Origin of the sequence: Metabacillus sp. 113a, from assembly GCF_050107635.1 — a bacterium.
In the GTDB taxonomy this organism is placed as follows: Bacteria; Bacillota; Bacilli; order Bacillales; family Bacillaceae; genus Metabacillus_B.
Genome location: NZ_JBNILJ010000004.1, coordinates 287,727 through 342,668, shown reverse-complemented (window position 1 = coordinate 342,668; position 54,942 = coordinate 287,727). Strand labels below are relative to the sequence as shown.

Here is a 54,942-nt window from a genome sequence, read left to right as displayed (position 1 = left end):
GAACGTATAACCGTAAGCTCAGCGAACTGCTGCTCTCGATTCAGCTCGAAAGAAAATGGTCCAAGGATAAAATACTTGAAAGCTATTTGAATACAATTTATTTTCAAAACGGGGTGTACGGAGTCGGTGCGGCGGCAGACTTTTATTTCAGCAAACCGCTGCAGGCCTTAACAACAGCTGAAATGGCGTATCTGGCTTCCATACCGAATAATCCTACCCTCTATGATCCGCTGACTAATCCAAAAAAGACAAAGAAAAGACAGGAACGCCTGCTTCAAATGCTGAAGGAGAGCGGAATACTGAGCGAACAGCAGCTAACAGAAGAGAAGAACAGAAGGATTACGCTATCCATTCGTGAGAACAAAGAACCTTATCCCGATTATACAGGCTATGTGGAAAATGAATTATCAGAGGCAGTTGCGCAGAAAGAAAAGCTGACAGATCCTGATCAAATCCAACAGGCCAAAGAGGATTGGCTCCGCTCAGGAATTGTCATCGAAACGCATCTGGATCCTTTTTTGCAGGATCGCATTTATAAAGCAAATGAAAAATTTTTCGACGGATCACATGAATCCGCTGCCGTTATTCTCGATCATGAGAACCATCATATAGAAGCAATCAGCGGAGGATACCGTTACAAGCAGCATGATTACAACCGTGCTTTTCAAGCTACCAGACAGCCCGGTTCGGCTATTAAACCTCTTATTGACTATGTTCCTTATATAGAAGAGACGAAGGCTGATCCAGCCAGCAAGATCAGTGCAGACCGCTTTTGCATATCTAAAAATAACTGTCCGGAAAATTATACGAAAAAAGAATATGGAATGGTTACACTTGAGAAGGCATTTAGCCAATCCTACAACACTCCGGCATTGCGAATGTTTAAAACAGTAGGATATGAAAAAGCGTATCATTACCTGAAACCCTTCAAATTCAAAAAAGCTGCCCCCGTTCATGACTATTCAGCCGCTCTTGGCGGAGGAACATTAGAGGTTTCCCCTCTGGAGCTTGCAGGCGCCTATACTGCATTCGGGAATGACGGAATGTATCAGCCAAGCAGGGCCATTAAGAGGATTCTCGCTCAGGACGGCTCGGTCCTGTTTGAATGGAAGGATACCCCCGTTCGGGCATGGAGTTCCGGAACGAATTCCATCCTGCTGGGCCTGCTGGAATCTGTGATTGATCAAGGAACCGGAAAAAAAGCAGCATTTGAATCAGCCTACCTTGGCGGGAAAACGGGAACGACAAACAATTACAACGATCTTTGGTTTTCAGGCTTAACAAATCGCCATACCGCAGCCGTCTGGTTCGGAAAAGATCAGAATGGGTCAATCGAAAACGTTTATGAAAAAGGGACCTTGCTTGAATACTGGAAAATGATTATGGGCGGTGAATCCGTTGGCGCCAATCGAAAATAAGCATCCTATTGTTCTGTTTGACGGGGTGTGCAACCTTTGTGAAGGGGCTGTTATCTTTCTTATTAAACGGGATAAAGCTGCCGTACTAAAATTCGCCTCCCTCCAGTCCCATACCGGTCAAATGCTTTTATCTCAGCATGGCTTGGACAAGGATCACTTCGACTCTTTTATTCTGGCTGAGGGCGGTCAGCTTTACTTGAAGTCGAAGGCAGCGCTGAAAACTGCCGGCTATCTCCCGCTTCCGTGGAGGCTCCTCCGACTATTTACTGCTGTACCGAGACCGGTCAGAGACGCTATTTACACCCTGATCGCCAGAAACCGGTACAGATGGTTCGGCCGGAAAGAAAGCTGTATGATTCCCAGCCCATCGCTTAAAGAACGATTTCTCGATTAAAAAAAGGCTATCCACGCTAATCTGTAAACAGATTGTGCGGCGGATAGCCTTTTTATATGGGCAAGCTGTTAACAAACCCATTGTATAGACGGAGGAATAAATAAAATAGTCCAAGGGTAAATACAAACCAGAACAATAAATTAAACAGCACCATCCCGATCAGGGACCAGGAAGTAACCATAGAGCTTGCCTGGTAGATGATAAAGATAAAGTAGCAAAGGGTAGAAACCAGAAAAACAGCTGCAATCACCCATATAGCCTGTACAAGAAAAAGGGAAACAGCACCCCCGGCAAGGTAAAAAGCAGAGCCTGCCCTGATTTTGTTCAGCGTAACCCCTTCAGCATCCTGGGAGAAAAAAAGAAAGGATAACTCAGTTACCGTATTGGCAATCAGCTTAAGAGCCGAAAAAACCATAAAGTACAGCAGGGCAAATAACGCGAATAATGCAATTTTCATCTCGCTTTCCGAAAAGAAATCCAGCATGCTGGTGTAGATGCCCAGGTTTTTCAGGAGGGCTGTTACATCCATGACGGTTGAGATGGATAGGGATGTGCTGAAGAGCAGCAAAGAGATTAAAGGAAAATAGCTGGTAAAATAAGTGTTTCTCATGAGAACTTCCCTTCCGTAAGCATTCTTCTTCATTATGCTTAGAGGGGAAAAATTTGTAAAGCAAACATTTTTATTTCTGAGGCCTTGAAATGATTTTTACATATTCCCTCGGTTCAAAGGTTTTAAAAATGACCGGTTCGCGTATGTGCCAGGTTTCCTCGGATCCGGCAACTTCCATTTCACTGATCTGCCTCACTGGTTTGATTACCAGCGGGTTGCTGTAATCCTCTATAAGCCGAAGCTGAATGGCAAGCATGGTTAGAAACAGAGCGAAGAAAATAGCGAATGCGGCTGCAGCTTTTATTTTAAGCATGCAATCCCCTCCTTCTTCATTATGATGCCAAAAAAAACTTCTCGTTATACAACACCTTTATTATTTGATATGATGATTTTATAAGTTCATATGAACTTGAAATTAAATGATAAATTTTCCCAAAAAGCTCATACTATTCATGTATGCGGAGGATGGAATACCGCAAATGCCAAACGGAAGGTTTACCATTAGATTGGAGGCAAAACATGTCTTTTTTGCACTTAGCCATACTTCTGCCATTTATCGCGGCTCTTTTCGTGCCATTTATCTATAAGTGGTTCAACAAACATATTCACACTGGATGGTTTGTCCTCATCCTTCCGCTGGCATTGTTTGTTTATTTTTTTCAGTACATACCCCCTGTAAGCAGCGGCGATAATACGTATTCCACTGCTGACTGGATTCCTTCACTAGGCATACAATTTACAGCTTATGTGGACGGACTCGGACTTTTATTCGCTCTTTTAATTACCGGTATCGGCTCTCTTGTGGTTCTTTACTCCATTTATTATCTTTCCAGGGAAAAAGAACAGCTTAACCAATTCTATGTGTATCTTCTCCTTTTTATGGGAGCGATGCTCGGAATTGTCCTCTCGGATAACATGATTGTCATGTATACCTTCTGGGAACTGACCAGTCTTTCCTCGTTCCTGCTGATTGGATATTGGCATAAGCGTGAAAAATCCCGTTACGGGGCGATGAAATCCATGATGATTACCGTCTTTGGCGGTCTGAGTATGCTCGGGGGCTTTATTCTCCTCTATCTCATCAGCAATACATTCAGCATCAGGGAAATGGTGACCCAGGCTCCAGTCATTATGGAGCATTCATACTTTCTTCCGGCCATGCTGCTTATTTTGCTTGGCGCATTTACGAAATCGGCTCAGTTTCCATTTTACATCTGGCTGCCGGATGCAATGGAAGCACCGACTCCTGTCAGTGCTTACCTCCATTCCGCAACCATGGTTAAAGCAGGGCTTTATTTAACCGCACGATTCACACCGGTATTCGGGATGGCCCCGGAATGGTTCTGGCTCGTTTCAGGAGTTGGTTTGATTACCCTGACATGGGCCTCATTTAATGCAGTTAAACAAACCGATTTAAAGGCGATTCTGGCTTTTTCAACAGTCAGCCAGCTCGGATTAATCATGACGCTTCTCGGTGCGGGTTCTGCATCCCTGCATTTTGAATCCTTGGATGACAATCTTTTTACCGCTTCAATTATTGCAGCGATTTTTCATCTCATTAATCATGCTACATTTAAAGGCAGTCTGTTTATGGCTGCAGGAATCATTGATCATGAGACGGGAACAAGGGATATCCGCCGGCTGGGCGGTCTGATGAGTTTTATGCCGATTACCTTTACGATCTCTGCAATCGGAGCCTTTTCCATGGCCGGACTCCCGCCTTTCAATGGCTTCCTGAGCAAGGAAATGTTTTTCACAGCGATGATTAATTTGCTGAAGTTTGATTTGTTTCAAGCAGAAACTTGGGCAGTCTTATTCCCTGTATTGGCTTGGGTCGCAAGCGTCTTTACGTTCATTTACAGCATGATTATTGTATTCAAGCCGTTTACGGGCAGGCACAATCCTGAAAAGCTTGAGAAAAAACCGCATGAAGCTCCACTTGGCATGCTGGTCTCCCCTGTTATTCTGGCATCGCTTGTTGTATTGTTCGGGATATTCCCGAATGTGCTGTCTTATAGCATCATTGAACCGGCAGCAGCTTCTATAGCTCCAATGCTGCTTGAAGATGGAGAAAAATTCCATGTTCACATTTCCCATTGGCACGGCTTTAAGCCAGAACTGTTTATGACCATTGGGGTTATCGCCATTGGTGCTGTCCTATACCTGACACTTCCAAAATGGAAAAAGATATTCGGACTGTTTCCTGAAAAGCTCACCCTTAACCGGGCATACGACAAGTCAATAAACGGTCTGGACAAAGGCTCACTAAAGGTTCAGGAATTATATATGACCGGGTTTTTAAGAGACTATCTCGGGTACATCTTCGTCTTTATCATTCTCATGACAGGATGGGCCATGTACGCCAACTCAGCTTTCTCTTTTCAATCTGCCGCCAATGCCCCGGTTGGGGTCTATGAGCTGGTACTCGCCGTCTTGCTGATCGCCGGTGTGGTCACCATCCTGTTTGCAAGAACAAGGCTGACCTCCATCATTGCTTTAGGGTCAGTTGGATATGGTGTGTCGCTGTTTTTTGTCCTGTTCAGGGCACCCGACCTCGCATTGACCCAGCTTGTAATTGAGACCGTATCTGTTGCTCTGTTCCTGCTTTGCTTTTATTATTTGCCGGAACTGCAAAAGCGGGAAAGACTGCCGTTTAAAATGGCGAATTTCTTTATTTCACTCGGGGTAGGTACAGTCGTTACTCTCGTGGCTCTTTCTGCCAACAGCCAGAGGGTATCAGAAACGATTTCAAGATACTTTATTGAAAACAGCTATAAAGAAGCAGGCGGAAAAAACATGGTAAACGTCATTCTTGTTGATTTCAGGGGCTTTGACACGCTGTTTGAGATCACAGTCCTGCTGACTGCCGCTCTGGGCATATTCGCGATGGTTAAACTGCGGCTGTCAAGGAGGGAAGAAACGTGAAACGGACGAATTTAAAAACCAATGACCATATTTTGCAAACAGTTGTTAAAATTGTGTTTTTTATCATTTTCATCTACTCCATTTACCTTTTCTTTGCAGGGCATTATACTCCGGGCGGAGGGTTTGTCGGGGGTCTGATGACTTCCTCCGCTGTGGTGCTGCTACTGCTGGCCTATGATGTAAAAACAGTTACCTCCATCCTGCCGTTTAATTTTATTAAAGTGGCGGCAGTCGGGTTGCTTTTAGCTTTAGGGACAGGTCTTGGAGCCCTTTTTTACGACCTTCCTTTTTTGAAGCAGGCCCACGGTCCGGTGCATTTGCCAGTGTTTGGCGAGGTTGAGCTGGCATCTGCCACCCTTTTTGACCTTGGAGTTTATTTAGTTGTAGTAGGTGTAACCATGACCATAATCCAGACGATTGGAGAGACGGAATAATGGAAGTCATAATGTCAATTGTTTGCGGTATTTTATTCATGGCCGCCACTTATCTGATGCTCTCTAAAAGCTTGCTGCGGATTATCGTCGGTACTTCCCTTCTCAGTCATGGTGCCCACTTGCTGATTCTGACAATGGGCGGGCTTAAAGAAGGGGCTCCCCCGCTGCTTGGAGAGAAGGCAGAGAACTACGTGGATCCCCTCCCGCAGGCACTGATATTAACGGCCATCGTTATCAGCTTCGGGGTGACCGCTTTTATGCTTGTCCTTGCCTATAGAACCTATCAGGAGCTGGGAACGGATGATATGGATCAAATGAGAGGAACTGATTCCCATGAGTAACAATTTTGTGATGCTGCCTCTGATTATTCCTTTAATCGCAGGCATTTTACTTATTTTCTTTAATAAAAAACCACGGATCCAAAGAACGTTAAGCGCCTTGTTTTCTCTTACAGCCGTGATTTTCTCAGCTATCCTGGTCGGCACGGTTCACCAAAGCGGCATCCAGACCGTTGAAATTGGAGGGTGGGCGCCTCCTTACGGCATTCCGTTTGTCGCAGACATGTACGCAAGTCTTTTAGTTTTATCAACAAGTGTAATAGGATTAACCGGCATTTTATTTTCTTTTCGTACAATCGGGAAAGAACGCGAGTATTTCTTTTACTACCCGGCTGTCCAATTTTTGCTGGCAGGGGTAACAGGGGCGTTTCTGACAGGGGACATTTTCAACCTGTTCGTCTTCTTTGAAGTCCTGCTCATGGCTTCTTATGTCCTTATGGTACTTGGCGGTGAGAAGAAGCAGCTGAGAGAATCGATCAAGTATATCACCGTAAACATTTTCTCTTCCGCTCTTTTTGTTATAACCGTCGCTTTTTTATACGCGGTAACAGGAACCTTGAACATGGCAGACTTGAGTGTGAAAATCAGTGAAGGCGGGCAAACCGGACTGCTGACGGTAATCGCCATCCTGTTCCTGATCGTTTTTGGAATGAAAGGGGCTATTTTTCCGCTTTATTTTTGGCTCCCGGGATCCTACCATGCCCCTCCTGCAGCCGTTACAGCCCTGTTTGGTGCACTACTGACAAAGGTTGGCGTTTATGCCATTACAAGAATTTACACACTGATTTTTACTCACGAACAAGCCTTTACGCATGAGATCCTTGGATGGCTTGCGGCTCTCACCATCTTATTTGGGGTGATTGGCGCAATCGCATACTGGGACGTAAAAAAAATTGTTATTTACAACATCATCGCGGCGGTTGGGGTCATCCTATTCGGGGTAGCGGCTGCAACACCCGCTGGAATTGAAGGTTCGATCTACTACCTGATCCACGACATGATTATTAAAGGGGCTTTGTTCTTCCTGGCCGGAATTATGATCAGCATTACAGGAACCTCCAATTTACGAAAAATGGGCGGCCTTATTCAACAGTACCCGCTTGCCGGGTGGATGTTTTTTCTGTCGGCTATAGCGCTTGCAGGCATTCCTCCAATGAGCGGCTTTATTGGCAAGCTGAAAATCATCCAGGGAGGCTTTGAAGCAGGAGAATATGCAATTGCTCTGGTTGTGCTCTTTTCAAGTCTTCTCGTCCTCTACTCGATCATGAAAATTTTCATGAACGGTTTCTGGGGAGAGGTGCAGCCGATTAAAGGAAATCCTTCCGTTAAAGGAATGGTCTATCCGGCTGTCATCCTTGTAGCTCTTTCCGCAGCTTTTGGCCTTGGGACAGAATTTGTTTCACCATATATTACCCAGGCAGCCGAAACACTGCTGGATCCGTCCATCTATATTGAAGCCGTTTTAAAGGAGCAGTGATGCAAATGGCTTTTCAAGTATTGTTAAATTTCTTTATAGCGTTTATATGGATGTTTCTGCAGAATACTTATACGTTTGGAACCTTTGCAGTTGGTTTTCTCTTTGGACTGCTCATGATTTTCGGGATGAGGCGCTTTTTTACGACAAGGTTTTATTTCTGGAATGTACTGGCCGTCTTTACGCTGTTTGCGATTTTTATTAAAGAGCTGGTCCTATCCAATCTCTCAGTGCTCAAAATCATTCTGACTCCGACGTTAAAGCTGACTCCGGGCATTTTCGCCTATGAGACAGACCTTAAGAAGGATTGGGAAATAACTGTTTTATCCAACCTGATTACACTGACACCCGGAACACTTGTTGTGGAAGTTTCAGAGGATAACAAAATCCTCTACATCCATGCAATGGACATCAATAGCGCAGAAGAGGCCCGCAAAGATATCAGAGATTCCTTTGAAAAAGCAATCAAGGAGGTGAGCCGCTGATATGGACATGTTTGAACTCGCAATGAGGCTCGCACTGCTCATTCTGGCGGTCTCCACTCTGCTCTACTTCTACCGGCTTGTAAAGGGTCCAACCGTTCCAGACAGGGTGGTGGCGCTGGACGCAATCGGCATTAACCTGATCGGGATGACAGCAGTCATTTCAGTTGTCCTGAAAACGAATGCGTTCCTTGAAGTCATCCTCCTGCTTGGGATTCTCGCCTTCATTGGAACCGTAGCCTTTTCGAAGTTTCTTGAGAAAGGAGAAATTATCGAAAATGATCGTGATCAGTAAAATTATCATCGCCTATCTCATTTTACAGGGCGCCCTTCTCTGCCTGTTCGCATCCATAGGAGTTTTAAGGCTCCCCGATGTTTACACTAGGAATCACGCCGCTTCGAAAGGGGCGACACTAGGCATCATCAGCTTGCTGCTTGGCGTATTTTTGTACTTTCTGCTCATTCAGGGCCATTTTAATTCCAGAGTGCTTCTGGGAATTGCATTCGTATTTATTACCTCTCCTGTAGCCGGACATTTAATCATGAGAGCCGCTCATAATACTAAGGTTCCTTTATGGGAAAACAGCGTCCAAAATGATCTTCGGAAAAAGAAGGACGGGGAAGCCGGGCATAGTGGGGATTGACCATGCAGAACAGTATGCAAACCGCCTGATGGAGCGCCTGAAGGCTGAAGCTGTCCCTGAAAATCAGGAAGCCATGGAAGCCTATATGAAGAATCAATTTCATTTTCTAGGGATTAGAACGCCTGAACGTAAACAGATTCTAAAGGATTTTATTAAAGAATCAGGGTATCCCGAAACCCCGGAAGATCTCAAAAAAACCGTTATTATTCTTTTCCAGTCTTCCTTCAGGGAATACGCATATGCAGGTCTGGATTTGCTTATTAAAAGAAAAAAGCATCTTCATTCAGGGGACCTTACCTTTTTGGAGAAGCTGATCCTGACAAAGCCATGGTGGGACACTGTAGACCTGCTGGCTTCCCATATCGCAGGCTACTTGCTGTCCTCTGAACCAGCCTCAAGTACGGTGACAGAGCAGTGGGTCGAGCATGAGTCGATTTGGATGAAGCGGACAGCCCTTCTTTTCCAGCTTAAATACAAAGACCAAACAGACTCAGATAAGCTGGGAAGGATCATTTGCAGACTTTCTGATTCAAATGAATTTTTCCTTCAAAAAGCCATTGGCTGGGCACTTAGAGAATATTCGAAAACGAATCCGGAATGGGTCATTCAGTTCACGGCACAAAATGAACTAAAACCGCTCAGCAAAAAGGAAGCGTTAAAAATCATCAGCAGACAGCAGGATTTTTCACTTTAAGATGCTCCTGTATACAAAAAACAAAAACCCCTGCAAAGGGGTTTTTGTTTTGATTCAGGCTCTCATTCACCCGCTAAGCATCAAAGACCTTACTGCTTCTTCTGAATGACTGCCATTGTGCATCTTGAAATACAAATAAGCCGGTCATCCTCATCCGTAATCCTGATATCCCATACCATGGTAGATTTCCCTTTATGGGAAGGGGTTGCATGTGCCGTTACAAATCCATCCCGTTTGGACCGAATATGATTCGCATTGATTTCAAGTCCTACACATAATTCTGTTTCCTGATCAATAAAGTGATACGCCCCAATGCTTGCCGCAGTCTCTGCTAATGCTACTGATGCACCTCCGTGCAGAATGCCAAACGGCTGATGCGTCCTGCTGTCAACCGGCATGACCGCAATAACCCCTTGATCTGAAACCTCTTTAATTTCAATCCCTAGTGTTTCAATCATTGTATTTGCAGTATCCACTTCTGTTCCCCCTTTGTCCCCGTCTGTCATATTTTAACGCCTGAGCGCTGATCCGTCGTTAATTTTTTAGCACCTTAATCACAAAAACCAAATAAACCGCCAGCAAAAGCAACGCGGGTAGAACCGCCAGGATATTCATTTCAGCCCCCTCGTATGAATTCGATCATAATACATGATTACCATCATACGGGACGAATATCACGTGAATATTGAGAATATGTTTATTTTTTGTAAAGTTCTGTTATTGGCGCGGCCGTTTTTAACTGTAGCGGTAATGAACGCGGACCTCTGCTGAAACTGTCAAAGAACCCGGAAAAACTTGTGCAGAGGATGCCGGAGCTGCTGCCAGCGACAGCCCTTCCCGCTCATAGGGAACGAACGACCTTGACGATTCGGTGACTCTAACAGGCACCCGGTTCAAGGAAACCTGGTAGCTTTCGGCAAGAACGGCCGCTTTCTCATAGGCTTGCTTGACAGCCTCCTGCAAAGCAGCCTCCACATAGGGTTTGGCATTTTCAAGCTTAAACACCACCCGGTCTACGCGGTTCACCCCATTGCTGACAGCAGTGTCGACAATTGCACCTATTTGATCGAGCCGTTCCGTCTTTACTGAAATTAAATTTACGACCTCGTACCCTACAAGCGTCTGCTTGCCATCCTGAAACGAATACTTAGGAGAAATGCTATAGGAAATCGTTTGGATATCCTCTTTGTTGATTCCCTGCCTGAAAAGAGCATTCACAGCCCGCTCCAGCCTGAGCTTGTTTTCTTCCTGAGCGGTCTTGACATCTTCTGCTTCTGTTACAATCCCAAGCTGGATCAGTGCTGTGTCCGGCGTTGCCTCTGCAGACCCCTGTCCTGTGACTTCCATTAAATACTCTTTCCGGTCCCGGTTCTGCCCGTTTAGGGTTGGCATGTAGCCTCCATATTGCATACTCTCACTTCTTTCAGAGATATTTCTCTAAATATATGTGAGCATCTGTTCAATTTTGCTGCAAATGAATCTTTTTGCCGTATCCCAAAGCGTTAAGCTTAGTCAATAATCGATTCCGATTTAGCTATTAGCACAGCCTCCGTTCTGGAGCCTACATTCAATTTATTGAATATGGAGGTCAGACTGTATTCTATGGATCGCTTGCTGAGATGCAGATTATCTGCGATTTCCTGGTTCGTATGCCCCTTCTCCACTTCTTGCAAAATGGATTTTTCACGTTCGTTTAAGCATTCAGCATCCATACTTTGATCGTCCTGCTTCTGCTTTTGCTGCGAAAGAAGGGTTTGGAGGTATCCATATGGAAGGACGATTTCTCCATTAATAGCATGACGGATATAAGAAAGAATTTTCTCTTTAGACTCTGCTTTATTAATGGCACCGTGGATTCCCATGCGAATGGCTTCTTCAAAATAATCCTCAACCTCATAGCCCGTATACAAAATAATTTTACAGCCGCAGTTCTGCTCTACGATCCCCCTGGAAAGCTCCATTCCATTAATATCTCCCAAATTCAAATCCATCAGGACGACATCGTATGGGGAAAAGTCCTGCTTTTCCACCGCCTCAAGGGTAAATGGCGGATTCATAAAATCCACAGTCACTTCCGGATCTTTTTCTAAAATTGCTTTCGTCCCTTCTCTTACTGCCGGGTGATCATCCACTACTAAAATATGTATCATAGCCCTCCTACCTCTCCATGAAGCTAGTCTTATTGTATAAAAAAGACTTGGCATTAGCCAAGTCTTTCGTGAAAAAAGTTATATTTCAATTACTGCTTTAAATCCTTCACCTTTCGACGTTTCAATGGTCAGCGTTCCTTTTAAAGCCTTTACGCGCTCGCTGATACCGGATAGGCCCATACTTTCAGAATTATAGATAATCTCATTTTGATCAAACCCAATTCCGTCATCCTCATAGTGAAGAACAATCTTATCTTTGATGCACACAAGCATAATCAGCACATTGCTTGCATGAGAGTGCTTATGGGCATTCGTGAGGAGCTCCTGGATAATACGGTATAAATTCAGCTGAACATCAATATCCGTATTCGTCTGAAATTTGCCGGCATTCATCCGGATTTCAAAGTCTGCAAATTCCTGATACTGGGTAACCAGTTTATTTAAAGCCTTAACAAGCCCCAGATCATATAAAAGCTGCGGGCGGAGCTCCTGGCATGTTTCCCTGGTTGTTTTAATAATCTTCGTCATGTTCTCATTCATATCTTCAAGCTGATTCTTTAGGTCTGCGGGAGCCGCCTCCAGCTCTACAAGCGCCACTTCACACTGCCTCTTAAGAGAAATCAGGTCCTGAAGAACGGAGTCATGCAAATCCTTCGCAAGGTTGGAGCGCTGCTTCTCTTCTATCGAAAAGAATAGCTTTGTCAGCCAGGAAGGATTGGTGCCTTCCTTCTGCACCGTTTCTAGATGGTTCATAAGCTCCTCAATTTTGAGGAAGTTTTCGAGAGAGACATGAGTATAGAATGAGAGCGCTTTGAGCCATGAAATTTCGTCTCTTGTTAGCTTAGGGGTATTTATGGTTGAGAGACAGAGGAGAATGTAATTTCGATCTTCCGTTTCTCCTATTTTTATTAAAAATCCCTTATCAACTTCTTTAATTTTTCCTATTTCTGATAACGTAAAGGGGATTTCCTTTACATAATTCATAACTTCTTCTTCGGTTTGTAATAAAACGTTTCCTTGAGTGTCTGCCTCGATAAAATACGCTTTACTTACTAGAAGAACATCAGTAATTGTCTTTTTTAAATGTGTAATAACCTGGACCAGGTTAACAGATTTACTAATTTGGTCTGTATACTTAAAGATGCTGTCCTGATAATTATACTTTTCAGAAAAGCGTTTTAATTTAAACCTAAAATCAAGGATTTCTTTAAAATAAAACATTAGGATCACTGTTATATAGATGAAAATAGTCAGCTTGACTAAATAAAAGCTTGTATCGCTTTCTTCCAATAACAAAATAGCTCCAAGACAAATTGCAGTTGGTAATACAGCCAACAGAGCATAATATCTAACTCTTCCAAGAATAAATTCAATATCATATATCTTAGTAGCTACAAATTGATAAACTAATGAAAAAGGAATTAGCAGGATGAAAGCTGCTAATATTGTAGGCGGAAAAATATGCTTATTAAAAATTAAAAATGGAATTAAATAAAGCAAAATAAATGGAAAAAAAGCCATGAAATTAGTAACGATAAGCACTTTCAGAAGATATTTTTGATCTGTATACCTAATTTTTTTTAAGCTTCTCATAATTAAAACAAAAACTAAAATAATAAGAGTTCCAAATGTAATTAAGTTTGAAATTTTGGTGAAATTGTAAGAGCTATAATCATATCTAGGAAATTCGATTATTAAATTAAATAGTGTAATTCCGTAACCAAACACCAAGAACCACTTACTGAATAAAAGTCTGCCATATTCTTTAAAGTATTGATAGATGAAATGAAGGTAAAGGACTGGAGTCAATAAAAAGAAAACTATATTTGCATATCGTGCAAAAACATCAGCTCTTGCTGAAACACCTGCGCTGAAATGAGCCAACGCAATGTTAAGTAGAAAAGCATTTAAAATGAATGCCGAGAGCAAATTTAATTTTCTATTTGACCTGTATAAAAAGTAACTGCAAAATAGGCAGAGAACCATGAGAACTAGCGGAAGAACTACTATGAAGAATGACTGACTATTTATTAATGTATCCTCTACTTCAAAATTTCTAATTACACCATTTGAGTCAATGGTGAAAGATTGCACCCGTTCTAATTTTCGGTCCCTTATGATAGGCTGATGATTAGAAGGACTCTCATTATTAACTACAAGGACTTCATCTCCAATTTTCAAACCCACAGAAGAAGCCCACGTTTGGGGCTCCACATCAGAAATGATATACTTCCCGTCTTTTTTTTCATCAACAATTGCACCAATATAGGGATGAAGAAAATTAAAGACAAGGAAGTACAAGCATAATAATACACTTACAATTACAGTGAGTTTATACCATGTGTTAATTCTACTGAAGTAGTTTTTCATTATAAAACACCTTTTTTATCTATTTGAAACGAAACATTACCACCAATAGTGTGCTACAGTTTTTGTTGCGTTAAATAATCCTTCTATTAAACTTGGAAGTTCCTCTAAGCTCACTCCTAAAATGCTTACTTCGCCATTCATTGCTTTCTCAACTACATCTGGATTATCTAATAAGTATTGTACTATATCCTGCATGTTTACAGCTCCTTTTTATTATTATTTATCAAATGAGATTTTAAAATCTCAATCCGATCCGCGTTTAGAGGCAGACGGTTCATTGATGTGGCTGCTTTCTGGATGGCAATCTGCTTGATGACGTTTAAATAAGAAATGACTCCTGATTTAAAGAGCACTTCTTTGTAAGTCTTTATACCGCCATATTCCTCTTCGAACGTTTTGCCGCTTCTAAAAAACTGCAGCAGTTCTTTTGATGCATCGTTAAATTCCCTTTTTATATATAAAAGTGCCAAGGTGTTTTTCTGAGCAGACACGTCACTTTTATGCGAGTGAAATAAATCCCTGAAATCATTCTCAGCTTGCGCCGCAAGACCGATTTGCGTTGCGTATTCATGCACTTCCGGAATTTCGGTTCCGCCCGAGTAGATGACGCCCGTCATGGAGGCCATGGCCAGGAGCGATCCGGACTTTCGCTTCATCATTTCCAGGCATGCTTCTTCGGTAAGAGCCGATCCTGTCAAATCTTCGTGCTGCCCTTCCATTGCCAGGACAGAATAACGACTGATCAGCCTGGTCAGCGGTTCACTGTTTTCCAGCTCCGCAACCATTTGAAGGCTGAGTGTATACATCATGGTCGCAAGGTTTATCGCTTCTCCTGGATGAATTTTCATCCACGGCTCTGAATAATTATCCTGATCCTCAAGGTCATCCAGAATATCGAATGAGAGTGCATATAGCTCGACTGCGGCCGCAATTTTATACAGTCCCTCTTCAAAATGGGGAAGGATGTCAGACTCTTTGGCAAAAAGCATTCCGTGGAGAAATACAAGCTGCCCGAAGAAAACCTGATCCTTCGTGCAGATAAACGACAAAATTCGATCCCTTGCTGATTCGTTCTTTACTTTTGAGGTTACCGATTGCACGGATGCCTTTATGACTGCGTCGAAGTTCAAGTGTAAATGGTCACTAATTGCAATCACCCCTTTAAAAGTAATATTACTATATATGCATTTTTTTTAATAGATAATTATAAAATTTTTACATTCTTATAAAAATTTTACCTTAATTTAGAAGAAAAAAAGCAGTTTCCTTTAAGGAAACTGCTTTCTGTTTCTATCCGTCCATTCTTCTGTTTACAAAGAAAAAAGCTCTGGCTGATAAGAGCTTTACGAGACCTTTACATATGCGTATTTATCGTATTTATCGATGCTCTTGTTTATGGATTGTAAGGATTGCTTCGTTTCACGAATTTCTTTTTCCAGCTGCTGAAGAAACTGTGTCAATTCTTCGATCTTGTGTTGTGTCATCGCTTCCACACTCCTTCTTTAAATCGGGCTGGCTTCTATTCGCTTGCTAACCCTTTTGCTAACTTTAATACTAAAGGAGTGCGGGCCGTTTGTAACCGAAAATAAGGCGAAATTCACAGTGCGGGATACCGCAACCCTTTCAATAGTCCATATGATTCATATTTACGAATTATCAGTCGTGCTATTGTACCTATTAAGATTTGACTTTCATGCCTAGATACTCAGGTTCACCGAAATTACTGAATAATTGGTCCCGGAATATTTCCTGCGCATGCCATTCAGCCCTTTCACGGACAGCTGCTAATTCAGCCGGACCATTGTATCTGATTAGTAAATCTTCAATTCTTTTTTCAGAGCATACGAATTCTGCTTCGACCGCATTTCCTTCATGATGGAAGACAAAGGCAACAACCAGCTTATTTTCCAATTCAAAGATTTTCGGTTCAAGCAAAACGATTCCCTCCTAAAAGATGTCATATTATTTAACTATTCGCTCTTTTTTGCTTAAACCCTCCTTCTATCAGCAGGTGTTTACGTTCACCCTTATGCTTGAGAATAAAAATAGACAAATACAATAAAGAGGAACATACATATAATACATGCTTATTTGGAGGTGAAGTGCTTGTCCGGTCCATTGCGTTCGCCCTATACAGATGTTTTTGGCTTAAGTGCAAGGGAATGCCATTCTCTTTATGCAGATTTGCAAAAAGTATTGGCAGCCATCTCTTCCTCACCGCGGTACGCCTTTCAAATAAGAAAAAACGCGGAGCTTTCCAATACGAAGGAGGTTCGGCGGCTAATCCGTCAATCAGGGTTAGTTTCTCCATTTGATGTAGCTTATACTCCAGATGGGATCAACATCACTATCCTAAAGGATCACGGGCATCTGACCGCTTCATTAAGGTGGTAACAGCAATTAGTAAATTCCGGTCAGCATACATGGGCGGGGTGTGCTAAAACTAAAAGCGAGGTGAATTCATGGAGATATTTACGGCTGATTTTTTGGCCTCCCTTTTATCCATCATAGTCATTGATCTGGTGCTTGCAGGGGATAATGCGATCCTAATTGGATTGGCTGCCAGAAACCTGCCCGCAGGACAGAGGAAGAAGGTTATCCTTTGGGGTACTGCAGGAGCGATTATTATAAGGGCTATTGCCACGTTTGCCTTCGTTTATTTACTCAAGATTCCTGGTCTGCTTTTAGCGGGCGGTTTGATCCTTCTTTGGATCGCCTACCGGCTGCTGACCGACGATAAAGAGCATGACGTAAAATCAGGAAACAGTATGGGAGCTGCCATCCGAACCATTATTATTGCCGATGCTGTAATGGGGCTTGATAACGTTTTGGCGGTAGCAGGTGCAGCTCATGGAAGTTTCTTGCTGGTTACCCTAGGGCTTTTGATCTCCATTCCGATTGTTGTTTGGGGGAGTACGTTAATTTTAAAATTCATCGACCGCTTTCCGGCCATCATTGTCATCGGGGCAGCCATATTAGCCTGGACTGCCGCAAAAATGATTGTAAAGGAGCCATTTCTTAAGCCTTATTTTAAGGAAGAATGGATTACTTATACATTTGAATTAGCTGTGATTGTCCTCGTAACCGGAATTGGATACTATCGTAAAAAAAACCGGGAGAAAAGGCATATCGCTGGGCAAAATTAAAACAAGGGCGCTTACAGCAGCCCTTGTTTTATACGTATACCAACTATTTAAGGGACTTCATGCCCCATTGAAGCGTGCAGGATCTCAAACCATTGCTGCCTGTCCATTTTTAATTCGAGAGAATGAACCGCTGAATGAATCCGTTCAATTTTACCTGATCCTACAATCGGCATGATTTTTGCAGGGTGTGCAAGCAGCCATGCATATAGAACTTCATCGATTCCTCCGGCGCCTATTTTTTCTCCGACTTGTTCAAGTACTGTAACAAGACGCTTCGCTTTCCCATCTTCCGCTTTAAAAATTTGGCCTCCTGCCAGTGGAGACCAAGCCATAGGGGGAATTCTCATTTCCTGGCATAGGTCCATTGTGCCGTCTTCAAAATTTTCAAGCTGATAGGCAGATAGTTCGATTTGATTTGTTACAAGCGGGAAGTCGAGATAGGACTGCAGCATATGAAAATGGGACTGTTTAAAATTTGAGACACCGAAGTGACGCACTTTTCCTTCTTCTCTCAGCTTCGTGAAGGCTTCTGCAGCTTCTTCAGGATTCATAAATGGATCAGGACGGTGAATCAGAAGCACATCTATGTATTCGGTTTTAAGGTTTTTCAGGGACTGCTCCGCTGAAGCGATAATGTGCTCTTTACTTGTATCATAATGCTTGATCCGGTTTTCGGGACGATTTTCCGAAATCAGGGCAATCCCTGCTTTTGTTACGATCTCCATCTTTTCCCTGAGAGATGGTTTTAAAGCAAGACCTTCGCCAAATAGACTATCACTCGTGTAAGAGCCGTAAATGTCTGCATGATCGAAGGTTGTGATGCCGAGGTCCAGGCACTGCTCAATCAGCTGCAGCCGCTCATCTTTGCTCATATTCCAGTCTGCTAAACGCCACAATCCGTGAATAATACGGCTAAAGGATAAATCTTCTGCTATATGAATACGTTCCATGATCATTCTCCTCTCTTTTCGTATAGTGTACTTTAATCCTGAAGGCTTTCAAAGTGCTTTGATTCCGTTACCAGTCAGTCCCTGACAGCAAGTCTTCCGCCCAGTGAATGGATGCAATATAGGATTCATAGGCTTCTTGCTCCGACAATCCGCTTTCAGGCAGATGAAATTCCGCCAGCTCCAGTCTGCGGGCCCAGTTAAAGATTCTCGTCAAATCATTATTTGTGCCAGAAAGAGCATCCTTTATATCAGGTGCAAGGGGAAGTTCAACTAAAATATCCGCCTTCTCCCTGTGCAGGAGCGTATCAATCATTGAAAACATCCCTGTCAGAAGATAAGAGGAGGAGGAATTTCTCCCGGTTTTTACTGCCAGCTGTTCGCATAGCTTGGCACGGATTAATGAAAGCTTGATCACTTCATTCATGAGCGGCTCGTCCTTTTTGAAAAACCCTCTCACCGACATAATGTACATCCATTTTCTGATCTCTGTCAGCCCCAGAAGAACAATCGCCTGCTGGATTGAATGAATCGGATTTGGAGGGCGGAAAGCTGGCGAATTCATTAATTTCAGAAGCTTGTATGATAACGAAAGATCCTGCTCAATCAGGTCTGCAACCAGATCAATTCTTGGTTCTTCTTTATTTAATTCCTGAATGATTTTAAAGTAGGACAGGACGTTTAAAGGCATATCGTGGCCGGCCAGTATAACAGGCTTGCTGAAGAAATACCCCTGAAACAGCTCGCATCCCAGTGCCTTCGCCTGCTCATACTGCTCCAAAGTCTCGACTTTTTCCGCTATGAATGCAAGGTTGTAAATGCTCAGCTGCCTCATCATTACAGAAAGTTCTTTCAAGGATGTATGCAGCATATCCACTTTAACGTAATCTGCTGCATGTAAAATGCTCTGCACTTCCGGATGCATGCTATCCTGTTCAATAAAAAAGTCATCCAATGCAATGGTATACCCTCTCGCTTTCAGGCTATTGCATATGGATGCAAGCTCGGATGTAAGCGGAACATCTTCCAAAATTTCAATAACAACAGAACGCGGATCCAAATATTCCGGTATTTTAAGCTTTAAAAGATCTTCGGTAAAATTAATAAAGCAAGGGCTTCCTTCAGATAATTCTTTCAAGCCCATATTTAAAAAGCTGTCTAAAATTAAATGCATAGTGGCTTCGTTTCCGTCTATTTTCGGAAACGAATTTTGCTCGCTGTTTCTGTATAAGAGTTCATATCCTTTTACAAACCCTTTCCGGTCAAAGATCGGCTGTCTTCCAATGTATACTTTCATGCTGTTTCCTCTCTGAATATAAGTGCTTTATACCCATTCATTTTAGCTCATATAGAGGAAAATTTTTGTCGAATTTTGTGTTTTTGCGTTATTTTTGCAAAAAATGCAGAATCATTTTCGTCCAGCCGATTACAGCCATCCATATTGGAATGCTTAAACCTGCTGCCCAAAGCATTCCTTTAAAGAAATTCCCTTCCTGTCTCATGTCATCTCCTCCTGACGGTCCGCTACATCTTGTCCAAAATAGGCGAGTGATAAACTGCTGCTTGCTATATATATTCGACTGTCTTTCCAGTTATCACTTCCTGCAGGAGCCCGGTTAATAGGACTCACGTTCCGCTTAGACCCGCATATAGTGAAAAAGGATTCAATTATTGAGGTTTGAACATCAACTATCGGGAGTGAAATAAATTGCCGGTCATCTCTGGAAAACAATTTATCGATCGGTTAAATAAGCTTCATCCTGCCGTATGGTACAAAGGAAGTAAGATAGAAGGCCCCATTTCAGAACACCCTGCCTATAAAGGGGCTATACGGACAAAAGCAGAGCTTTACGACCTGCAGCACCATCCGGAAAAGGTGGACAGGATGACGTATCAATGCCCGGAGACGAATGAAAGGAAGGGTCTGTCGTATTTGCGCCCGCAAACGAAAGAAGATCTTACAAAACGATCAGCGATGATGACCGAATGGGCTAAGAAAACACATGGAATGATGGGACGAACGCCTGACTATATGAATACAGCTGTCATGGCTCTCGCGGCTTCTGCAGCGATACTTGAAGATCAGGATGATGATTTCGCCCAAAACTTGGTCCGCCTTTATGAACGGGCCGCCCGTGAAGACCTTTCGTTCACTCACAGCTTTATCAATCCTCAGGCAAACCGCTCAGCGGCCTATTATGAATCAGATCATCACCCTGTAGCAGCCAGAGTGATTAAGAAAACGGCGGAAGGCCTCATCGTAAAAGGAGCAAGGCTTCTGGCAACAGAAGGCGGAATGACGGATGAAGTCCTTGTCTTTCCATCAGGCGGAGGAAAGCAGTCCAAAGAACACGCTTTCTCCTTCTCAATACCAAGCAATACAAAAGGGCTGTCCTTTTTATGCAGGGAATCCTTTGCGCCCGGAGATTCTGCTTTTAACTACCCTTTATCTTCCCGGTTTGAAGAAATGGACACCTTAATTATGTTTGATGATGTTCTCGTACCCTGGGATCGTGTGTTTTTTTATCACCGTCCGGACCTTGCCGCAAAATTATTTAATGAAAGCAGCTTTGCTTCTCAAGCTCTCCATCAAGTCGTAAACCGGCAGCTTGTAAAGCTTGAATACTTGCTCGGCCTCGCCCAGCTTCTCGTTTCAGCGCTGAATGTCAGCGAATATCAGCACATCCAGGAAAAAATATCGGAATTAATCATCGGGTGTGAAGTAATCAGCGCACTTCATCAAAAATCAGAGCATACAGCGGCTTTGGATCAGTGGGGGACGATGTGTCCCAATTTGCAGCCTCTTTATGCTGCTATATGTCTTAACTCCAAGCTCTATCCTGCGTACATTGAGATCCTTCAGCTTATTGGTGCAGGAGGATATTTGACGATCCCTTCCGAGGAAGATTTCGAATCAGAAATTGCTGAAAAAGCCGATCATTTTCTTCAGGGAGCAGCAATCGACGGGAAAATGAAAACCGCTTTGTTCCGTCTAGCCTGGGATACCACGATGAGTTCATTCGGAGGCCGTCAGACCCAGTATGAGCGGTTTTTCTTTGGCGACCCCGTCCGTTTGCGTTCAAACTTGTACAGATTCTATCCGCGCCAGCACATGATGGATGAAGTTCTTAGCTTCCTCGATTACCGCAATTAAAATAGGCGCCACATGAGCGCCTTTTTACATTTCTGTAATCCATTGTCCGATTTTATCTGCGAGCAGTCCGGCTTCTTCTTTATTCAGCCTTTGCTCAAGCGATTGAACGAGTTTCTCTCTAGCGGCCACTGATCCCTCCTCATATTTTATGAGGCATGACCAGTGCTGGTCCGGTACGGCGATTAAGTGATATTCTTCCTTCTTGTTTTCGTAGATATATATTTTATCGGTATTCGGCAAGTGAGCCCTTCTGATTTTCATTTCCTATTCCTTTCTTAAATAGACTGCTGTAATCGTTAATTCCGGGTTTATTCAGATGAAATCGGCTTAAGCGTGTCCGCAGCCTGAAGAATCTTCAGCGTTGTGACATTTGTTTCAGGAGACTTTCTTTTGGAATGGAGCACTTCCTCTACTTGATCCAGCGGAACGCCTGCGAGCATGGCAATGCATGCTTTCCTATTCATAAGAATCACCTCTCTGACTAAATCGTACAAAATGTCAGAGGGCGAATCAATGTTTTCACAGAATTTTAACATAGTTGAAAAGTATATTCCCTAAGCGTTAAGAGAATCAGCCTGGTCTATTACATCTGAGTCAAAATCATTGGTCCAGCTCCTGCTGTTCACCAGATAATTCCCATCTCCATTTGAAACCGCTCCTGATCCTACAGCAAATTTTTGAACACTTTTAGGAGAAATGGTAAAAGTGTCCCCCACCTTGAAGACACCCGAAACACTCTCCACTTCCATCGGACCTACAAAGGCCGGCATATTCCTCACCTCTTTCATCATCATTTCCTGACTCTTTTTTTCAGAGACGCTTAAGTTTTCCCTTTAGCTCTGCTTATTTAGCCTATGCCCTTTTCCTGAATTCGGTGCTCCAGAACAAATGGGCTTTGCCGGGCATACACTGTAAAAGCGAATGGAGGAAGGTGAGAGTGTGCCAACAACCATTAATCTGTTTCATCTTAAAGTACACAGCATTTCCTGCAACGGTTCTCTAAATATTGGAGAGACGGTGATCAACAGTCCAACCTCAAGCACTAAATCAACAGGGGCCAATTCATCTTACGGCGATTTTTCACCATCTGACTCCCTCATGGAGAACATTTATATTGATCCGGACCAAAATGACCAATCAAACATTGCGAACCTGGATGAATTTATCGCCAGCCAATCTTAAGGAGGGTTCTCATGCCTTATCAGATAAATATATTTAATATTAAAGTGAATGGAGTTACACAAAACGGAAATATTGATTTTGGCAACGTATCGCAAAACAGCCATACTGCCAACACTAAATCAGTCGGAGCCAGTTTTTCACTCGGTGATCTTTCTCCAAACTTCTCTCAAATGGCAAATGGAAACGCAGACCCCGATGTCAGTGACCAGGATCAGATTGCCAATCCATCTCTTCCGGTAACGACTCAGATATAAAGAGGAGGGAGATAAGTGGATAAGGAAAAAATTCAAAAGTGGCTGGAGTTAACAGATAAATGTCAGAAGAATGATTTTTGGAAGTCTCTTTTTGAAGATGGGGGAACAAGTCAAGGGAACGGCAGAGCGGCTGGCCAGGAACCTTCTGACACTTATCCAAAATGTGATGTGTACGCTCATGAAAATATAGTGGCTGTCCTTATTGAAATACCAGGGTTTAAGAAAGAGGATTTTTCTGTCACCCTCGATTCAGCACGTTCAAAAATCCTTTTTAAAGGAGCTCTCCAGGCTCCTTATTCCTTTCAATACAGGGTAGCCTGCGAAAGGCAGTACGGGGAAATCGAGCGGGTCATCACCCTGCCTTTTTCTGTAGAAAAGGAAACCGTTCAGAGCAAGTACTGGAACGGTATTCTTGAGCTTACGTTTAAAAGAGCCGAAGAGGAGGACGCTGTTTCAATAAATTTTGCCGAAGGGCATACTGACGGGCCTTGAGTCCATATACTGAAGTAACTCTTACAACATGTGTGGGATCAGTCCATGATATTCAGGAAAAAGAAGCAAAAGGACGAAGAAATTAGGATTCAGCAGAGGCTCTCAAGTCTCGATCAATCGGTTCAGCGGATTCAGAACTTGCTCACCCGGCAGGAAAGCCGCCCTGAAGCCCTTCCCTCCCAATTGGACTCACAGGCAATCAGAAAAAAACAGGCCGAGCTTGGACAAATCTTAGCAGGTGTGCAACATGAAATTTCTCTCATAAAAAAACAGTTGTCTGCCTCTAATGAGGGGACCCTTGAAAAAAACGGGGTTCCGTTTATTTATATCCAGCACCTTCACGTTGAAAACGTAGATATGAAGGAAGTTGACCTCAGCAGCAATTTAGGGCAGCTCGGAATAAAAGAACTTCCCGGCCAGCTGAATATCGGGCAGGTTTATGGAAAAAGCAAGCAATCTGACAGTAAGCATCCAAAGGTATTCATTCAGCCAAAAAAGGACTGACTCCCCTGAGCCAGTCCTCGTTTTTGTCACTTCGGAATTTTATTCGACTGGTCTTTCTTCTCTTTCTGATACCTCATTCTAAGGCGGATGAGTCTCGTCAAATTTAAGGTCGTCGCCTTTAGAACAGCGTACGTCGGCACAGCAAGAATCATTCCGATGACTCCCCCGAAGCTCCCTGCCCCGATCAGCAATAGGATAATGGTAAGCGGGTGGGTATTGATTCGTTTGCCGATAATCAGCGGAGACAGCAGGTTTCCATCAATTTGCTGTACAACCAGCACGACTAAGGCTGCCAGTAATCCTTTTGTCGGTGAATCCAAAAGTCCAATCACAACAGCCGGCGCCGCTCCTAAAAACGGCCCGAGGTAAGGAATGATATTCGAAATGGAAACGACGAGCCCAAGAATCAGCGCATAATCCAGTCCGATAATGGAAAATCCAATAAAGCAGCCAGTCCCTACAAAGATTGAAACAATCAGCTGGCCTTGAATATATGCAGCAAGGGTCTCGTACAGGTCATGGAAAATCTTAATTCCTTCATGACGGTATGTATTCGGAAGGACCCTTACAGCCTGAACCGGGAACCTGTGGCCATCCTTCAGCATAAAAAACAGGATGAACGGAACAGTAATGATCGTCAGTGTAATATTCGTTACCACCCCGAGAACTGCATATGCACTTGAAGTAAGGTTTTGCGGTATTTTTGTGGAAAATTCGGTTAAAGACTGTTCGATTTTTTCTATTGATACATAATCCTGAGTCATGATCCAGGTAAACCAGCTCGACTGGGAAAGATTTTGAATAAACTGTGTAAGCTCTGTTATATAATTAGGAATATTGTTGATCAGGTCTGTAATCTGCTTTGAGAGCAGCGGTCCAGCAAAAGCGCCAAGCATAACAATCAAACCGATGAAAATCAAATAGATAATCAAGATCGCAAGCGTTCGCGGCACCCTGTTTCTTTCTAAAAACCGCACAATCGGGCTGAAGATGAAAAAGAGCACACCTGCTATGAGCATCGGAAAGAACAGTGTCGTTGTAAATGACACAATCGGTGCGAACAGGAATGAAACCTTTGTACATACGTAGATAATTAAAAGGATGAGTAAAATCTCGAGTGTCCAGAAATGGACTTTAGACTTCAGCAACCGTACCTGCCTCCTAAAAACAGTTTATTCTTTTATCTAAAACCTACTATTCCCTATAAGCAATGTCAATCTTATTATCAAAAATATAGCGCTCAGGCTTATCCCTGCGCGCCTTTTAGCTGTTTTCAGCTTCTGCTTTTTTCAGCTTTGAATGAATTTTAAGCACCTCAACTGAACGGATTAAATGGCCATCCATTTTACGGACCGTAAATTCATAGTCCTCGTAAAAAAGTGTATCTCCTTCCCCAATGTCCATATTTTGAGAAAGCATCCAGCCGCCGACAGTATCAATATCTTCTTCCTCAATCTGCAGATAAAGCAGACTGTTTAGCTGATGAAGAAGCACCTTGCCGTTAAAAATAAAGTGGTGTTCTGACTTTCTCTGAATCTCAGGGATTTCATCCTGGTCAAATTCGTCCCGGATTTCACCAACAATCTCTTCTATAATATCTTCTACCGTAACAAGACCTGCGGTTCCACCATACTCATCAACGAGTACAGCCAGGTGAACCCGCTCTTTTTGCATTTTGATCAGAAGGTCCCGGATTGGCGTGGTTTCAATAACCTGAATAACCGGTCTGATGTACTCCGTTAAAGACGTGTCTTTTTGTCCAGCGGCACTTTTCGAAAACAAATCCGTAAAGACCTCTTTGCTGTTTACCATCCCGGCAATATTATCCTTATCCCCATTCACAACAGGGTAGCGGGTATATTTTTCATTACTCATCATTTCAAGACTTTCCTGAAACGGCTCATCGGCTTTTAAAACGGCAATCTCTGTCCGCGGAACCATGATTTCCTTCGCGATCCGATCATCAAATTCAAAAATCCGATTCACATATTTGTATTCAGACTGGTTGATTTCTCCGCTCTCATAGCTTTCAGACAAAATGATCCTGAGTTCTTCCTCAGAATGGGCAAGCTCATGCTCAGAAGCGGGTTTTATGCCAAATAAGCCGGTTACGAATCTCGCTGAGGAATTGAGTGCCCAGATAAATGGAAAGGCAATCCGGTAGAATAAAATAAGAGGCCTTGCAAAGGCAAGCGCCACTGTCTCAGTTTTTTGAATGGCAACAGTCTTTGGTGCAAGCTCTCCCACGACTACATGCAAAAATGTAATCACAGCAAATGCAACGGCTACTGCCGCGACATGAGCAAGAGATTCACTGAATGGCAGCTTTTCAAACAAAGCTGCAGCAGATCCGCAACCGTTGGCTCCCCAAGCCACCCGAGCCCCAATGCCGTCACGGTTATTCCAAGCTGACAGGCTGACAAATACTCATCCAGATTGGTGGTTACTTTTTTCGCCGCCAAAGCATTGCGGCTTCCTTCTGCCATCAGCTGATCAAGTCTGGAGCTTCTAATTTTAACAATCGCAAACTCAGACGTTACAAAGAATGCGGTTAATGCGATAAGTATGGCCACAAAAACTAATTTAACTAAATAAAAAATTCCCTTATCCGGTCCGGATCAGGAGTCACCTCCAAGTGATTCAAACTGTCATTTTCCTTTACATGCCCGGAAAGCTAATTAGCGGCCCGGCGCATACTTATCCTTATACCCTCATTTAAGCTTCCTCTCACATGTATAATTTTGTAACAGGATTCTGCCATTAGCCATTAAAAAAAGCCGGCGTCTTTACGGACCGGCTTTTGCAGGTTAATCAATCGTCATCAGGCATGATCGATACAATTTGCTGAATGCGTATAAAAAATATGGAATCCCCATTTGTCTTCAGCACAATGTGATCTGGTTTGACATCTGTGAGTTTTCCTCTTGTTGTGTCCCGAACTGTCTGAATCACCAAATCTTTCCCAATGACGGTCTGCAGCGTCTGGTAAACGTATGGATCAATGATGGTAATCATCTGAGGAGCCTGATTTTGCATCGTTTGGTCATCTCCCTTATACAGTTTTCACACTTTTAACGTATGAGCTGTTCAGCGGGGATAGCACCATTATTCCACTCGCGCTTAGACGGTTCGTTTAAAGGGACGGTTCCTTTTATCGATATAATCATCCAGTTCTGCCAGTTTCTTTCTCGCTGTTTGAACAGAGATGGTCCGGTAATGATGCTTTCCATTCGGTTCCTCATCCATTTCATCCGCTGCCTTTACAACATGCTGAAGCGGACTTTGGATAAATGTACCCTCAGGCAGATAGGAATCGGTATGAAACAGAATGGCCAAAGCAATTTCTTTTGCTGCCTCCCTGTCTTCGCCAAGCCGGATCAAAAGCTTATGAGCACGCTCTGCACCTTTAATTGCATGAATATCATTTTTTTTATACTGTTCAAAATCCCATTCTCCATCGGTATACCATTCATAATGCCCAATATCATGGAGCAATGCGGCTTTTGCGGCAAGGTCTGGATTGACGCCTTTTTTAACTGCCAATCTGCAAGCATGAAAAGCAGCTGAGACCGCGTGAGCCATGCCGGAGCGCTGCAAATATTTTTGAGCAATGGGATGGTCAAAGATTTCAGTGAGCATAACCTTCCTCATCTATGAACCCTCCTTACCCTAAATTTTTTTCCAAATTATCATATTGGGAAGGCAATATCAAATGAAATGTTATATTCTATGACAAGGATTGAGTGTTGTCCATACAGATGCCCTGCCGCATTTTAATAAGGTTAAGGAAGGAGAAGGACATGACAGCGTCACATCCTTCCCCTATGAAAAAATTAAGAGAGTGTCTCAACAGAGCACCCTCTTATTCTTTTTATCTCTATTCACCCGGCTGCTGATTTCTTTTTCAGCCGTTCTCTTATCCAGGGGCGGGCGGTGTGCCTCCTCAGCGCTTTGCGTTCGCCTGAAACCTGTCCGCATGAGTCTCACAGCTTCCGCTTCAATCAGCTGATGTTGAAACATCAACCTTATGCTTCTTCGCGGCCTTGTATTAAACAGGCTGTATGTGAGAGCTCCGATTTCCAATACGGGGGCAGCCAGATGAACCCTTTACATTATCACTTCATCATCGAGCTGGCTCATTAAACAGGAAATTCAACCTTAAAAGCTACGCCATGCTCGCCGTTATCAACTGTAATTCTAGCATGATGGAGGGTAGCTATTCTCTTAATAATAGCAAGACCGAGGCCAAAATTCCCTTTTTCTCCTTTAACAAATGGCTGAAAAAGGTTGGCGAGCAATTGATCGTTCATTGGTTTTCCATCATTATAGCAGCGGATTGTTATGGAATCCTGCGCTTCTTTGATGGACAGCTCCACTTTCGTCTCCGCGTATTTCAGCGCATTCTCAAGCAGATTTTCAAGAAGCACCCTGATCTGCTCTTCATTTCCCCTGATCGACACAGGATCCAGATCCGAATGGATGTGAATGGCAGGATTGGATGCACTGAGCCTCACGATAACATCCTCAGCTGTTTCATTCACTTGTACCGGTGTGTTCTCAAGCTTTAGCTGGGAGAGATAATCAAGCTTAGTTAAATACAGCAGATCCTTTATTTTTTTCTCCAGCAGAAGTGCTTCTTTTTCGATAATATCTGCCGTTCCTTCCGGTGAACCGGTTGGATGAATTCCGTCCTTCATGGCTTCTGAATAGCTTCTAATGACCATAATCGGTGTTTTCAGGTCGTGTGATACATTTTGAAGCATTGTCTGCTGAAACTCATCCTGCTTTTTCAGCTGATTTCTCATGTCGTCAATGGACGCGGCCAGCTTTCCGATTTCATCCTTGCGGTCAAGGAGGAGCGACTCGTTCAGGTTCCGTTTAGAAATCTTGTTTACATGTGCTGTAATTAAATCCAGCGGCTTCACCAGCCACTTTGAAAAAATCAAAGCCAGAACGATCCCTCCGACAATAATTAGCGCAAAGATAAAAAAGATTCTGGTTAATAACGTTTGTATTAGTTCATTCCGGTAGGTGTCCCATAGATAAGAAACGAGTACAACCTCGTTCCCTTTTGGATCAAACCCTTTTTTAATGACATAGAGAATTTCATTATTTCCAACGGAAACATTGTAGCGCTGGCTGTTTTCTTTTTGTTTTTCTGCCTGAAACAGGAACAGCTCAATGGATTTCGGCTGAAATTTTGGTCCGACGTAATCCCCGTTTTCATATATGTAGAGATTCTTAACAAGTCTCATCTGCTGGCCGGCAGTTGAATCTGAGGGCACTGAATCGCTAAACCCCGGAGTCAGCCTCTCCTGAGCTTCTTCAATTGTGCGAAACAGCTCATTTGTGAAGAAGGTCTTCAGGGTTGAGGGAATCACGAGGAAAAAGACAATGGCCATAACAACAATCAATCCTGTAAAAAGTACCGCAATCTGAACAAACAGCGGTTTATTTCTCAAGGTATTTTACCGTCCGGTACCCGAACCCGTAAATCGTTTCAACGTGAAGCTTTGGACATTTTTTTCGGACCCGGCGGACAAGGTCATCCACCACACGGTCGGAACCAAAATAATCATCCCCCCACACATATGTTAAAATCTGTTCTCTGCTTAAAGCGCTGCCTACATGCTTCACAAGGTATACAAACAAGTCAAACTCCTTGGAAGTAAGCTGGATCACTTCCCCATTCTCTGAAATGGTACGTTCTCTTTCCTTAATTACGTAGGGGCCATAGATTAAGCTTGGCTCTTCCTGCCTCTCATAAGTCCGCTTCATAATTTTTTTTGCCCTGATGATCAGTTCCTTTGGAAGAAAAGGTTTTGATAAGTAATCATCTCCACCAAGCTCCAGTCCAATAATCCGGTCTAAGTCCTCATCACGGGCACTGATGAAAATAACAGGTGTTTCTTCATTAACCTTTTTTATCTCTTTTATGACATCATACCCGTCTATATCAGGCAGCATAATATCGAGAATCCACAAATGAGGCTGCTCATGAATGCTATGAATCGCATCCGATCCATTTAAAAAGCTTTTAACTTCCCAATTCTCCTGCTTTAAATAGGTGGTTAAAACCGTATTCAAGTGATGTTCATCCTCTACTAAATAAACGGTATAAGACATATTCATTCCTCCGTAAGCTTGACATCCGGGCTGCAGATTCTGCCCCGCTTTTCTTCCATAAGACTCTCCGGCACCCATGCATGTACTGGAAAAACCTATGTGTCATCGTCTGCCTTGTATTCTATCCCATTAGAAAAGGAGCGCAGGCACGCCCCTTTTCATCCCATATGATTATTTTACCTTTTCAGCTAAACGCTTTTCCAGTTTTTCATTACGATCCTGCATGCTTTTTAACTTTTCATCCAAAAGCTTTTTAATTAAAGCTTCATCCTTGTTCTTTATTGCCGTACGTAAATCTTCTGCAGATTCCTTATGGCTGCTCCGATTCGCCTTTCTTTTTTCTTTAAAAGCACTTACCTTTTCTTTTATTTCTTGGTCTGATAGCCCTTGTGTTTTCCAATCCTTTACTTTAGCCTGCAACCGCTCTTTCCTGTTTAGCTGCTCTTCCTGACCGCTTCTAAGCTGTTTGGTCAATCTTTTGTTTTCTTCAGCAGCTTCCTTGAACTCCTCTTGCTTTTCCGGAGCATACTCTTTCACAATTTCGTCCGCTCTCTTTTTCAGCTGCTGCCTATCCTTTTTACCGGCTGATTCTTCATTTGAAAATTCCTGTTTTGGCATTTCACTGCTTTCTGATGCAAAAGCCATCGCCGGGATGGCCAGCATCATAGCTGTTCCCGCTGCAATCCATTTTTTCATCTGATTCAGCTCCCTTTCCATACTTAAGTTGAATACTTCATATTCCATGCTAGCGGATAAATGACGCAGAATGATGATAGAAGTATGGGAAATCAAACGAATTTTTGAAGTCTGCCGCTTCAAGTGCAGGTTAGCCGTGAGTCATTCATTCACCTTTTTTCAAGCTCTGTATTACGGCGCTGTATCCTTTTCAGCATGTCATTCAGTGACTGTTTTATTTCCCCTTCATCCCGGCGCTCAATGGCATGTTTTAACTCCTGTGCAGCCTTTTTCCGGTCACGGTGATGTCCGCCAATTTCTTGCTTGCTCTTCCTCCATGCCTGCACATTCCTGCGGATCTCTGCGTCTGATAAATTCTGTTCCTTCCAGCTTTTTTTTAACTCCAGCAGCTCCATGCGATCCTTTTTATAATCTTTATGAAGCTTTTGTTTGATCCGGTCCCTTTCTTTCAGTGCCGCTTCCCATTCCCGCACCTTTTCGGGTGTATATGTTCTCACAAGACCCATCAGCTCCTGCTGTTTCTGACTTTTAAAACGTTCGTGCTGCCTGAGGCCTTCTTCTCCTCCCTGTGCAGCTGAAACAAAGCCCGGCAGGCAAAGCGCCAGCACCAATCCGATTAGAAGCCACATGTTTTTCATCGCTTTACACTTCCTCTCTATAATGATCCTGCTCCTATAGGATTTGCTGTTCATGTCTGGAAAATTATGTGGAATTGTGTGATTTGCCGCTTTTTAAGAGCCCGGCACTCGACATGGACTGCAGCCCCCCCTTCTTTTTGTTGATTTTTACAAACAGATTACGCATACTTTAGCTAACAACTCGTTCGGGAGTGAAAAAAATGGCAGAGCGATATGATCATCCTTTTATATATCATTTTGACCGGCTTGAAGATATTGCCGATAAAATCAGCGAAGTTTTATCCTTGCCGATAACGATTGAAGATGTGAATCACCGGCTGCTCGCATACAGTACCCACGATGAGTGTACAGATCCTGCAAGGATTTCAACGATTATCGGTCGGCGGGTGCCTGAACGGGTGATCAATAGCCTATGGAAGGATGGGACCATCCCGAAGCTGATGGCTACTAAGGAGCCGATTCGAGTCAATAAAATTGATGAGGTGGGCCTTGGGAGCCGGGCTGCGATATCCATCTGGAAAAATGATGAAGTGCTTGGGTTTGTATGGGCTCTCGAAATTGAAAAAAAACTCACCTCTGCTGAGCTTGGTCTTTTGAAAGAAGCGGCAGAAGCGATCAGGAATAAGCTGCTGAATCTTCATGCCACTAAAACTAAGAAACAGGAGCGAAGCCAGGAAATGTTCTGGAGGCTGCTCACAGGCAATATTCAGTCTGAAAAAGAAATTCAGCAAGGCTTCGGTCTGCTTCATGTAAAGTATCCCCAAGCCTTTTCTGTGATTCTGTTCACGTTTCCGGAGGAGATTTCCCAGAATGCAGAAAAGCAAATCGATTATTTGCTAAAGACGACCCAGCAGGTTCATGTTCTCCTCTCAACATCCGACTACAATCAGCTCATCGTTCTTGCAGAGCCGAGGGGGGAACAGGCACTGACCGAGCTGAAGGAATTTTGCTTTTCCACAGTGAAACAGCTGGACGAACGGTTTGGTCTTCGTCATGCCGAAGCCAGCATAGGCGGTGTTTACCATGACACGGTGAAAATTGAGAAAAGCTACCGTGAAGCCCTGGCTGTTTCAAAAATCAAGCACCGCTTTCGACAGGAAACCATGTCGCTCACCAGTTTTTCAGAGCTTGGCATTTATCAATATATAGACATTTTATTTGAGAAAAGAAAGCAGGAGGGATTTGAAAATTATTCTCTGAAAAAGCTGAAGGAATATGATTCGGATCATAAAACGAACTTGATCCAAACACTTGAGGCTTATCTCGAAGCCGACAGCAATGTGCATACCGCGGCAAAGCAGCTGAATGTTCATGTCAATACGCTGGGCTACCGGCTGAAACGCATTGGACAAATCGCTGAAATTGATTTGCGCAATCCCAATGAAAAGATGACTATTTATCTGGATTTGAAGCTTGAACGAATGTCTTTGTGAAATCTCACAAAGACATGTAAACCCTTTCTCTTTTTTAGACAAACCAAATTAGTCTGGCAGGTATTATACTAATAGAAGAACTCATACTAACTATTATCTGACATTAAAGGAGGAAGGGTTCATGATCATTGGTGTACCCAGAGAAATTAAAAATAACGAAAACCGCGTTGCGCTTACTCCAGGAGGAGTGGTTCAATTTGCTGCAGCCGGCCATCGTGTTCTAGTAGAGAAGGAAGCTGGAGTGGGAAGCGGCTTTACTGATGACGCGTATCTTGAAGCAGGTGCAGAGCTGGTCGAGCTTGCTGCGGATGTATGGGCACAAGCAGACATGATAATGAAAGTGAAAGAACCGCTTCAGCCTGAGTATGACTATTTCCGCGAAGGGTTAATTCTGTTCACCTATCTCCACTTGGCGGCGGAGCCGGAATTGGCACTGGCACTTAAACAATCCGGAGTCATTTCGATTGCGTACGAAACGGTTTCAGCCGGCCGCACACTTCCGCTGCTTACGCCTATGAGCGAGGTTGCCGGAAGAATGGCCGCACAGATCGGGGCACAATTTCTCGAAAAACCAAAAGGCGGCAAAGGAGTCCTGCTTGCCGGAGTACCTGGTGTAAGCCGCGGGAAAGTAACCATTATCGGCGGCGGCGTCGTTGGTACAAATGCAGCAAAAATGGCCGTTGGCCTTGGTGCGGACGTAACCATCATCGATTTAAGCGCAGACCGTCTGCGCGAGCTTGATGACATCTTCGGCACTCAAATTAAAACGCTGATGTCTAACCCTGTTAACATTGCCCATGCTGTTGCGGAATCCGATCTTCTCATCTGTGCTGTTCTCATTCCGGGAGCAAAAGCCCCTACACTCGTAACAGAGGAAATGGTAAAGAGCATGCAGCCAGGTTCAGTAATCGTTGATGTCGCGATTGACCAGGGCGGTATCGTGGAAACAGTCGATCATATAACAACTCATGACCAGCCAACCTATGAAAAACATGGTGTTGTTCATTATGCTGTTGCCAATATGCCTGGAGCTGTTCCAAGAACCTCCACTTTAGCCCTTACGAACGTAACAGTTCCTTATGCCCTGCAAATTGCAAACAAAGGGGTATTTAAGGCGATCTCTGAAAATGTAGCGCTTAAAGCAGGATTGAATACAGCTAAGGGTGAAATTACCTATGCTGCTGTCGCCAGAGATCTTGGCCATGCATACGTCCCTGTAGAAGTTGCATTGAATAAAGAGCTTGCCATCTAATAGGCCGGCAATTAAAAAGGAAGGATCTCATCACCTTGAGCTCCTTCCTTTTCTTATAGGGGCTAAATGAGATAAACTAGCATGCGGAGGTGGTTCCAATGGCAGAACACCGCTTTTTGCTTCAAGCAGACTGGCCGGGCGGCCGGAACAGTGTAGGTGAGATCAAAGCCGGCAATTTACACACGAAAATCTCCATCCCCCCTGAAATGGACGGCCCGGGTGTGGGGACAAATCCTGATGAGATGCTTTTAGGAGCTGCAGCAACCTGTTATATCATAACTCTGGCAGCGATGCTTGAAAGAAGCGCTATTAAAGTCGATAGCCTCTCAATGGAATCTGAAGGAATCGTAGAGGTTGAAAAAGGTGTCATTACGTATAAAAAGATGATCCATAAACCTATGCTGATTTTAGCAGATGCAGCGGATTATAAACAGCTGGAAATGGCACGCAGGCTCACGGAAAAAGCAGAGCAGTCGTGCATGATCTCCAGGGCTGTGCAAGGCAATGTTGCAATTGAACTGGAGGCGCGCGTTTCAAAGAAATGAACACGCTTTACGCTTTGATTCATGCGTTCCCACAGAATGCAAAAACCCCCGGATAGCTATAGCCATCCGGGGGTTTTTCCTCTCTGCCCGGTGTTAGATAAATCTTTTTTTAGCTTCTTCTATTGGATCCAGAGGCAGCTGGATAGTGACTGTTGTCCCTTTCCCCAGTTCACTTTGAAATTGAATTGTGCCTCTGTGCTCTTCCTTGACAATTTTGTAGCATACCGTTAAACCAAGTCCTGTTCCCTTTTCTTTTGTCGTGAAAAAAGGTTCTCCCAGCTTTTCAATCCGTTCCGGTTCAATTCCGCTGCCTTCATCCTTTAGTATGAACTGGGCGTATCCATCGGCTGCCATCGCGCAATGAATCGTCATTGTCCCCCCGAATTCCATCGCTTCGATTGAGTTTTTCACCAAGTTAAGGAATACTTGCTTTAAGTGATTTTTGTTGCACAGGATGTAAAGTTCCGGATCCGCATGCAGGGAAAACTGAACATATGCGGCTTTTGCCGTTTCCTCCAGTAACAGGAGGACATCCTCTATAATCTCCTTTGCTTTTTCTTTCTTAAAGGATTTTCCCTGAGGCTTGGCAATCAGCAATAGCTCATCAATGACTTCATTGATACGGTCGATTTCCTCTGCCATGACCCGCAAATGATTTTTATGCTTAAGGTTTTCATCCTCGCCTAAAAATTGTACGAAGCCCTTTAACGAAGTAAGAGGATTTCTAATTTCATGGGCTACACCTGCTGCAAGCTCCCCTACTACGCTCATCTTCTCCGTTTTAAGGATGTATTCTTCATCCCGTTTCCGCTGGCTGACATCATTTCCGATACACAACAGCAACTGCTTTCCTTCTAGGGTAACCGGAATCTTCAGCACTTCAACCCACCTGGTTTGCCCATTTAAATCGATAACCTTCTCAAGCTTTTCATATTTTTGTTTTATGCCAAGAAGAACCTTCTTCTCTTCCATCTCTATTTTTACCGCCTGAACACTTCTCGGGTTCAGTTCAAGATCCGTTTTATTCAAAATTTCCGATACATTTAAACTGTAAAGGTCCGCCATTGCATCATTTGCTATAACAAATTGATGATCTGCATTCTTCACATAAATGTAACTCGGGTTTAAATTCATGATTGTATGAAGCAGGTTTTTCTGTTCTTTTAATCCCCTGTTTAAATTTTGAATAAGAGCAATAAAAATGAGCAGGGTAAGCAGCACAGAAGAAAATCCCGACACAAAAAGCGGAAGTACCTTGTATCCGCTGAGCAGCCCAATGCTGATCACGATAAAGATCGTCAGACTTAAATACATACTGAATAAACGCTGTTCCTTCACAACGAAAAACATAGAATAGATGATTAATAAGAAGGCGGTAATAAGCGTTAAAGAGCTGTTAAGAACAAACAGCCACTGATACTCTCCGAATATTGGATAATAATGTACAGGAAATTGCTTTCCCTGACTGTAAGTTTCCAGGCCTTTTATTCCTAAAGGAGTGTTGCTGATTGCATAAACAACTGCACTTAATGAAAAAGAACTTACACATAAAAGCCTCAGCACCCATTTAATAAGCTTCCTTGAAAAAACACTGCTTTTGCTGTAGCGCGTAAGAAGAATATACATGAGATAGCAGACCATCGGGAAATTAAAAATCAGGCCGAAACGGAATAAGGTAAAGGATTGTATTGCCTGATCATGTGTAAATAATTCTACCCCATACAAAATTGATATATCGAATTGCCAAAAGGCCAGAAGCACTAAAAAGCTGGCCGCGATATAAAAAAGAGGAGTGCGGTTGTGAAAAAGAATCAGAACACCTAATACGAAAGGAATGATCGCAATGATTGCCAATAACGTAAAATACATGTTGTTTTACACTCCATTAAATCTTCACGGATTTGAATAACTGACAGTATGCCAGCATAATTATTATACCAGTCTATGTAAGGTTTAGCGCCCCCTAAATGAAAGCTTTTTAAAATTTCAAGTATTATTTTTTTCCAATTCAACATTTACTTCTTTAGTCCCATGAAAAACGCTCTTCCTCCCATGGATTCCCATTCATATGGTAGCCGTTTTTCTCCCAAAATCCAGGGTGATTATGCTCTGTAAATTGGATCCCTCTCAGCCATTTAGCACTTTTCCAAAAATAAAGATGAGGAAATACAGCCCGCAGCGGATAGCCATGCTCGGGTGTTAACGCTTGACCGTCATGAGAATGGGCAAGCAGACTCGTATCCTGTAAAAAATCCTCAATTGCAACGTTAGCCGTCCAGCCTTCTTCAGCATGAAGCATGACAAACCTTGCTCTCTCATTCACTCCCGCTGCCTCTGCGATGATTTTAGTCTTTATGCCGGACCACTCATTATCGAGTCTTGTCCAGCCCGTTACACAGTGTATGTCATTTCCTAAAGTCGTTTGCGGATAGTTCATCAGGTCAGAAAAGCTTAAGAGGAGCGGCTGATCCACCAGCCCATAAACTTGAAGGTTCCAGCGGTTTAAATCAGGGTATTCCGGTACACTGCCTGCATGCAGAACGGGAAATTTCTTCGTCACGTGCTGATTGGGAGGAACCCTCTCTGAATCAGTATGGGCTCTGGGTTTTCCAAAATACAATCTGCTCACCATCCTTTATGTTAACCTTTGTTTAATTTAAGTTGACAATGCGTACTTCATCTATTAGTCTATATACAAAAGTCTACTAGTGTAAAGGGGATTATGGTATGGGCAAAAAATTTAGAACAATTGATATCGTTTTAGCGGGGATGTTTGCTGCATTGATGGCAGTAGGAGCCAACCTGACCTCCTGGCTTCCTTTTCTTCAGGTGGCAAACGTACCATTATCAATGGCTCCATTTTTCTGCGTGCTAGCCGGGCTCTTGCTTGGCAGCCGGCTAGCCGCATTTTCAATGATTGTCTACGCGCTGATCGGTGCTGCAGGGGCCCCTGTATTCGCCGGTTTTTCTTCCGGGTTCGGAGTTATTTTAGGACAAACCGGCGGATTTATTCTCTCCTACATAATCGCTGCTTATGCTGCAGGGAAAATCATTGAATGGAATAAAGACCCTAAACCTCCTGCTTTTATCGCTGCATCTTTCGCAGGAATCCTTATCATTTATCTTTTCGGCACGACTTACATGTATGCCGTATTAAATTATGTGCTTAGCACGAAGCTTTCCTACTTGGCTGCCTGGCAAATCATGGCCTGGTTTGCTGTAAAGGATATTGTTTTCACTGTATTTGCCGGAGCCATTGCACCGCGTATATACAAACAAGTAAAAAAGGGATCCGGAAGCATGACACGCCGGGCTGCCTAGCTTCCTTAGCTATGTGACAGATCCCGGGAACATAATGAGCCTTCAAGAGCCGCCGTTTTATCTCAACTTAAGGGAGAAGCGGCTGCCTTGTCCGGGAGGGGGAAACCATACAAAACAAGGAAACGGGATGTTTAATATCCGCCTCTTGAGAACCTGCTAATCTCCTCCGCCATCCGTTCCATCGGAAGAACTTCTATCAAGGCTAAAGGCATGCAAGTCAATCATTTCTGCAAAAAGGTCCAAAGATCTGCCAGCTGCTCCTTTAGCAAATCTCCATCCTGTTTCCAACAGTGCCAGTTTATCCTTACTCCTCTTGCTTTCAGCCAAAGTGATGAATTCCTCTTCCGTTTTAAGCTGGAACGAGCCTCATCAGCGCTCCTGTGCGGTGATCTTCCTGCACATCTCCAAGAAATGCTTCCCTCATCATTTTGCTGAGAACTTCTGCAGCCATCACATCTTTAGTAACGGTTACTTCATATACGAAAATCCGTTTTTGGATCAAATCGGGACTGTAATCCGCATCTATCCGAATGGGTTCCAGCTGAAAAAAATGATCCGGAATGCAATCAATCAAGATCTTTACATAACAGCCTCATCATCCGGACCCTATCCCCTGTTAATCCTTCATTCTGTTATTATACCCCAGCCCGCCAGATAACTGGAAAAATTAAAAACAAATCATATTGCTTCTGTCTGCATATAATATCCCATGTAATTTTTAAACAAAACGGGTTGAATTACCCTGGAAATTGAGGTAATCTATTAACTATTGCCGCTGGAGGTATAAACAGAGCTCTAAAATGGCATAATGCAAGTATTGGAATAAAAGAGGTGAGATCATGCCTGGATTAGCAATTAAACGCTATTTTCTAAGTGAACTGGACCGCGAACAATTCGAAAACGAAGTACTGCACCATACCCCGTCTGCTGCAGACTATTTGTTCGACTGGGACGATGCTGAACTGATGGACGCATGGAAGAACATACAAGCAAAAGCATTGTAAATAATACTAATGATAGACCGCCGTGCTTCGGCGGTCTTTTTTTTTAGATATGCTTTTTGCTTTTCTATTACACTCTGAAACATTAAGCCGGCCGCTCATTCAATGGAAAAAAGGGCCCTTCTGAGAAAGGCCCTTTTCCAATCATGGCTTTAGCAAGATTTTATATATAGTCTGGCTGCACAGACGATATACCGAAATTAGAGTGTTACAGCTGCTATCCAGCCGAAAAGGATGAGCGGGATGTTGTAAAGCAGGAAGGTCGGGACAACGGTATCCCAAATATGATCATGCTGTCCGTCTGCGTTAAGTCCGGATGTAGGACCAAGCGTACTGTCCGAAACAGGCGAACCTGCGTCGCCCAATGCTCCGGCCGTTCCGATAATCGCAATGGTCGCAAGGGGACTGAATCCCAGGCTGACACAAAGCGGAACAAAAAGCGCGGCAATAATGGGAATGGTTGAAAAGGATGAGCCAATTCCCATTGTTACGAGCAATCCGGTGAGAAGCATTAGAAGCGCGGCTAAGGACTGGTTGGTTCCAATTAACTCAACCGAGCTTTTCACGAGCGTATCAATATGCCCTGTTTCCTGCATGACACTGGCAAAACCTGAAGCCGCAAGCATAACAAATCCGATAAAGGCCATCATCTGCATACCTTGGGTCATGACGCTATCCGCCTCTGTCCATTTCATTGCGCGGGTCACATAAAGAATGGCGATGCCGGCCAATGCTCCAAAAATCATGCCTCCTTCAATTTGCAGGTAAGCCATCCAGAGCTGAACTCCCAATGAGCCCGCAATGGCGGCGGCAGCAAAAATGAGGGTCTGTTTAGAATAGCTTACAGTCTCTGCACCTGCTACTTCTTTATCGTCATACTGTCTGTTTTTTCTATAAATAAAGAAGGCCAGGATAAGCCCTGTCACCATTCCCAGAGAAGGAATCATCATTGCGGCCGGAATATCCGCCAGCGTTATAGAGAGGCCTGCTTTTTCCATATTGCTTCTGACCGTTTCATGGAAAATGGCTCCGAAGCCAGCCTGAACATACATATACGGTGTAATAAGACCGAAAGTAATCACGGATGCCACTAGCCTGCGGTCAATCTTCAGCTGATTGAATATCTTTAGTAAAGGCGGAATTAAAACCGGAATAAAAGCAATATGGACAGGAATCACATTTTGGGATGAAATGGATATAAGCAAAATGATTAGCAAAATCATTACTTTGGAGAGTGTTTTACGGCTTGACTCTCCTTCCTTGCCCACAAGCTTAACAGCACCATTAACCATGGCGTCAGGAAGACCTGTTTTCGTAAGGGCGGCAGCAAATGCCCCAAGAGAAGCATAGCTCAAAGCTACAGATGCATTCCCGCCTAACCCGCCCGAGAATGTTTCACCAATTGTCTTAATATCCAGACCGCTGACAAGTCCTCCAGCCAAAGCTCCGATTATCAGTGAAAAAACTACATTCACCCTAAAAAGACTCAGCACAAGAACAAGACCAACAGCCAGCAAAACTGCATTCATATATAAACCTCCAAAACACTTTAGTTCGATAATATGGTAGAGTGATAAAATAACATGAACTTAAATTATCACAGAAAGATCCTGGCTGTCAATTGTTTATTTTAGCATATTAGCAAACTAAAGCATTTCCCAAAATGAACTTCCTTCTGTTAAGAATCTGGGAGAGCAGCGCTCAGGCACGAACATTTTCGTCAATCTGCGACAGCCTTGAGGGCACTGTGCACAGGACGAGGCAGATCTCCAATTCCTGGCTGATTGCCGGGTCGCACGCGTATTCAAATGCTTAGCTGCTCTAAGGATCAGCTGGATGCAGCAGGACTAAAAAGAGGAGCTGCATCCAGCTCCTCTTTTAGCTATGGCACGTTTCCAGTTAGATCCCGCTCCCTTTCAGCCGGAAAAAAGACCTATTAATAAAAGTAGGGATAATAAGGATATCCAAATCCATAATACGGACTGATTAGAGCAGATGCTGCCAAGCCGCCTGCCAGACCAAGCGGAAATCCAAACCCAAACGGAGCAAGGCCGAAACCAAATGGCCCTCCGAATCCAAAACCAAACTGTCTTCCTAAGCCGAAGCCGTATGGTCGTCTAACGTCCTGAATATTAATTCCATGGTACATTTCATACCCTCCGATGCTGTCTCTGAAAACTCATACCTTTCTGCAGTTTATGCAGGACAACAATCCAGAGCTTTGGGCGAAAGCCCCGATTATTCAAAATTCTCTACGAAAACGGCAAGCGTTCTTGCCATAACGCCTGTCCCCCCTGTCGGTCCGAGCACGCTTTCCCTGGCGGTCGTTGCCGTCCCTGCAATGTCGAGATGGACCCACGGGGTTTCTTCAGCAAATTCTTTTAAAAAGGCAGCTGCCATGATTGCATGGCCTTCTCTTCCAGGGGAATTGCTCAGATCAGCCATCTTGCTGCTTTTCACTTTTTTTGTGTCTTTCTCCGTAATCGGCAGCTGCCAAATTGGTTCATTGCACTCTGCAGACGCCGCTTCTACCTGCCGGTACAGACCAGCATCATTTGTCGTTGCTCCGGTCATGTCATTTCCTAATGCTACAACAACTCCACCTGTAAGAGTAGCAATGTCAATCAAATGGGTTGCTCCATGATGCTTCGCATACGTCATTGCGTCAGCAAGCACCAGCCTTCCTTCCGCATCCGTGTTCAAGACCTCAATGGTTTTCCCGCTCATGGAAATAATGACATCATCCGGTCTGAAAGCCTCTGCTGAGATGACATTATCTGTAGAAGGAATAACTGCTACTACATTCTTTTCAGGCTTCGTTTCTCCAATGATCTCCATCGCCCCTAACACAGCAGCCGCTCCGCCCATATCTGTCTTCATGCCGACAATTCCAGATTTGGTCTTAATGGAGTAGCCCCCGGTATCAAACGTAATTCCCTTTCCTACCAAGCCAATTGTTTCGGATCCGCTTTCGTCCCCTCTATATGTAAGAACAATCATTTTTGGAGGCTCGGACGACCCCTTATTCACCGCAAGCATAGCTCCCATGCCCAGTTTTTGCATATCTTCTTTTTCCAGAATTTCAAGACCGAAACCATAGCGTTCCGAGAGTTTCCCGGCATGCTCAGCCAGTTCGGAAGCCGTCAATACATTAGAAGGCATATTGACAAGCGTCCTGGCCGTGTTCGTTCCGCGCCCATGGGCTGTTCCGACAAAAAGAGCTGCCTTAATTTCAGCGGGGTCCTCTTTTGAAAGAAAAGTCAGTTCCTCCACCGCTTTTTCAGGTTCATTCGACTTGTGCTTATAATCCTTAATTTTATACGAGGCCAGCTCCAGTGCTTCAGCAAAAGCATGGGCTGCTTCAATTTTGCTGAAATCGTCCGATGTGAAAGAGTCAAGGTCGATCACGGCTATCGTTTTCTTATCGGAAAGCAGCCGTTTCACCAAAGTGGCAAACACCTCTTTTGCTCTTTCGAATCCCCACTCTTTTTCTTTGCCGAGCCCTGCAATGTAAACCCTTTTCAAAGAGGTTCTCCCAAGAGGAAACAGCTTCGTAACCTTTCCCGAATCTGCACTTATATCCCCGTCCTTCAGAAGCGCAGTTACGTGTCCCTCAAGGCGGTCATCCAATTCTGCCATTGTACCTTGCAAAGGCTGGGTTTTTCTGAACAGCCCAACGATCAGAGTTTCTTCTTTTCCAGTCAGTGATTCTGTTATATGAAACATATACATTTCCTCCTTCTCCGGTTTCTTATTGGTCTATTCAAGGTAAAGGGTAAACAAAGGGATTTCCGGAAGACTCTTCGTCATTTCATACGGTATCTTCTCCGGAGCCTGTGGTATAATGAGTAAACAATTTTCCATGAACTGATGCACAAGGTCGAGGTTTATGCCCCAATATTCCGGCCGGTAAGGCTGTATGTACTGTTTTCCAGCAAGCATCATGGATCTCGCTCCTTTTAAATTGCCGTAGCTGTAATGATAAAGAGCCACTGACATTTGCAGCAGGCCTTTGAGAAACAAATTAGACTTATCTGTCAGCCATATTTCCTCCAGGAGATCATGGCAAGTGTAGAAATCCCCTTCATTAAAATGAATAAAAAACAGATAATATTCATCCGGATATCCCTCCATCGAGCGTTCCCCCTTCGCTTGATATCTATATTCTACCATCCGGAAGGCAGGAACACACAACTAAACACCGATACATACGGAAGGCAGGAGAAGCCATTATGGATATATTTTTTAATTTCCCTTTGATAGCCGCCCTGACAGGGATCCTATTTGCGCAGGTGGTAAAGGTTCCGATTCATTACATCGCTATTCGAAAATGGGATTGGACACTTGTCACCAGCACAGGAGGAATGCCGAGCTCCCATTCTGCAGCAGTGACTGCACTGACTACTGCTGTAGCTATTGAAGAAGGACTCGGGTCCACCCTTTTTGCGGTTTCATGTATCTTTGCGGTCATTACGATGTTTGATGCTACAGGGGTACGCCGCCACGCAGGCGAACAAGCTACCGTGTTAAACAAGCTGGTTATCGATTTTAACCGATTCATGAAGGAAGCTAAAGACTGGCAGCAGACACAGGAACAGGAAAAACAGAAAAAATTAAAAGAATTGCTTGGGCATCAGCCCATCGAGGTTTTCTTTGGCGGAATTACAGGAATCGTTTTAACCTTGCTCATGCACTACCTGTTTTTCCAAATATAAGTACCGGGGTGAAAGAATATGAACATTGTTTCAATCTGTCCAAGCAACACAGAGCTCGCTGTCTGCCTAGGTTTATCCGGTCAGCTCGTCGGGCTCGATAATTTTTCGGATTGGCCGCATGAGCTCAACAGCCTTCCCCGTCTTGGTCCTGACCTGTCTATACGCATGGATGATTTAGAACGCTGTGAACCTGACCTTGTCCTTGCTTCATTGAGCGTCCCGGGGATGGAGAGAAACATAGAGGAGCTTGAACGTAGAAACCTGCCCTATCTGGTTTTCAACCCGCAGTCCCTGGAGGATGTAAACGAAGATCTTCTTGTGCTTGGGGAGAAAACCGGACGGCTGGAAACGGCAAAAGAAAAAACCGCACTGCTCCGCACGGTCATTCAAAAGTTCAAGTCAAAGTCAGAGGAACTGCCAGTTAAGCCAAAGGTTTATTTTGAATGGTGGCCAAAGCCCATCTTTACACCCGGAGGCACAAATTGGCTCACAGAAATGAGCCTGCTAGCAGGAGCGGAAAATATCTTCAGCGCTGCAGACATCCCGAGCGTTCAAACAGACTGGGAAGATGTGCTAACAAGAAATCCCGATTATTTTTTTATGGTATGGGTCGGTGTAAAGGAATCTATAATGACCATCAGCGATGTGGTGAAACGGCCGGGATCATCCCGTCTTGCGGCACTTGAAAACGGAAGAATTCACCTGCTTCAGGAAGCTTTATTCTGCAGACCATCACCAAGGCTTTATGAAGGTTTGGCGATTCTGGCCGAAACCATTCATCCAGGTCATTTTAAAGAAGAAATCAGCATACTCCAAAACAAACCGGTGTTTGAATTATCCTAACCGGCAACAAAAAAAGCCAGCGGGGGTTCCGCTGGCTTTATTGTTCCTTAATAGCTGTTCTTCTGATTTGTATATTGCTGCCTGAAAGCCTGCAGAGATCCGCTCTCATTCAGCTCCGTTAACTCTTCTTCCGTAAAGCTGCCGTTTCCTTTTTTAACAATATAAACATCCAGTTCTTTTTTCCCCCAGTACTCATACACATCCGACACTGTGTCAAAGTACAGATCAAGCTCGTCTCCTTGTATGGCAGCACCTTTATCAGCCACAACTCCATAGCCGTAATCCGGAATAAAAAGAACCGTGCCGATTGGAAAAATAGTCAGATCTGCTGCAATGGTTGAAAACATATCCCGTTTCACCTTCACTCCTGAATAGGTAATGCCGTATTCTGGATGGCCCGGGTTTTTCCCTGTAGATTCATACCCTGCTGTATAGCCTGTTGCAGTCACTTTATGCTTCGGATACTTCTCCCAATTAATAGCCGTCTCTAGCTTAGTCCCCTTGTTGATTGCTTCAGCTGCTGAAGTTAAAGGTTTCATCGTATGCTCTGAAGGCATGAATTTGAACGATAATCCAAACACCCGGAACACACCGCGGTCATCCTTATATGTATATTCGTGGAGAAAATCCCTTGTCAGTTCCTTCGCTTTAACACCTGATACTGCCTCAAATGTAGCTGCCAATGCACCTGCAAACAGGAGAACCATTACAAGTCGTCTTGCCCACAATCCAATTGTTTTCATCTTTTTTTCTTCACTCCTCTCACTAAGCTATTAGTTCCCAACTGGAAGGAAAAGTATGCTTAAAGAAAGAAAATGAAATATATGTAACAATTAGAAAAACAAAAAAACCTCCAGACGAACCGGAAGCCTTAGAACATTTGATATCCTTTTTTTCTTAAAGCCTGTATGACGAATCCTGAACAAATCGCACCCGCCAGACCGCTCGCCAAAATGGTAATATCCGTTCCCTGCAGGGAAACAACCTTGCTCAGCAATTCCGGAAAAGCCTCACCAGGTGCCGTAAAATACGTAATCGCTGTAATTTCATCAATAATGAGGATACAGATCACAGGATAAATGATGGCCATAATCCAGGACATTCTAAGAAGCATGTTAAGCAGAAACCCAATACCAAAAAATAGCACAAAAAACAAAACGATGGAAATGATGAATACCGGCAGAATCATTAGGAAAGCACCTCCAATACACCAATTTCAGTGTACTGAAAGCGCATTACCTTCGTCAATATCCATTATTCTGTATTTTCTATATTTCAAGATTTTCGTCCTGTTCCATTGCAGCAGTCACAGGTTTCAGTACCGCCAAGCAATAACTGAAAATATCCTTTACCGGAACAGTACGGACACTCTCTTTTATCAGTTTTTAATGTGCTCATCTCTGTTCTCCCCCTTACGTTTATTGATAACTAAGATAACAGGTATCTTGTCAACAATAAAGTCAGATAAGATGACAAATGAGCTAATGAAAGCGAATACATCAGCTTTTCCCTCTGATTTGCTTTAATTTTCTTATTTTTTTGAAAATTATAAAAATAAGTGATACGCGGAGTATTGGAACTGCTCTCCGGGATCAAGTTTATCGATTAAATTTAATTTGGACAGCAGATTATGTTCCGTTAATGACGTTAAAAGCAGAGATGAATCCGAACTGGACTGCAGCTCTTCATGGGATATAAATGCAGCCTCAAAAAGTTCATTTTCCTGAACTCTGATCTCGCTATTCGAAGCCTTTAATTTAAAGATGATCATGTTATCGCTGACCTGCCCTTTTATTACACCGGAACGAATCCCTACCACTCCTTGCATTACGGCCCTAATTCCAGTTTCCTCATACACTTCCCGGACAATAGCCTGATCCACTGTCTCATATCCGTCGACAAACCCGGCGGGCAGGGACCATTTCCCTTTTAACCCTCCATACTTCTTTTTGACAACCAGCCACCGGCCCATTTCGTCTGTTACAATACCAGCTGCTGCAAGCCATACATTTCCCCTCTTATTTGTCATGCTGCCACTCCTTCTGCCACAGTTTGTCTCAGAATAATTATGGATGATCCGATAATAAAAGGCAAAAGCTTAGCGCTTTTGCCTCTCAGAACCCTATCTTATTAAAAAAACTTGAATTTCCCTTTTTTCATCACCATACCAGGCCCTCCGACCATAAACAAAGCACGGTTATCAATCATTTTTTTCATAAAGGATGCTTTCGTTCCAACAAGTTTTTTGCCGAAAACTGTTCCAACTGCGTCATCTTCACCAAGGGAAGCGACAGTACCTTTAATGTCCGGCTTGAAGCCTTCCATCTCACCTTGCCCTTTAATAAGGACAGAGAGGTTTTTCGCACATGTTTCACCTTGCTGCATCGCAATTTGAGCAGTCGGCGGATATGGACGGTTGATTTCCTCATTAATGATCAATGAACAGTCACCGATGATAAAGACATCGTTATGGCCCGGCGCACGAAGATCAGGATTTACTTTTACGCGTCCGCGCATGTTTTCAAATCCAGCTTCCTCTACTACGCTGTTACCGCGGACGCCCGCTGCCCATACTACAGTACCAGCTTTGATTTCTTCCATATGGTCGTCTTTTGCAACAACAATTCCATCTTCTGTACACTCTTTAATCGCTGTGCCGATTTTAAATTCCACACCTTTTCGTTCCAGGTGGCTGACTGCATATTCAACAAGCTCAGGATCAAATCCAGGAAGAGCTGTCGGAGCAGCCTCCACACAAATGATGCGAACCTTCTTAGGATCAATATCGTACTCGCTGCAAAGCTTAGGCACACGATTAGAAAGCTCTCCAAGGAACTCTATGCCAGTGAAACCTGCTCCGCCTACCACAATCGTCAAGCGGTCATCCTGTTTCACTTCTTCCGAGTGGTACGTTGCGAACTGAAGCTCAATGTGCTCGCGAAGCTGACGCGCAGCATTAATGTTCGTAATGCCGAATGCATATTCCTTAAGACCTTGAATTCCAAAGGTTTCAGGCTGAGATCCAAGAGACACTACAAGGTAATCATACTCAAGCTCGCCTTTTTCAAGCACAATCTTTTTAGCCTCAGGATTGATGGAAGTAACCGTATCCTGGACAAAATCAACGCGGCTGCTGATTACATCTTTAATCTGGTAACGGCACTTATCATGATGAAGCGTTCCAGCTGAAGCTTCATGGAGCCAGGTCGTTTCATAATGATAATCATTTTTATTCACAAGCGTAATATCTGCATCGTTCACGCCTACTAACTTCTGAAGACGGGTAACCGTAATTAAACCGCCATAACCTGCACCTAAAACCACTACTTTTGGTTTTCTCAAGACGAATCACATCACCTTTGCTAAGTTTGTTGGAAAAGAACATAAAATAATACCTAACTGTATCTTCCGCTCTTTTCGTCATTTTATTTTGATTTTTGCCAAAAACTTTGTGAAGTACTTCACTATCTACTGCATGAATAACCGCTGCTTTTTACAAATGATTCACAAAAAATTAATATATATGCCTATAATCAATACTAATGCTTTGTGAATTGTTTTTCAAGTTATAATTAGCCTAAAACCACTGTTGCGAAAATTCGGAAAATAATGTAGGATACTATCTAAAATTGTTGAATACACTCCGGGAAATACCGCCGCCGCTCACCGGCACTTTCCGCCCCAGTCATGACGGGTGTCATCTCACCCGCTCCTCTAGGCAGAAGTCCGCAGTGATCAACAAGCGTTACGAACACTTGAAGGGAAAAATTACCGTTTTATTTATCAAGATGAGCAAATAGAAAAATTATGGTATCATGTAAGTAAGAATAGTTATCAATTAGGGGGTTGCATTGTGAAAGAAGATTCAAAGGTTTATGACATTACCATCATTGGCGGAGGACCCGTCGGCTTATTTACCGCCTTTTACGGAGGCATGAGACAAGCGAGCGTTAAAATAATTGAAAGCCTCCCTCAGCTTGGCGGACAGCTGTCTGCCCTATACCCTGAGAAATACATATATGATGTAGCCGGCTTTCCAAAAGTCCGTGCGCAGGAATTGATCAACAACTTAAAAGAGCAAATGGCCATGTTCAATCCTGCTATTGCCCTGGACCAGGCAGTCGAAGAAGTGGAGAAGCAAGCTGACGGAGTATTCAAGCTCACAACAAACTCCGAAATCCACTACACCAAAACCATTATTATCACAGCTGGAAACGGAGCCTTCCAGCCCCGCCGGCTTGAACTGGAAAATGCGAACCAATATGAGGGCAAAAACATGCACTACTTTGTCGACGATCTCAACTCCTTCGCAGGAAAACGTGTCATGATCTGCGGTGGAGGAGACTCCGCACTGGATTGGGCGCTCATGCTTGAACCTATCGCTGAAAAAGTTACACTCGTCCACCGGCGCGACAAGTTCCGCGCCCATGAACACAGCGTAGAGCTTCTTCATAATTCCAAAGTGGACGTCATGACACCATTCGTACCTGAAGAAATCATCGGTGAAGACCGCATCGAGCAAGTCGTTCTTCAAGAAGTCAAAGGAGAGCGCAAAGAAGTCATTGATATTGATGACCTCATCGTAAACTTCGGATTCGTCTCCTCCCTTGGCCCAATCAAAAACTGGGATCTGAACATCGAAAAAAATAACATCCTGGTCAATTCCAAGATGGAAACGAATATCGAAGGCATCTACGCAGCTGGCGATATCTGCACATACGAAGGAAAAGTAAAGCTGATTGCCAGCGGATTCGGCGAAGCGCCAACCGCAGTAAACAACGCAAAAACATACATGGATCCAAAAGCACGCGTTCAGCCGCTTCACAGCACAAGTTTGTTTGAAAATAAATAAGCCATAATGAGGCCAGTCTCCCCGGGGTTTTGATAGTGGGGGACTGGTTTTTTTTGTTGAGTTTTTTTGTGGGTTGTCTGACGTTTTGTCTGACATGAGGCTGGGTTTGGGGGTTGTCTGACATTCTTGTCTGACATCGCACCAGATTTGCGTATTGTCTGACATCCTTGTCTGACATCGCACCAGATTTGCGTATTGTCTGACATCCTTGTCTGACATCGCACTGGGTTTGCGTATTGTCTGACATCCTTGTCTGACATGACGCTGATTTTGGACATTGTCTGACATCCTTGTCTGACATGACGCTGATTTTGATCATTGTCTGACATTCTTGTCTGACATCGCACCAGGTTTGCGTATTGTCTGACATCCTTGTCTGACATCGCACTCGGTTTGGCCATTGTCTGACATTCTTGTCTGACATGACGCTGATTTTGGCCATTGTCTGACATTCTTGTCTGACATCGCACCAGGTTTGCGTATTGTCTGACATTCTTGTCTGACATCGCACCAGGTTTGCGTATTGTCTGACATTCTTGTCTGACATCGCACCAGGTTTGCGTATTGTCTGACATTCTTGTCTGACATCGCACCAGGTTTGCGTATTGTCTGACATCCTTGTCTGACATGACGCTGATTTTGATCATTGTCTGACATTCTTGTCTGACATCGCACTGGGTTGGGCCATCGTCTGACATCCTTGTCTGACATGACGCTGATTTTGGCCATCGTCTGACATCCTTGTCTGACATGACGCTGATTTTGGGCATTGTCTGACATTCTTGTCTGACATGACGCTGATTTTGGCCATTGTCTGACATTCTTGCCTGACAACGCACTGATTTTGGCCATCGTCTGACAAAAGCGTACTTTTTTATCATGAAACGTAAAGGAATTTGTCTTCCTTTGCCGAATTAAATTAGATAGTAAAATAGAAAGGTGGAATGCTATGCAGAGCCCCAGAAACTGGAGATCTGGTTCTGGCGGGATCTATCACATTACTTCAAGAGCTATAAGAAAGTGGGCACTTTTTGAAGATTATCGTGATAAAGACCGATACCTTGAAATCCTCTCGGAGACACAGGATAAGTATCCATTTAAGCTACATGCCTTCTGTTTGATGAAAAACCACGTTCATCTCCTCATTGAAGTAACCGAATACCAGCCGAGCATTATTATGAAACACTTGAATTTCCGCTATGCCCGCTATTTCAACTTCAGACACAGCTACAAGGGCCACTTGTTTGAAGGCAGGTTCTATGCAGACCCCATTCCTACTATCTCCAAATTTCTAAACACTTCCCGTTATATTCATCTCAACCCCTACAAAGCTTCGGCTGTGCAGCAGGCTGAAAGCTACCGGTGGAGCAGCTATTATTATTTTGTGAAACAGGTGGACTGCTCTATTTTGGATAAAGCGAAAACGCTGAGTCATTTTCCAGCACCGTCACAGGAAAATTATAAATTTTTTGTGGAGGAATTAAAGTGGCAGGATACAGAAGCAGCTGAGTAAGAAGGCAGATGAGATTAAAAAGGCTGGCCCGATGGGCCAGCCTTTTGCAATAAATTCTTAGCACTCTTCCGGTGTTCCCTTATTCGTTGCGGTCACAAATGATGATCCGCAGCCGCAGGAAGCAATGGCGTTCGGATTGTCGATGGTAAATCCGCCGCCCATTAAGGATTGTTTGAAATCTATAATGGTGCCTTTCAGAGCTGGTGCGCTGTCTTTATCAATCAGGACGGGGATGCCGAAGAATTCAAGTTCAACGTCGCCTTCTTGTTTTTCATGGTCAAATCCCATGCCGTAGGAGAGCCCGCTGCAGCCTCCGCCTTTGATGCCGACGCGCAGGAAGGCATTTTCTTCTTCGTGTTCCTTCATCATGTCTTTTATTTGAAAGGATGCGGCTTCTGTTATGCTGATAATTTCAGCCATGTCATCACTCCTCTTTAATTATGGCTTTGTAATAAGTATACATCTTGACTTCTTTTGACTCAAATTTTCAGGTTCAGCGGATATGATAGATGCCTTCTGCGATGGTTTCAGCAGGGCCGGTCATTCGTACGTTTCCCTGCTCTGTCCAATTGATGGTCAAATCTCCTCCGGCAAGATGAACGGTTATATCTGTTCCTTTGGGGGATTTGCCATTTAGGATCGATGCGACTGCTGCGGCACATGCGCCCGTACCGCATGCCTGTGTAATGCCCGAGCCTCTTTCCCATACACGGAAATTCAATTCGGTGCTGTTAACCATTTCTACGAATTCGACATTGATGCCGTCCTGAAAACGGGGGTCTTTTTCGACAACCGGTCCCAGTTCAGTCAAGGGAGCACTTTCAATGTCCTCTATATAGAAAATAATATGCGGGTTTCCCATCGATAGTGCAGTGACCGTGTAGGATTTTCCTTGAAATTGCATGACCTCAGATATGGTTGTTTCCTCCTGGCTTCCTTCCATCGGTATGTCTTTCTTTAAAAGCCTTGGCTTGCCCATATCAATGGTGACCGCGGACACATTTCCTTTATTCGTATGAACCTCTGCCTGAACGAGCCCGGAGAGGGTTTCAATTTGGAAAACAGGCTCTGAAACCAAACGGTTTTCATACGCGTATTTGGCTACGCACCTAAGGCCGTTTCCACAGTTGAGTGCTTCTGAGCCATCATTATTGAAGATCCGCATTTTCACGGGTGCTGCCTCAGAGGGACAGATCAGGATCAGGCCGTCTGAGCCGATGCCTGTGAAGGGGTTCGCTACATGTCTGGCCAGCTCAGGGAGGTTCAAACCGGATAAGTTTTCCTTGAACAGGTTTATGTATATATAATTGTTGCCTAGTCCGTGCATTTTTGTAAAGTTTACGGTTTTCATCCCTTCGCCTCCAAAAAAATAATTTCTACTAGTATAAAGTTAGTTGAAAGAGTCCACAATAGAAATATCCCCCGTTTGAATAGAATGATAAAAACTCCTTGCGTTAGGTGCGGGAGTTTTTATTATTCTTTTTAGTTCTTTTGATATAGGTAATATGATACAATTGTCTCTATGAGAAAGGGTGAGAAAGTTGGATTTTCCTCATTTATATGACAAAAATACCACATGCACTTTATGCAGGGCCCACTTTACAACAAAAAAACTCCGCTCTTCCTTTATCTGCATTGATTATAGCGATTCTGATTTTTATTCCCATTATCGTTCCGAAACGAATAATCCTTTGCTCTATTATGTAACAGTATGCCCGGAATGCGGCTATTCTTTTTCAGAGGAGTTTTCAGACCAGATGTCCCCTTCCTCAAGAAGGCGGTTGACTGATCATGTTTCAAAGCGCTGGACAAAAAGAAATTTCAGTGTGCAGAGATCGATGGATATGGCTGTTTCCTCTTACAAGCTTGCTCTTTATTGTGCTGAACTGAAGCTAGAGAAGCACGCATCAAAGGCCGGTCTGAATCACCGTCTTGCCTGGCTTTACCGTTCAGCTGGCGATCATGAGCAGGAGCACCGGTTTTTAGATCAGTCCCTTAATGAATATATCCTATCTTATATGAACGAAGATTACGAAGGTTCCAAGCTTACTGATATGAGGATATTGTATTTAATCGGTGAGCTCAGCCGCAGAACAGGGAAGGAGAAACAGGCGATCCGGTATTTTTCCCGTATTATTGAACATCAGCATCGTTCTCCGGAAAAGGGAATCATCGAAATGGCGAAGGACCGGTGGCAGGAAATGAGGGCGGAAAAAGCGCTGTCTGCACAATAAGACATCTAGACCACTATACATAACGACAGCCTGACATTTAGTCAGGCTGTCGCGTTTATTAAAACATCGGATTTTCTTCCAGATGCTGATAGATATTGTCAACGAGCTCTTCCGGAGTTTCAGCCGACACCGCTTCTCCATTCACTAGGGCATACATGGATTCAAAGCATTTGCCGCAATATCCAAGACATCCGTATTCAACTATGTCGAGATTCGGGTCTTTTTCCAGCTTCTCAAGTGCCCGCTGTGATCCGCTGGCAAGATTGCTTATGCAAAACTCAATGATTGGTTTCATGGTCTCACCTCTCTAATTCCCTCTTATCCTACCCTGTTTGAACAAAAATCGTCAATGTTTCCGGTTTGGAGCCTTCCATTTGTAAGGAACACTTTGTTACAATTAACTTAACACATTTGTGCAATAAGGTTGTATAATTGATTGTTTTTACATACTAAACGGATATTTTTCCGCCTTATGTTGTGATTTTGCAGCAAATTCGATATACTTTTTAGTGGCATTTTGAAAAGGTTTTCTTTAATTTTATCAGTCTGGAATACTATTTTTTTATTCATTCCCATGGGGAGAAGGGGAAATCCGCATATGAAAAATCTAGTAATTCTTGGCGGCGGGTATGGTGGAATGAGAATTCTCCACAGGCTGCTTCCAAACAACCTTCCAAGCGATGTTCATATTACCCTGGTGGATAAAAATCCTTACCACTGCCTGAAGACAGAATATTATGCGCTTGCAGCTGGAACGATTTCGGATCACCATATTCGTGTAGACTTTCCGGAGCATGCGAATTTGACTGCTAAATATGGGGAAGTCACTTCCATTGACCGCAATCAAAAAGAGGTTGTCTTTGCTGATGGGGACCGGCTTGGCTATGATGACCTGGTTATTGGACTCGGGTGTGAAGATAAGTATCACGGGGTGCCCGGTGCCGAAGAGTATTCTTACAGCATTCAGACCATTGATCAGTCCCGCAGAACGTACAGTGCGGTTAACAACCTGCCCGCAGGTGCAATCGTTTCCATTGTGGGCGCCGGACTGAGCGGAGTGGAGCTGGCGAGTGAACTGCGCGAAAGCCGAAAGGATCTTAAAATTCAGCTGTTTGATCGCGGCAAAATGATTCTTTCCATGTTCCCTGAAAGACTGAGCCGTTATGTACAGGGGTGGTTTGAGGATCATGGGGTACAAATCGTAAATTGCGCCAACATCACGAAGGTTGAGCCCAACCTTTTATACAACCATGATGAAGCGTTTGCCAGTGATGTAATCGTTTGGACCGCAGGCATTCAGCCAAGTAAGATAGTCAGACAGATGGATGCAGAAAAGGATGCGCAGGGAAGAGTTATTCTTACACCACAGCATTATGTTCCCGATGATAAAAGTGTGTTTGTCGTAGGGGATTGCGCTTCGCTTCCTTATGCGCCAAGCGCACAGCTTGCGGAAGCGCAGGCGGAGCAAATTGTCCAGGTTCTTCAGAAACGCTGGAAAAATGAGCCGGAGCCAGAATCGTTTCCTCAATTTAAGCTGAAGGGCGTGCTCGGATCTCTAGGAAAAAAACACGGGTTTGGTCTTTTAAATGAGAAGCCGTTGATGGGCCGCGTGCCGCGCTTGCTTAAATCCGGTATTTTATGGATGTACAAGTTTCATAATGGATAACTTTTTTGACGGGGAATCTTCCCCGTTTTTTTGGTGCTTTCCTTGTAAAAAAACAAAAAAGCACTCTTGGCTGAGAGTACTTCCATTGTTCCATTATTGAATTTGCAGGAAGTACTCATTACACTGCACAGTTCCATTTATATTTCAAGATCGCCTTACTGACCGCTTTAGCTTTCAGCTGGTCGGAAGAACTAGAGCGGAAGAGTCCGTTTTGGTCCTCAACATAAACTTTATATATCTGTTTTCCTTTTGGGTCCAGTGCAAGGTGGATATCAATCGTACATTTGTGCTGTTCAATTTCGTATTCATAGGTGAATTGCCTGATTGCTGCCTGTCTGGATATGATTCCTGATTTGCTCATGCTTTAGCCTCCCTTCATAAGAAGACTATACCACAAGTTAGGGAATAATACTCATGCATTTTTCTATAATAAGGGATTTAAGGTGTATTTAGCACTCTTTGCGATGTATAAAGCAGGTCTTTTTTCACCCTGCC

66 protein-coding genes and 1 pseudogene (1 of these 67 cut by a window edge) are annotated in these 54,942 nt (G+C 43.7%); 28 read left to right on the top strand and 39 right to left on the bottom strand.

Going from position 1 to position 54,942, the window contains the following annotated elements; all coding sequences use genetic code 11:
• Together ACQCVE_RS10010 and ACQCVE_RS10005 are read left to right on the top strand one after the other, a co-directional pair.
• Positions 1 to 1,418 carry the 3' portion of a transglycosylase domain-containing protein gene (locus ACQCVE_RS10010; RefSeq protein WP_426842597.1) on the top strand. It extends 433 nt beyond the left edge of the window, so 1,418 of the gene's 1,851 nt are visible here — the last part of the coding sequence; its start codon lies beyond the left edge, outside the window; the stop codon is at positions 1,416 to 1,418.
• Positions 1,399 to 1,812 carry a thiol-disulfide oxidoreductase DCC family protein gene (locus ACQCVE_RS10005; RefSeq protein ID WP_426842598.1) on the top strand — a complete coding sequence of 138 codons (414 nt, stop codon included), beginning with the start codon at positions 1,399 to 1,401 and terminating at the stop codon, positions 1,810 to 1,812. The genes ACQCVE_RS10010 and ACQCVE_RS10005 overlap by 20 nt, the downstream gene beginning before the upstream one ends.
• 52 nt (positions 1,813 to 1,864) lie before the next feature.
• On the opposite strand, the gene ACQCVE_RS10000 is transcribed toward ACQCVE_RS10005, so the two are convergent.
• On the bottom strand, positions 1,865 to 2,422 hold the full coding sequence (locus tag ACQCVE_RS10000) for a DUF5366 family protein (RefSeq protein WP_426842599.1): 558 nt from the start codon (positions 2,420 to 2,422) through the stop codon (positions 1,865 to 1,867).
• Between the two features lie 70 nt (positions 2,423 to 2,492).
• Entirely contained in the window at positions 2,493 to 2,735 is a 243-nt protein-coding gene (locus tag ACQCVE_RS09995; RefSeq protein WP_426842600.1) for a hypothetical protein, read from the bottom strand.
• A 206-nt stretch (positions 2,736 to 2,941) separates the two neighbouring features.
• Here ACQCVE_RS09995 and ACQCVE_RS09990 point away from each other — a divergent pair, with 206 nt between their 5' ends.
• The 8 genes from ACQCVE_RS09990 to ACQCVE_RS09955 are packed head-to-tail and all read left to right on the top strand — an operon-like array spanning position 2,942 to position 9,413.
• Positions 2,942 to 5,347: a Na+/H+ antiporter subunit A gene (locus ACQCVE_RS09990; RefSeq protein ID WP_426842601.1), complete on the top strand. Its 2,406-nt coding sequence runs from the start codon at positions 2,942 to 2,944 to the stop codon at positions 5,345 to 5,347.
• Complete coding sequence (locus ACQCVE_RS09985) at positions 5,344 to 5,781, top strand: Na(+)/H(+) antiporter subunit B (protein ID WP_426842602.1); 438 nt, start codon at positions 5,344 to 5,346, stop codon at positions 5,779 to 5,781. The genes ACQCVE_RS09990 and ACQCVE_RS09985 overlap by 4 nt, the downstream gene beginning before the upstream one ends.
• Positions 5,781 to 6,122, top strand: a complete 342-nt coding sequence (locus tag ACQCVE_RS09980) for a Na(+)/H(+) antiporter subunit C (RefSeq protein WP_426842603.1) — start codon at positions 5,781 to 5,783, stop codon at positions 6,120 to 6,122. Before ACQCVE_RS09985 ends, ACQCVE_RS09980 begins: the two co-directional genes overlap by 1 nt.
• Positions 6,115 to 7,596 (top strand): Na+/H+ antiporter subunit D, encoded by a 1,482-nt coding sequence (locus ACQCVE_RS09975; RefSeq protein ID WP_426842604.1) that lies wholly within the window; start codon positions 6,115 to 6,117, stop codon positions 7,594 to 7,596. The genes ACQCVE_RS09980 and ACQCVE_RS09975 overlap by 8 nt, the downstream gene beginning before the upstream one ends.
• Positions 7,597 to 7,601: 5 nt before the next feature.
• A complete protein-coding gene (locus ACQCVE_RS09970; protein ID WP_426842605.1) occupies positions 7,602 to 8,078 on the top strand; it encodes a Na+/H+ antiporter subunit E in 477 nt (158 codons plus the stop codon).
• Positions 8,079 to 8,085: 7 nt separating this feature from the next.
• The gene (locus ACQCVE_RS09965) at positions 8,086 to 8,370 is read left to right on the top strand and encodes a Na(+)/H(+) antiporter subunit F1 (RefSeq protein ID WP_426843335.1); all 285 of its coding nucleotides are present in this window, start codon (positions 8,086 to 8,088) and stop codon (positions 8,368 to 8,370) included.
• A complete protein-coding gene (mnhG, locus tag ACQCVE_RS09960) occupies positions 8,354 to 8,719 on the top strand; it encodes a monovalent cation/H(+) antiporter subunit G (RefSeq protein ID WP_426842606.1) in 366 nt (121 codons plus the stop codon). Before ACQCVE_RS09965 ends, mnhG begins: the two co-directional genes overlap by 17 nt.
• Complete coding sequence (locus tag ACQCVE_RS09955; RefSeq protein WP_426862640.1) at positions 8,709 to 9,413, top strand: DNA alkylation repair protein; 705 nt, start codon at positions 8,709 to 8,711, stop codon at positions 9,411 to 9,413. The genes mnhG and ACQCVE_RS09955 overlap by 11 nt, the downstream gene beginning before the upstream one ends.
• Positions 9,414 to 9,502: 89 nt before the next feature.
• Here the strand turns inward: ACQCVE_RS09955 and ACQCVE_RS09950 are convergent, their stop codons facing one another.
• From ACQCVE_RS09950 to ACQCVE_RS09915, 8 genes are all read right to left on the bottom strand, one after another.
• A complete protein-coding gene (locus ACQCVE_RS09950; RefSeq protein WP_426862666.1) occupies positions 9,503 to 9,871 on the bottom strand; it encodes a hotdog fold thioesterase in 369 nt (122 codons plus the stop codon).
• Positions 9,872 to 10,148: 277 nt separating this feature from the next.
• Positions 10,149 to 10,805: an SIMPL domain-containing protein gene (locus ACQCVE_RS09945; RefSeq protein ID WP_426842608.1), complete on the bottom strand. Its 657-nt coding sequence runs from the start codon at positions 10,803 to 10,805 to the stop codon at positions 10,149 to 10,151.
• Between the two features lie 116 nt (positions 10,806 to 10,921).
• Positions 10,922 to 11,563 carry a response regulator transcription factor gene (locus ACQCVE_RS09940; protein WP_426842609.1) on the bottom strand — a complete coding sequence of 214 codons (642 nt, stop codon included), beginning with the start codon at positions 11,561 to 11,563 and terminating at the stop codon, positions 10,922 to 10,924.
• Positions 11,564 to 11,641: 78 nt separating this feature from the next.
• A complete protein-coding gene (locus ACQCVE_RS09935) occupies positions 11,642 to 13,933 on the bottom strand; it encodes a histidine kinase (RefSeq protein ID WP_426842610.1) in 2,292 nt (763 codons plus the stop codon).
• Between the two features lie 36 nt (positions 13,934 to 13,969).
• Entirely contained in the window at positions 13,970 to 14,128 is a 159-nt protein-coding gene (gene comX / locus ACQCVE_RS09930; RefSeq protein WP_426842611.1) for a competence pheromone ComX, read from the bottom strand.
• 2 nt (positions 14,129 to 14,130) lie between these two features.
• Complete coding sequence (locus tag ACQCVE_RS09925) at positions 14,131 to 15,063, bottom strand: polyprenyl synthetase family protein (protein ID WP_426842612.1); 933 nt, start codon at positions 15,061 to 15,063, stop codon at positions 14,131 to 14,133.
• A gap of 213 nt (positions 15,064 to 15,276) precedes the next feature.
• Complete coding sequence (gene degQ / locus ACQCVE_RS09920) at positions 15,277 to 15,417, bottom strand: degradation enzyme regulation protein DegQ (protein WP_426842613.1); 141 nt, start codon at positions 15,415 to 15,417, stop codon at positions 15,277 to 15,279.
• Between the two features lie 193 nt (positions 15,418 to 15,610).
• The gene (locus ACQCVE_RS09915; protein ID WP_426862639.1) at positions 15,611 to 15,868 is read right to left on the bottom strand and encodes a hypothetical protein; all 258 of its coding nucleotides are present in this window, start codon (positions 15,866 to 15,868) and stop codon (positions 15,611 to 15,613) included.
• 171 nt (positions 15,869 to 16,039) lie between these two features.
• On the opposite strand from ACQCVE_RS09915, the gene ACQCVE_RS09910 reads away from it, so the two are divergent.
• Together ACQCVE_RS09910 and ACQCVE_RS09905 are read left to right on the top strand one after the other, a co-directional pair.
• Positions 16,040 to 16,327 carry a hypothetical protein gene (locus tag ACQCVE_RS09910; RefSeq protein ID WP_426862637.1) on the top strand — a complete coding sequence of 96 codons (288 nt, stop codon included), beginning with the start codon at positions 16,040 to 16,042 and terminating at the stop codon, positions 16,325 to 16,327.
• A gap of 68 nt (positions 16,328 to 16,395) precedes the next feature.
• Entirely contained in the window at positions 16,396 to 17,079 is a 684-nt protein-coding gene (locus ACQCVE_RS09905; RefSeq protein ID WP_426842616.1) for a TerC family protein, read from the top strand.
• Between the two features lie 47 nt (positions 17,080 to 17,126).
• Here ACQCVE_RS09905 and ACQCVE_RS09900 read toward each other — a convergent pair whose 3' ends face one another.
• Entirely contained in the window at positions 17,127 to 18,029 is a 903-nt protein-coding gene (locus ACQCVE_RS09900) for an aldo/keto reductase (protein WP_426842617.1), read from the bottom strand.
• Between the two features lie 67 nt (positions 18,030 to 18,096).
• The gene (locus ACQCVE_RS09895; RefSeq protein ID WP_426842618.1) at positions 18,097 to 19,323 is read right to left on the bottom strand and encodes an EAL and HDOD domain-containing protein; all 1,227 of its coding nucleotides are present in this window, start codon (positions 19,321 to 19,323) and stop codon (positions 18,097 to 18,099) included.
• Positions 19,324 to 19,734: 411 nt separating this feature from the next.
• On the opposite strand from ACQCVE_RS09895, the gene hpaB reads away from it, so the two are divergent.
• Positions 19,735 to 21,180, top strand: coding sequence for a 4-hydroxyphenylacetate 3-monooxygenase, oxygenase component (gene hpaB, locus ACQCVE_RS09890; protein ID WP_426862635.1), 1,446 nt, complete (start codon positions 19,735 to 19,737; stop codon positions 21,178 to 21,180).
• Between the two features lie 24 nt (positions 21,181 to 21,204).
• On the opposite strand, the gene ACQCVE_RS09885 is transcribed toward hpaB, so the two are convergent.
• The 3 genes from ACQCVE_RS09885 to ACQCVE_RS09875 form a co-directional block, all read right to left on the bottom strand.
• On the bottom strand, positions 21,205 to 21,441 hold the full coding sequence (locus ACQCVE_RS09885; protein WP_426862633.1) for a YueH family protein: 237 nt from the start codon (positions 21,439 to 21,441) through the stop codon (positions 21,205 to 21,207).
• 47 nt (positions 21,442 to 21,488) lie between these two features.
• Complete coding sequence (locus ACQCVE_RS09880; RefSeq protein ID WP_426862631.1) at positions 21,489 to 21,644, bottom strand: hypothetical protein; 156 nt, start codon at positions 21,642 to 21,644, stop codon at positions 21,489 to 21,491.
• 90 nt (positions 21,645 to 21,734) lie between these two features.
• Positions 21,735 to 21,974, bottom strand: a complete 240-nt coding sequence (locus tag ACQCVE_RS09875; protein ID WP_426862629.1) for a spore germination protein — start codon at positions 21,972 to 21,974, stop codon at positions 21,735 to 21,737.
• A 145-nt stretch (positions 21,975 to 22,119) separates the two neighbouring features.
• Here ACQCVE_RS09875 and ACQCVE_RS09870 point away from each other — a divergent pair, with 145 nt between their 5' ends.
• The 4 genes from ACQCVE_RS09870 to ACQCVE_RS09855 are packed head-to-tail and all read left to right on the top strand — an operon-like array spanning position 22,120 to position 23,612.
• Positions 22,120 to 22,362 (top strand): spore germination protein, encoded by a 243-nt coding sequence (locus ACQCVE_RS09870; RefSeq protein ID WP_426842623.1) that lies wholly within the window; start codon positions 22,120 to 22,122, stop codon positions 22,360 to 22,362.
• Positions 22,363 to 22,373: 11 nt separating this feature from the next.
• The gene (locus ACQCVE_RS09865; protein WP_426842624.1) at positions 22,374 to 22,616 is read left to right on the top strand and encodes a spore germination protein; all 243 of its coding nucleotides are present in this window, start codon (positions 22,374 to 22,376) and stop codon (positions 22,614 to 22,616) included.
• Between the two features lie 15 nt (positions 22,617 to 22,631).
• The gene (locus tag ACQCVE_RS09860; RefSeq protein WP_426842625.1) at positions 22,632 to 23,108 is read left to right on the top strand and encodes an Hsp20/alpha crystallin family protein; all 477 of its coding nucleotides are present in this window, start codon (positions 22,632 to 22,634) and stop codon (positions 23,106 to 23,108) included.
• Between the two features lie 45 nt (positions 23,109 to 23,153).
• Entirely contained in the window at positions 23,154 to 23,612 is a 459-nt protein-coding gene (locus ACQCVE_RS09855) for a hypothetical protein (RefSeq protein ID WP_426862628.1), read from the top strand.
• 26 nt (positions 23,613 to 23,638) lie between these two features.
• On the opposite strand, the gene ACQCVE_RS09850 is transcribed toward ACQCVE_RS09855, so the two are convergent.
• From ACQCVE_RS09850 to ACQCVE_RS09815, 8 genes and pseudogenes are all read right to left on the bottom strand, one after another.
• Positions 23,639 to 24,760: an AI-2E family transporter gene (locus ACQCVE_RS09850; protein ID WP_426842627.1), complete on the bottom strand. Its 1,122-nt coding sequence runs from the start codon at positions 24,758 to 24,760 to the stop codon at positions 23,639 to 23,641.
• A 115-nt stretch (positions 24,761 to 24,875) separates the two neighbouring features.
• Positions 24,876 to 26,212: pseudogene (locus ACQCVE_RS09845) on the bottom strand (hemolysin family protein).
• 211 nt (positions 26,213 to 26,423) lie between these two features.
• A complete protein-coding gene (locus ACQCVE_RS09840) occupies positions 26,424 to 26,648 on the bottom strand; it encodes a YuzF family protein (RefSeq protein WP_426842628.1) in 225 nt (74 codons plus the stop codon).
• Between the two features lie 84 nt (positions 26,649 to 26,732).
• Complete coding sequence (locus ACQCVE_RS09835) at positions 26,733 to 27,263, bottom strand: HD domain-containing protein (protein ID WP_426862626.1); 531 nt, start codon at positions 27,261 to 27,263, stop codon at positions 26,733 to 26,735.
• A gap of 488 nt (positions 27,264 to 27,751) precedes the next feature.
• Positions 27,752 to 29,074 carry a sensor histidine kinase gene (locus tag ACQCVE_RS09830; RefSeq protein ID WP_426842630.1) on the bottom strand — a complete coding sequence of 441 codons (1,323 nt, stop codon included), beginning with the start codon at positions 29,072 to 29,074 and terminating at the stop codon, positions 27,752 to 27,754.
• Complete coding sequence (locus tag ACQCVE_RS09825; RefSeq protein ID WP_426842631.1) at positions 29,064 to 29,738, bottom strand: response regulator transcription factor; 675 nt, start codon at positions 29,736 to 29,738, stop codon at positions 29,064 to 29,066. Before ACQCVE_RS09825 ends, ACQCVE_RS09830 begins: the two co-directional genes overlap by 11 nt.
• A 171-nt stretch (positions 29,739 to 29,909) precedes the next feature.
• Entirely contained in the window at positions 29,910 to 30,434 is a 525-nt protein-coding gene (locus ACQCVE_RS09820; protein WP_426862624.1) for a hypothetical protein, read from the bottom strand.
• 149 nt (positions 30,435 to 30,583) lie between these two features.
• Entirely contained in the window at positions 30,584 to 31,072 is a 489-nt protein-coding gene (locus tag ACQCVE_RS09815) for a hypothetical protein (RefSeq protein WP_426862623.1), read from the bottom strand.
• 200 nt (positions 31,073 to 31,272) lie between these two features.
• Here ACQCVE_RS09815 and ACQCVE_RS09810 point away from each other — a divergent pair, with 200 nt between their 5' ends.
• The 3 genes from ACQCVE_RS09810 (at position 31,273) to ACQCVE_RS09800 (ending at position 34,302) form a co-directional block, all read left to right on the top strand.
• A complete protein-coding gene (locus ACQCVE_RS09810) occupies positions 31,273 to 32,505 on the top strand; it encodes a PucR family transcriptional regulator (RefSeq protein WP_426842634.1) in 1,233 nt (410 codons plus the stop codon).
• A 121-nt stretch (positions 32,506 to 32,626) separates the two neighbouring features.
• A complete protein-coding gene (gene ald, locus ACQCVE_RS09805; RefSeq protein ID WP_426862621.1) occupies positions 32,627 to 33,757 on the top strand; it encodes an alanine dehydrogenase in 1,131 nt (376 codons plus the stop codon).
• Positions 33,758 to 33,855: 98 nt separating this feature from the next.
• Positions 33,856 to 34,302 carry an OsmC family protein gene (locus ACQCVE_RS09800; RefSeq protein WP_426842636.1) on the top strand — a complete coding sequence of 149 codons (447 nt, stop codon included), beginning with the start codon at positions 33,856 to 33,858 and terminating at the stop codon, positions 34,300 to 34,302.
• Between the two features lie 93 nt (positions 34,303 to 34,395).
• Here the strand turns inward: ACQCVE_RS09800 and ACQCVE_RS09795 are convergent, their stop codons facing one another.
• Both ACQCVE_RS09795 and ACQCVE_RS09790 read right to left on the bottom strand, forming a co-directional pair.
• Entirely contained in the window at positions 34,396 to 36,171 is a 1,776-nt protein-coding gene (locus tag ACQCVE_RS09795; protein ID WP_426842637.1) for an ATP-binding protein, read from the bottom strand.
• A 154-nt stretch (positions 36,172 to 36,325) separates the two neighbouring features.
• Positions 36,326 to 36,922 carry a sulfite oxidase-like oxidoreductase gene (locus ACQCVE_RS09790; protein ID WP_426862619.1) on the bottom strand — a complete coding sequence of 199 codons (597 nt, stop codon included), beginning with the start codon at positions 36,920 to 36,922 and terminating at the stop codon, positions 36,326 to 36,328.
• A 107-nt stretch (positions 36,923 to 37,029) separates the two neighbouring features.
• Here ACQCVE_RS09790 and ACQCVE_RS09785 point away from each other — a divergent pair, with 107 nt between their 5' ends.
• Complete coding sequence (locus tag ACQCVE_RS09785; RefSeq protein WP_426842639.1) at positions 37,030 to 37,623, top strand: biotin transporter BioY; 594 nt, start codon at positions 37,030 to 37,032, stop codon at positions 37,621 to 37,623.
• Between the two features lie 349 nt (positions 37,624 to 37,972).
• Here the strand turns inward: ACQCVE_RS09785 and ACQCVE_RS09780 are convergent, their stop codons facing one another.
• Positions 37,973 to 38,197 (bottom strand): hypothetical protein, encoded by a 225-nt coding sequence (locus ACQCVE_RS09780; protein ID WP_426842640.1) that lies wholly within the window; start codon positions 38,195 to 38,197, stop codon positions 37,973 to 37,975.
• A gap of 265 nt (positions 38,198 to 38,462) precedes the next feature.
• Between ACQCVE_RS09780 and ACQCVE_RS09775 the strand changes: the two genes are divergently transcribed.
• A complete protein-coding gene (locus ACQCVE_RS09775) occupies positions 38,463 to 38,627 on the top strand; it encodes a hypothetical protein (RefSeq protein ID WP_426842641.1) in 165 nt (54 codons plus the stop codon).
• Positions 38,628 to 38,824: 197 nt separating this feature from the next.
• On the opposite strand, the gene ACQCVE_RS09770 is transcribed toward ACQCVE_RS09775, so the two are convergent.
• The 4 genes from ACQCVE_RS09770 to ACQCVE_RS09755 form a co-directional block, all read right to left on the bottom strand.
• Entirely contained in the window at positions 38,825 to 40,153 is a 1,329-nt protein-coding gene (locus ACQCVE_RS09770; RefSeq protein WP_426862618.1) for a Na+/H+ antiporter family protein, read from the bottom strand.
• 407 nt (positions 40,154 to 40,560) lie between these two features.
• A complete protein-coding gene (locus tag ACQCVE_RS09765) occupies positions 40,561 to 40,773 on the bottom strand; it encodes a spore coat protein (RefSeq protein WP_426862617.1) in 213 nt (70 codons plus the stop codon).
• Positions 40,774 to 40,862: 89 nt separating this feature from the next.
• Complete coding sequence (locus tag ACQCVE_RS09760; protein ID WP_426862615.1) at positions 40,863 to 42,350, bottom strand: leucyl aminopeptidase; 1,488 nt, start codon at positions 42,348 to 42,350, stop codon at positions 40,863 to 40,865.
• 33 nt (positions 42,351 to 42,383) lie between these two features.
• Positions 42,384 to 42,758, bottom strand: coding sequence for a DUF309 domain-containing protein (locus ACQCVE_RS09755; protein WP_426842644.1), 375 nt, complete (start codon positions 42,756 to 42,758; stop codon positions 42,384 to 42,386).
• A 98-nt stretch (positions 42,759 to 42,856) separates the two neighbouring features.
• On the opposite strand from ACQCVE_RS09755, the gene ACQCVE_RS09750 reads away from it, so the two are divergent.
• Both ACQCVE_RS09750 and ACQCVE_RS09745 read left to right on the top strand, forming a co-directional pair.
• On the top strand, positions 42,857 to 43,339 hold the full coding sequence (locus ACQCVE_RS09750; protein ID WP_426842645.1) for a divergent PAP2 family protein: 483 nt from the start codon (positions 42,857 to 42,859) through the stop codon (positions 43,337 to 43,339).
• A gap of 18 nt (positions 43,340 to 43,357) precedes the next feature.
• The gene (locus ACQCVE_RS09745) at positions 43,358 to 44,182 is read left to right on the top strand and encodes a cobalamin-binding protein (RefSeq protein WP_426862613.1); all 825 of its coding nucleotides are present in this window, start codon (positions 43,358 to 43,360) and stop codon (positions 44,180 to 44,182) included.
• Between the two features lie 47 nt (positions 44,183 to 44,229).
• Here ACQCVE_RS09745 and ACQCVE_RS09740 read toward each other — a convergent pair whose 3' ends face one another.
• The 5 genes from ACQCVE_RS09740 to ACQCVE_RS09720 all read right to left on the bottom strand — a co-directional run bounded on the left by ACQCVE_RS09740 (position 44,230) and on the right by ACQCVE_RS09720 (position 47,524).
• On the bottom strand, positions 44,230 to 44,925 hold the full coding sequence (locus ACQCVE_RS09740; protein WP_426862612.1) for a 3D domain-containing protein: 696 nt from the start codon (positions 44,923 to 44,925) through the stop codon (positions 44,230 to 44,232).
• 128 nt (positions 44,926 to 45,053) lie between these two features.
• The gene (locus ACQCVE_RS09735) at positions 45,054 to 45,371 is read right to left on the bottom strand and encodes a YuiB family protein (RefSeq protein WP_426842648.1); all 318 of its coding nucleotides are present in this window, start codon (positions 45,369 to 45,371) and stop codon (positions 45,054 to 45,056) included.
• An 86-nt stretch (positions 45,372 to 45,457) separates the two neighbouring features.
• Positions 45,458 to 45,580, bottom strand: a complete 123-nt coding sequence (locus tag ACQCVE_RS09730) for a YuiA family protein (protein ID WP_426842649.1) — start codon at positions 45,578 to 45,580, stop codon at positions 45,458 to 45,460.
• A gap of 148 nt (positions 45,581 to 45,728) precedes the next feature.
• On the bottom strand, positions 45,729 to 46,211 hold the full coding sequence (locus ACQCVE_RS09725) for an NUDIX domain-containing protein (protein ID WP_426842650.1): 483 nt from the start codon (positions 46,209 to 46,211) through the stop codon (positions 45,729 to 45,731).
• A 101-nt stretch (positions 46,212 to 46,312) separates the two neighbouring features.
• A complete protein-coding gene (locus tag ACQCVE_RS09720) occupies positions 46,313 to 47,524 on the bottom strand; it encodes an NAD(P)/FAD-dependent oxidoreductase (RefSeq protein ID WP_426842651.1) in 1,212 nt (403 codons plus the stop codon).
• A gap of 511 nt (positions 47,525 to 48,035) precedes the next feature.
• Here ACQCVE_RS09720 and yumC point away from each other — a divergent pair.
• The gene (gene yumC / locus ACQCVE_RS09715; protein ID WP_426862610.1) at positions 48,036 to 49,034 is read left to right on the top strand and encodes a ferredoxin--NADP reductase 2; all 999 of its coding nucleotides are present in this window, start codon (positions 48,036 to 48,038) and stop codon (positions 49,032 to 49,034) included.
• A 949-nt stretch (positions 49,035 to 49,983) separates the two neighbouring features.
• Complete coding sequence (locus ACQCVE_RS09710; protein ID WP_426862608.1) at positions 49,984 to 50,547, top strand: transposase; 564 nt, start codon at positions 49,984 to 49,986, stop codon at positions 50,545 to 50,547.
• A 57-nt stretch (positions 50,548 to 50,604) separates the two neighbouring features.
• Here ACQCVE_RS09710 and ACQCVE_RS09705 read toward each other — a convergent pair whose 3' ends face one another.
• Together ACQCVE_RS09705 and dapF are read right to left on the bottom strand one after the other, a co-directional pair.
• Entirely contained in the window at positions 50,605 to 50,967 is a 363-nt protein-coding gene (locus ACQCVE_RS09705) for a HesB/IscA family protein (protein WP_426842654.1), read from the bottom strand.
• Between the two features lie 73 nt (positions 50,968 to 51,040).
• Positions 51,041 to 51,898, bottom strand: coding sequence for a diaminopimelate epimerase (gene dapF / locus ACQCVE_RS09700; RefSeq protein WP_426842655.1), 858 nt, complete (start codon positions 51,896 to 51,898; stop codon positions 51,041 to 51,043).
• 181 nt (positions 51,899 to 52,079) lie between these two features.
• Here dapF and ACQCVE_RS09695 point away from each other — a divergent pair, with 181 nt between their 5' ends.
• The gene (locus ACQCVE_RS09695) at positions 52,080 to 52,781 is read left to right on the top strand and encodes a DUF2225 domain-containing protein (protein ID WP_426862607.1); all 702 of its coding nucleotides are present in this window, start codon (positions 52,080 to 52,082) and stop codon (positions 52,779 to 52,781) included.
• 58 nt (positions 52,782 to 52,839) lie between these two features.
• On the opposite strand, the gene ACQCVE_RS09690 is transcribed toward ACQCVE_RS09695, so the two are convergent.
• A complete protein-coding gene (locus tag ACQCVE_RS09690; RefSeq protein WP_426842657.1) occupies positions 52,840 to 53,076 on the bottom strand; it encodes a YuzB family protein in 237 nt (78 codons plus the stop codon).
• A gap of 303 nt (positions 53,077 to 53,379) precedes the next feature.
• Between ACQCVE_RS09690 and ACQCVE_RS09685 the strand changes: the two genes are divergently transcribed.
• Positions 53,380 to 54,447, top strand: coding sequence for an NAD(P)/FAD-dependent oxidoreductase (locus tag ACQCVE_RS09685; RefSeq protein WP_426842658.1), 1,068 nt, complete (start codon positions 53,380 to 53,382; stop codon positions 54,445 to 54,447).
• A gap of 118 nt (positions 54,448 to 54,565) precedes the next feature.
• On the opposite strand, the gene ACQCVE_RS09680 is transcribed toward ACQCVE_RS09685, so the two are convergent.
• On the bottom strand, positions 54,566 to 54,808 hold the full coding sequence (locus tag ACQCVE_RS09680; RefSeq protein WP_426842659.1) for a hypothetical protein: 243 nt from the start codon (positions 54,806 to 54,808) through the stop codon (positions 54,566 to 54,568).
• Positions 54,809 to 54,942: the final 134 nt, after the last annotated feature.

Excerpts from the sequence above, each read along its gene's own strand:
- ACQCVE_RS10000 (WP_426842599.1), bottom strand. The coding sequence starts at position 2,422 with ATGAGAAACACTTATTTTACCAGCTATTTTCCTTTAATCTCTTTGCTG.
- ACQCVE_RS09995 (WP_426842600.1), bottom strand. The coding sequence starts at position 2,735 with ATGCTTAAAATAAAAGCTGCAGCCGCATTCGCTATTTTCTTCGCTCTG.
- ACQCVE_RS09990 (WP_426842601.1), top strand. The coding sequence starts at position 2,942 with ATGTCTTTTTTGCACTTAGCCATACTTCTGCCATTTATCGCGGCTCTT.
- ACQCVE_RS09980 (WP_426842603.1), top strand. The coding sequence starts at position 5,781 with ATGGAAGTCATAATGTCAATTGTTTGCGGTATTTTATTCATGGCCGCC.
- ACQCVE_RS09975 (WP_426842604.1), top strand. The coding sequence starts at position 6,115 with ATGAGTAACAATTTTGTGATGCTGCCTCTGATTATTCCTTTAATCGCA.
- ACQCVE_RS09970 (WP_426842605.1), top strand. The coding sequence starts at position 7,602 with ATGGCTTTTCAAGTATTGTTAAATTTCTTTATAGCGTTTATATGGATG.
- ACQCVE_RS09965 (WP_426843335.1), top strand. The coding sequence starts at position 8,086 with ATGTTTGAACTCGCAATGAGGCTCGCACTGCTCATTCTGGCGGTCTCC.
- mnhG (WP_426842606.1), top strand. The coding sequence starts at position 8,354 with ATGATCGTGATCAGTAAAATTATCATCGCCTATCTCATTTTACAGGGC.
- ACQCVE_RS09950 (WP_426862666.1), bottom strand. The coding sequence starts at position 9,871 with ATGATTGAAACACTAGGGATTGAAATTAAAGAGGTTTCAGATCAAGGG.
- ACQCVE_RS09945 (WP_426842608.1), bottom strand. The coding sequence starts at position 10,805 with ATGCCAACCCTAAACGGGCAGAACCGGGACCGGAAAGAGTATTTAATG.
- ACQCVE_RS09940 (WP_426842609.1), bottom strand. The coding sequence starts at position 11,563 with ATGATACATATTTTAGTAGTGGATGATCACCCGGCAGTAAGAGAAGGG.
- ACQCVE_RS09935 (WP_426842610.1), bottom strand. The coding sequence starts at position 13,933 with ATGAAAAACTACTTCAGTAGAATTAACACATGGTATAAACTCACTGTA.
- comX (WP_426842611.1), bottom strand. The coding sequence starts at position 14,128 with ATGCAGGATATAGTACAATACTTATTAGATAATCCAGATGTAGTTGAG.
- degQ (WP_426842613.1), bottom strand. The coding sequence starts at position 15,417 with ATGACACAACACAAGATCGAAGAATTGACACAGTTTCTTCAGCAGCTG.
- ACQCVE_RS09905 (WP_426842616.1), top strand. The coding sequence starts at position 16,396 with ATGGAGATATTTACGGCTGATTTTTTGGCCTCCCTTTTATCCATCATA.
- ACQCVE_RS09900 (WP_426842617.1), bottom strand. The coding sequence starts at position 18,029 with ATGGAACGTATTCATATAGCAGAAGATTTATCCTTTAGCCGTATTATT.
- ACQCVE_RS09895 (WP_426842618.1), bottom strand. The coding sequence starts at position 19,323 with ATGAAAGTATACATTGGAAGACAGCCGATCTTTGACCGGAAAGGGTTT.
- ACQCVE_RS09885 (WP_426862633.1), bottom strand. The coding sequence starts at position 21,441 with ATGAAAATCAGAAGGGCTCACTTGCCGAATACCGATAAAATATATATC.
- ACQCVE_RS09880 (WP_426862631.1), bottom strand. The coding sequence starts at position 21,644 with ATGAATAGGAAAGCATGCATTGCCATGCTCGCAGGCGTTCCGCTGGAT.
- ACQCVE_RS09875 (WP_426862629.1), bottom strand. The coding sequence starts at position 21,974 with ATGATGATGAAAGAGGTGAGGAATATGCCGGCCTTTGTAGGTCCGATG.
- ACQCVE_RS09865 (WP_426842624.1), top strand. The coding sequence starts at position 22,374 with ATGCCTTATCAGATAAATATATTTAATATTAAAGTGAATGGAGTTACA.
- ACQCVE_RS09855 (WP_426862628.1), top strand. The coding sequence starts at position 23,154 with ATGATATTCAGGAAAAAGAAGCAAAAGGACGAAGAAATTAGGATTCAG.
- ACQCVE_RS09840 (WP_426842628.1), bottom strand. The coding sequence starts at position 26,648 with ATGCAAAATCAGGCTCCTCAGATGATTACCATCATTGATCCATACGTT.
- ACQCVE_RS09835 (WP_426862626.1), bottom strand. The coding sequence starts at position 27,263 with ATGAGGAAGGTTATGCTCACTGAAATCTTTGACCATCCCATTGCTCAA.
- ACQCVE_RS09825 (WP_426842631.1), bottom strand. The coding sequence starts at position 29,738 with ATGTCTTATACCGTTTATTTAGTAGAGGATGAACATCACTTGAATACG.
- ACQCVE_RS09820 (WP_426862624.1), bottom strand. The coding sequence starts at position 30,434 with ATGAAAAAATGGATTGCAGCGGGAACAGCTATGATGCTGGCCATCCCG.
- ACQCVE_RS09815 (WP_426862623.1), bottom strand. The coding sequence starts at position 31,072 with ATGAAAAACATGTGGCTTCTAATCGGATTGGTGCTGGCGCTTTGCCTG.
- ACQCVE_RS09810 (WP_426842634.1), top strand. The coding sequence starts at position 31,273 with ATGGCAGAGCGATATGATCATCCTTTTATATATCATTTTGACCGGCTT.
- ald (WP_426862621.1), top strand. The coding sequence starts at position 32,627 with ATGATCATTGGTGTACCCAGAGAAATTAAAAATAACGAAAACCGCGTT.
- ACQCVE_RS09800 (WP_426842636.1), top strand. The coding sequence starts at position 33,856 with ATGGCAGAACACCGCTTTTTGCTTCAAGCAGACTGGCCGGGCGGCCGG.
- ACQCVE_RS09795 (WP_426842637.1), bottom strand. The coding sequence starts at position 36,171 with ATGTATTTTACGTTATTGGCAATCATTGCGATCATTCCTTTCGTATTA.
- ACQCVE_RS09785 (WP_426842639.1), top strand. The coding sequence starts at position 37,030 with ATGGGCAAAAAATTTAGAACAATTGATATCGTTTTAGCGGGGATGTTT.
- ACQCVE_RS09775 (WP_426842641.1), top strand. The coding sequence starts at position 38,463 with ATGCCTGGATTAGCAATTAAACGCTATTTTCTAAGTGAACTGGACCGC.
- ACQCVE_RS09770 (WP_426862618.1), bottom strand. The coding sequence starts at position 40,153 with ATGAATGCAGTTTTGCTGGCTGTTGGTCTTGTTCTTGTGCTGAGTCTT.
- ACQCVE_RS09765 (WP_426862617.1), bottom strand. The coding sequence starts at position 40,773 with ATGTACCATGGAATTAATATTCAGGACGTTAGACGACCATACGGCTTC.
- ACQCVE_RS09760 (WP_426862615.1), bottom strand. The coding sequence starts at position 42,350 with ATGTTTCATATAACAGAATCACTGACTGGAAAAGAAGAAACTCTGATC.
- ACQCVE_RS09755 (WP_426842644.1), bottom strand. The coding sequence starts at position 42,758 with ATGGAGGGATATCCGGATGAATATTATCTGTTTTTTATTCATTTTAAT.
- ACQCVE_RS09750 (WP_426842645.1), top strand. The coding sequence starts at position 42,857 with ATGGATATATTTTTTAATTTCCCTTTGATAGCCGCCCTGACAGGGATC.
- ACQCVE_RS09745 (WP_426862613.1), top strand. The coding sequence starts at position 43,358 with ATGAACATTGTTTCAATCTGTCCAAGCAACACAGAGCTCGCTGTCTGC.
- ACQCVE_RS09740 (WP_426862612.1), bottom strand. The coding sequence starts at position 44,925 with ATGAAAACAATTGGATTGTGGGCAAGACGACTTGTAATGGTTCTCCTG.
- ACQCVE_RS09735 (WP_426842648.1), bottom strand. The coding sequence starts at position 45,371 with ATGATTCTGCCGGTATTCATCATTTCCATCGTTTTGTTTTTTGTGCTA.
- ACQCVE_RS09730 (WP_426842649.1), bottom strand. The coding sequence starts at position 45,580 with ATGAGCACATTAAAAACTGATAAAAGAGAGTGTCCGTACTGTTCCGGT.
- ACQCVE_RS09725 (WP_426842650.1), bottom strand. The coding sequence starts at position 46,211 with ATGACAAATAAGAGGGGAAATGTATGGCTTGCAGCAGCTGGTATTGTA.
- ACQCVE_RS09710 (WP_426862608.1), top strand. The coding sequence starts at position 49,984 with ATGCAGAGCCCCAGAAACTGGAGATCTGGTTCTGGCGGGATCTATCAC.
- ACQCVE_RS09705 (WP_426842654.1), bottom strand. The coding sequence starts at position 50,967 with ATGGCTGAAATTATCAGCATAACAGAAGCCGCATCCTTTCAAATAAAA.
- dapF (WP_426842655.1), bottom strand. The coding sequence starts at position 51,898 with ATGAAAACCGTAAACTTTACAAAAATGCACGGACTAGGCAACAATTAT.
- ACQCVE_RS09690 (WP_426842657.1), bottom strand. The coding sequence starts at position 53,076 with ATGAAACCAATCATTGAGTTTTGCATAAGCAATCTTGCCAGCGGATCA.
- ACQCVE_RS09685 (WP_426842658.1), top strand. The coding sequence starts at position 53,380 with ATGAAAAATCTAGTAATTCTTGGCGGCGGGTATGGTGGAATGAGAATT.
- ACQCVE_RS09680 (WP_426842659.1), bottom strand. The coding sequence starts at position 54,808 with ATGAGCAAATCAGGAATCATATCCAGACAGGCAGCAATCAGGCAATTC.